This window comes from Pseudomonas sp. UBA6323 (assembly GCF_002439135.1).
GTDB lineage: Bacteria > Pseudomonadota > Gammaproteobacteria > Pseudomonadales > Pseudomonadaceae > Aquipseudomonas.
The window spans coordinates 43253-98776 of record NZ_DJSX01000077.1 but is presented as its reverse complement, the minus strand read 5'-3'; the positions used below and the strand labels follow the sequence as shown (position 1 = coordinate 98776).

Annotated in this window: 56 protein-coding genes (1 of these 56 running past the window's edge); 29 read left to right on the top strand and 27 right to left on the bottom strand. The window is 64.4% G+C overall.

What is annotated here, in order from left to right; genetic code table 11:
• From B3P22_RS18885 to B3P22_RS18840, 10 genes are all read left to right on the top strand, one after another.
• A protein-coding gene (locus B3P22_RS18885; protein ID WP_296272103.1) for a KpsF/GutQ family sugar-phosphate isomerase crosses the window boundary here: on the top strand, positions 1-813 show its 3' portion. Its footprint begins 162 nt before the window's first position; only the last 813 of its 975 coding nucleotides appear in the window; its start codon lies off the left edge, out of view; it ends in the stop codon at positions 811-813.
• Positions 813-1334, top strand: a complete 522-nt coding sequence (locus B3P22_RS18880; RefSeq protein ID WP_197857552.1) for a KdsC family phosphatase — start codon at positions 813-815, stop codon at positions 1332-1334. Before B3P22_RS18885 ends, B3P22_RS18880 begins: the two co-directional genes overlap by 1 nt.
• Before the next feature lie 8 nt (positions 1335-1342).
• A complete protein-coding gene (gene lptC / locus B3P22_RS18875) occupies positions 1343-1909 on the top strand; it encodes an LPS export ABC transporter periplasmic protein LptC (protein WP_197857554.1) in 567 nt (188 codons plus the stop codon).
• A complete protein-coding gene (lptA, locus tag B3P22_RS18870; protein ID WP_197857562.1) occupies positions 1896-2435 on the top strand; it encodes a lipopolysaccharide transport periplasmic protein LptA in 540 nt (179 codons plus the stop codon). The genes lptC and lptA overlap by 14 nt, the downstream gene beginning before the upstream one ends.
• Complete coding sequence (lptB, locus tag B3P22_RS18865; RefSeq protein WP_197857563.1) at positions 2435-3160, top strand: LPS export ABC transporter ATP-binding protein; 726 nt, start codon at positions 2435-2437, stop codon at positions 3158-3160. The genes lptA and lptB overlap by 1 nt, the downstream gene beginning before the upstream one ends.
• A 175-nt stretch (positions 3161-3335) precedes the next feature.
• Complete coding sequence (locus B3P22_RS18860) at positions 3336-4829, top strand: RNA polymerase factor sigma-54 (protein ID WP_296272100.1); 1494 nt, start codon at positions 3336-3338, stop codon at positions 4827-4829.
• A 99-nt stretch (positions 4830-4928) separates the two neighbouring features.
• On the top strand, positions 4929-5237 hold the full coding sequence (gene hpf / locus B3P22_RS18855) for a ribosome hibernation-promoting factor, HPF/YfiA family (protein ID WP_003242873.1): 309 nt from the start codon (positions 4929-4931) through the stop codon (positions 5235-5237).
• Positions 5238-5249: 12 nt separating this feature from the next.
• Complete coding sequence (gene ptsN, locus B3P22_RS18850) at positions 5250-5714, top strand: PTS IIA-like nitrogen regulatory protein PtsN (RefSeq protein ID WP_197857565.1); 465 nt, start codon at positions 5250-5252, stop codon at positions 5712-5714.
• Position 5715: 1 nt separating this feature from the next.
• A complete protein-coding gene (gene rapZ / locus B3P22_RS18845) occupies positions 5716-6573 on the top strand; it encodes an RNase adapter RapZ (protein WP_275547021.1) in 858 nt (285 codons plus the stop codon).
• Positions 6574-6587: 14 nt separating this feature from the next.
• Positions 6588-6860 carry an HPr family phosphocarrier protein gene (locus B3P22_RS18840; RefSeq protein WP_197857567.1) on the top strand — a complete coding sequence of 91 codons (273 nt, stop codon included), beginning with the start codon at positions 6588-6590 and terminating at the stop codon, positions 6858-6860.
• Between the two features lie 17 nt (positions 6861-6877).
• Here B3P22_RS18840 and B3P22_RS18835 read toward each other — a convergent pair whose 3' ends face one another.
• From B3P22_RS18835 to pmbA, 6 genes are all read right to left on the bottom strand, one after another.
• Positions 6878-7771 (bottom strand): ZIP family metal transporter, encoded by an 894-nt coding sequence (locus B3P22_RS18835; RefSeq protein ID WP_296272097.1) that lies wholly within the window; start codon positions 7769-7771, stop codon positions 6878-6880.
• A 20-nt stretch (positions 7772-7791) separates the two neighbouring features.
• On the bottom strand, positions 7792-8403 hold the full coding sequence (locus B3P22_RS18830) for a superoxide dismutase (protein WP_275547020.1): 612 nt from the start codon (positions 8401-8403) through the stop codon (positions 7792-7794).
• 12 nt (positions 8404-8415) lie between these two features.
• Positions 8416-8868: a tetratricopeptide repeat protein gene (locus B3P22_RS18825; protein WP_275547019.1), complete on the bottom strand. Its 453-nt coding sequence runs from the start codon at positions 8866-8868 to the stop codon at positions 8416-8418.
• Between the two features lie 98 nt (positions 8869-8966).
• On the bottom strand, positions 8967-10355 hold the full coding sequence (locus tag B3P22_RS18820) for a class II fumarate hydratase (protein WP_296272096.1): 1389 nt from the start codon (positions 10353-10355) through the stop codon (positions 8967-8969).
• Positions 10348-10740 carry a FagA protein gene (locus tag B3P22_RS18815; protein ID WP_275547017.1) on the bottom strand — a complete coding sequence of 131 codons (393 nt, stop codon included), beginning with the start codon at positions 10738-10740 and terminating at the stop codon, positions 10348-10350. The genes B3P22_RS18820 and B3P22_RS18815 overlap by 8 nt, the downstream gene beginning before the upstream one ends.
• Positions 10741-10898: 158 nt before the next feature.
• The gene (pmbA, locus tag B3P22_RS18810; protein WP_296272095.1) at positions 10899-12245 is read right to left on the bottom strand and encodes a metalloprotease PmbA; all 1347 of its coding nucleotides are present in this window, start codon (positions 12243-12245) and stop codon (positions 10899-10901) included.
• 127 nt (positions 12246-12372) lie between these two features.
• Here pmbA and yjgA point away from each other — a divergent pair, with 127 nt between their 5' ends.
• Positions 12373-12891, top strand: coding sequence for a ribosome biogenesis factor YjgA (gene yjgA, locus B3P22_RS18805; RefSeq protein ID WP_275547154.1), 519 nt, complete (start codon positions 12373-12375; stop codon positions 12889-12891).
• 12 nt (positions 12892-12903) lie between these two features.
• Here yjgA and tldD read toward each other — a convergent pair whose 3' ends face one another.
• From tldD to mreB, 8 genes are all read right to left on the bottom strand, one after another.
• Positions 12904-14346, bottom strand: coding sequence for a metalloprotease TldD (gene tldD, locus B3P22_RS18800; RefSeq protein ID WP_275547155.1), 1443 nt, complete (start codon positions 14344-14346; stop codon positions 12904-12906).
• Between the two features lie 2 nt (positions 14347-14348).
• Positions 14349-15197, bottom strand: a complete 849-nt coding sequence (locus B3P22_RS18795) for a carbon-nitrogen hydrolase family protein (protein WP_275547156.1) — start codon at positions 15195-15197, stop codon at positions 14349-14351.
• A 49-nt stretch (positions 15198-15246) separates the two neighbouring features.
• A complete protein-coding gene (locus tag B3P22_RS18790) occupies positions 15247-19062 on the bottom strand; it encodes a YhdP family protein (protein WP_296272093.1) in 3816 nt (1271 codons plus the stop codon).
• Between the two features lie 26 nt (positions 19063-19088).
• Positions 19089-20546 carry a ribonuclease G gene (gene rng / locus B3P22_RS18785; protein WP_197857574.1) on the bottom strand — a complete coding sequence of 486 codons (1458 nt, stop codon included), beginning with the start codon at positions 20544-20546 and terminating at the stop codon, positions 19089-19091.
• A gap of 69 nt (positions 20547-20615) precedes the next feature.
• Entirely contained in the window at positions 20616-21251 is a 636-nt protein-coding gene (locus tag B3P22_RS18780) for a Maf family protein (RefSeq protein WP_296272092.1), read from the bottom strand.
• 47 nt (positions 21252-21298) lie between these two features.
• A complete protein-coding gene (mreD, locus tag B3P22_RS18775; protein ID WP_197857576.1) occupies positions 21299-21787 on the bottom strand; it encodes a rod shape-determining protein MreD in 489 nt (162 codons plus the stop codon).
• Positions 21787-22740: a rod shape-determining protein MreC gene (gene mreC / locus B3P22_RS18770; protein ID WP_419096446.1), complete on the bottom strand. Its 954-nt coding sequence runs from the start codon at positions 22738-22740 to the stop codon at positions 21787-21789. Before mreC ends, mreD begins: the two co-directional genes overlap by 1 nt.
• 188 nt (positions 22741-22928) lie before the next feature.
• Positions 22929-23966 (bottom strand): rod shape-determining protein MreB, encoded by a 1038-nt coding sequence (gene mreB, locus B3P22_RS18765; RefSeq protein WP_013714086.1) that lies wholly within the window; start codon positions 23964-23966, stop codon positions 22929-22931.
• Positions 23967-24194: 228 nt separating this feature from the next.
• On the opposite strand from mreB, the gene gatC reads away from it, so the two are divergent.
• From gatC to B3P22_RS18735, 6 genes are all read left to right on the top strand, one after another.
• A complete protein-coding gene (gene gatC / locus B3P22_RS18760; RefSeq protein WP_024306969.1) occupies positions 24195-24482 on the top strand; it encodes an Asp-tRNA(Asn)/Glu-tRNA(Gln) amidotransferase subunit GatC in 288 nt (95 codons plus the stop codon).
• A 15-nt stretch (positions 24483-24497) separates the two neighbouring features.
• Positions 24498-25949, top strand: a complete 1452-nt coding sequence (gene gatA / locus B3P22_RS18755; RefSeq protein WP_296272090.1) for an Asp-tRNA(Asn)/Glu-tRNA(Gln) amidotransferase subunit GatA — start codon at positions 24498-24500, stop codon at positions 25947-25949.
• 11 nt (positions 25950-25960) lie between these two features.
• On the top strand, positions 25961-27406 hold the full coding sequence (gene gatB, locus B3P22_RS18750) for an Asp-tRNA(Asn)/Glu-tRNA(Gln) amidotransferase subunit GatB (protein ID WP_296272089.1): 1446 nt from the start codon (positions 25961-25963) through the stop codon (positions 27404-27406).
• Between the two features lie 69 nt (positions 27407-27475).
• On the top strand, positions 27476-27898 hold the full coding sequence (locus B3P22_RS18745) for a septal ring lytic transglycosylase RlpA family protein (protein WP_296272087.1): 423 nt from the start codon (positions 27476-27478) through the stop codon (positions 27896-27898).
• Positions 27899-27989: 91 nt separating this feature from the next.
• Positions 27990-29084 (top strand): calcium/sodium antiporter, encoded by a 1095-nt coding sequence (locus B3P22_RS18740; protein WP_197857580.1) that lies wholly within the window; start codon positions 27990-27992, stop codon positions 29082-29084.
• A 2-nt stretch (positions 29085-29086) separates the two neighbouring features.
• Complete coding sequence (locus B3P22_RS18735) at positions 29087-29476, top strand: carboxymuconolactone decarboxylase family protein (RefSeq protein WP_275547162.1); 390 nt, start codon at positions 29087-29089, stop codon at positions 29474-29476.
• A 74-nt stretch (positions 29477-29550) separates the two neighbouring features.
• Here B3P22_RS18735 and B3P22_RS18730 read toward each other — a convergent pair whose 3' ends face one another.
• The 4 genes from B3P22_RS18730 to B3P22_RS18715 all read right to left on the bottom strand — a co-directional run bounded on the left by B3P22_RS18730 (position 29551) and on the right by B3P22_RS18715 (position 33090).
• Positions 29551-30072 carry a hypothetical protein gene (locus tag B3P22_RS18730; RefSeq protein WP_296272085.1) on the bottom strand — a complete coding sequence of 174 codons (522 nt, stop codon included), beginning with the start codon at positions 30070-30072 and terminating at the stop codon, positions 29551-29553.
• Positions 30073-30115: 43 nt separating this feature from the next.
• Positions 30116-31057 carry an AEC family transporter gene (locus B3P22_RS18725; RefSeq protein ID WP_197857583.1) on the bottom strand — a complete coding sequence of 314 codons (942 nt, stop codon included), beginning with the start codon at positions 31055-31057 and terminating at the stop codon, positions 30116-30118.
• 203 nt (positions 31058-31260) lie between these two features.
• Positions 31261-31821 carry a response regulator transcription factor gene (locus B3P22_RS18720; protein WP_013714077.1) on the bottom strand — a complete coding sequence of 187 codons (561 nt, stop codon included), beginning with the start codon at positions 31819-31821 and terminating at the stop codon, positions 31261-31263.
• Between the two features lie 15 nt (positions 31822-31836).
• Positions 31837-33090, bottom strand: a complete 1254-nt coding sequence (locus B3P22_RS18715) for an ATP-binding protein (RefSeq protein ID WP_197857584.1) — start codon at positions 33088-33090, stop codon at positions 31837-31839.
• Positions 33091-33281: 191 nt separating this feature from the next.
• Here B3P22_RS18715 and B3P22_RS18710 point away from each other — a divergent pair, with 191 nt between their 5' ends.
• Complete coding sequence (locus tag B3P22_RS18710) at positions 33282-33995, top strand: SIMPL domain-containing protein (protein ID WP_296272079.1); 714 nt, start codon at positions 33282-33284, stop codon at positions 33993-33995.
• A gap of 116 nt (positions 33996-34111) precedes the next feature.
• Here B3P22_RS18710 and B3P22_RS18705 read toward each other — a convergent pair whose 3' ends face one another.
• The gene (locus B3P22_RS18705) at positions 34112-35284 is read right to left on the bottom strand and encodes an HD domain-containing phosphohydrolase (RefSeq protein WP_296272078.1); all 1173 of its coding nucleotides are present in this window, start codon (positions 35282-35284) and stop codon (positions 34112-34114) included.
• Between the two features lie 169 nt (positions 35285-35453).
• Between B3P22_RS18705 and ada the strand changes: the two genes are divergently transcribed.
• Positions 35454-36476 carry a bifunctional DNA-binding transcriptional regulator/O6-methylguanine-DNA methyltransferase Ada gene (gene ada / locus B3P22_RS18700; RefSeq protein ID WP_296272076.1) on the top strand — a complete coding sequence of 341 codons (1023 nt, stop codon included), beginning with the start codon at positions 35454-35456 and terminating at the stop codon, positions 36474-36476.
• Positions 36477-36664: 188 nt separating this feature from the next.
• On the opposite strand, the gene B3P22_RS18695 is transcribed toward ada, so the two are convergent.
• Entirely contained in the window at positions 36665-37216 is a 552-nt protein-coding gene (locus B3P22_RS18695) for a DJ-1 family glyoxalase III (RefSeq protein ID WP_296272074.1), read from the bottom strand.
• A gap of 199 nt (positions 37217-37415) precedes the next feature.
• Between B3P22_RS18695 and B3P22_RS18690 the strand changes: the two genes are divergently transcribed.
• The 4 genes from B3P22_RS18690 to ypfJ all read left to right on the top strand — a co-directional run bounded on the left by B3P22_RS18690 (position 37416) and on the right by ypfJ (position 41543).
• Complete coding sequence (locus B3P22_RS18690) at positions 37416-38708, top strand: NCS2 family permease (protein ID WP_296272073.1); 1293 nt, start codon at positions 37416-37418, stop codon at positions 38706-38708.
• A gap of 296 nt (positions 38709-39004) precedes the next feature.
• Positions 39005-40093, top strand: coding sequence for a tRNA (uridine(54)-C5)-methyltransferase TrmA (trmA, locus tag B3P22_RS18685; protein WP_296272072.1), 1089 nt, complete (start codon positions 39005-39007; stop codon positions 40091-40093).
• A 102-nt stretch (positions 40094-40195) separates the two neighbouring features.
• Complete coding sequence (locus B3P22_RS18680) at positions 40196-40630, top strand: DUF411 domain-containing protein (protein ID WP_296272071.1); 435 nt, start codon at positions 40196-40198, stop codon at positions 40628-40630.
• Positions 40631-40682: 52 nt separating this feature from the next.
• Entirely contained in the window at positions 40683-41543 is an 861-nt protein-coding gene (gene ypfJ / locus B3P22_RS18675) for a KPN_02809 family neutral zinc metallopeptidase (RefSeq protein WP_296272070.1), read from the top strand.
• A gap of 9 nt (positions 41544-41552) precedes the next feature.
• Here ypfJ and B3P22_RS18670 read toward each other — a convergent pair whose 3' ends face one another.
• The 3 genes from B3P22_RS18670 to B3P22_RS18660 form a co-directional block, all read right to left on the bottom strand.
• Complete coding sequence (locus B3P22_RS18670) at positions 41553-42722, bottom strand: Bcr/CflA family multidrug efflux MFS transporter (RefSeq protein WP_296272069.1); 1170 nt, start codon at positions 42720-42722, stop codon at positions 41553-41555.
• A gap of 91 nt (positions 42723-42813) precedes the next feature.
• Positions 42814-45948 carry an efflux RND transporter permease subunit gene (locus B3P22_RS18665; RefSeq protein WP_296272067.1) on the bottom strand — a complete coding sequence of 1045 codons (3135 nt, stop codon included), beginning with the start codon at positions 45946-45948 and terminating at the stop codon, positions 42814-42816.
• Between the two features lie 5 nt (positions 45949-45953).
• The gene (locus tag B3P22_RS18660) at positions 45954-47102 is read right to left on the bottom strand and encodes an efflux RND transporter periplasmic adaptor subunit (protein WP_296272065.1); all 1149 of its coding nucleotides are present in this window, start codon (positions 47100-47102) and stop codon (positions 45954-45956) included.
• Between the two features lie 113 nt (positions 47103-47215).
• Here B3P22_RS18660 and B3P22_RS18655 point away from each other — a divergent pair, with 113 nt between their 5' ends.
• Complete coding sequence (locus B3P22_RS18655; protein WP_197857596.1) at positions 47216-47836, top strand: TetR family transcriptional regulator; 621 nt, start codon at positions 47216-47218, stop codon at positions 47834-47836.
• 67 nt (positions 47837-47903) lie between these two features.
• Here B3P22_RS18655 and B3P22_RS18650 read toward each other — a convergent pair whose 3' ends face one another.
• A complete protein-coding gene (locus tag B3P22_RS18650) occupies positions 47904-48101 on the bottom strand; it encodes a heavy-metal-associated domain-containing protein (protein ID WP_296272063.1) in 198 nt (65 codons plus the stop codon).
• Positions 48102-48203: 102 nt separating this feature from the next.
• On the opposite strand from B3P22_RS18650, the gene B3P22_RS18645 reads away from it, so the two are divergent.
• From B3P22_RS18645 to cueR, 3 genes are all read left to right on the top strand, one after another.
• Positions 48204-48596, top strand: a complete 393-nt coding sequence (locus B3P22_RS18645; protein WP_197857598.1) for a hypothetical protein — start codon at positions 48204-48206, stop codon at positions 48594-48596.
• Positions 48597-48660: 64 nt separating this feature from the next.
• A complete protein-coding gene (locus tag B3P22_RS18640) occupies positions 48661-51030 on the top strand; it encodes a heavy metal translocating P-type ATPase (RefSeq protein ID WP_296272060.1) in 2370 nt (789 codons plus the stop codon).
• Positions 51027-51458: a Cu(I)-responsive transcriptional regulator gene (gene cueR, locus B3P22_RS18635; protein ID WP_296272059.1), complete on the top strand. Its 432-nt coding sequence runs from the start codon at positions 51027-51029 to the stop codon at positions 51456-51458. The genes B3P22_RS18640 and cueR overlap by 4 nt, the downstream gene beginning before the upstream one ends.
• A gap of 136 nt (positions 51459-51594) precedes the next feature.
• Here cueR and B3P22_RS18630 read toward each other — a convergent pair whose 3' ends face one another.
• Complete coding sequence (locus B3P22_RS18630; protein WP_296272057.1) at positions 51595-52482, bottom strand: PA4780 family RIO1-like protein kinase; 888 nt, start codon at positions 52480-52482, stop codon at positions 51595-51597.
• 140 nt (positions 52483-52622) lie between these two features.
• Positions 52623-53510: a LysR family transcriptional regulator gene (locus B3P22_RS18625; protein ID WP_296272056.1), complete on the bottom strand. Its 888-nt coding sequence runs from the start codon at positions 53508-53510 to the stop codon at positions 52623-52625.
• 101 nt (positions 53511-53611) lie between these two features.
• Here B3P22_RS18625 and B3P22_RS18620 point away from each other — a divergent pair, with 101 nt between their 5' ends.
• Together B3P22_RS18620 and B3P22_RS18615 are read left to right on the top strand one after the other, a co-directional pair.
• Positions 53612-54253, top strand: a complete 642-nt coding sequence (locus B3P22_RS18620) for an NAD(P)-dependent oxidoreductase (protein WP_296272054.1) — start codon at positions 53612-53614, stop codon at positions 54251-54253.
• A gap of 56 nt (positions 54254-54309) precedes the next feature.
• The gene (locus B3P22_RS18615) at positions 54310-54600 is read left to right on the top strand and encodes a DUF2218 domain-containing protein (RefSeq protein WP_296272052.1); all 291 of its coding nucleotides are present in this window, start codon (positions 54310-54312) and stop codon (positions 54598-54600) included.
• 4 nt (positions 54601-54604) lie between these two features.
• Here the strand turns inward: B3P22_RS18615 and B3P22_RS18610 are convergent, their stop codons facing one another.
• Positions 54605-55348 (bottom strand): 5-oxoprolinase subunit PxpA, encoded by a 744-nt coding sequence (locus tag B3P22_RS18610; RefSeq protein ID WP_296272051.1) that lies wholly within the window; start codon positions 55346-55348, stop codon positions 54605-54607.
• Positions 55349-55524: the final 176 nt, after the last annotated feature.

The following is a 55524-nucleotide window of genomic DNA, read 5'->3' as shown; positions in this document are numbered from 1 at the left end:
TCCGGGCACATCGGCAACAAGATCGCCGCGACCCTGGCCAGCACCGGCACCACGGCGTTCTTCGTCCATCCGGCCGAAGCCAGCCACGGCGACATGGGCATGATCACCAAGGACGACATCGTCCTGGCCCTGTCCAACTCGGGCTCGACCGCCGAGATCGTCACCCTGCTGCCGCTGATCAAGCGCCTCGGCATCCGCCTGATCAGCATGACCGGCAACCCCGACTCGCCCCTGGCCAAAGCCGCCGAAGTCAATCTCGATGCCCGCGTATCGCAGGAAGCCTGCCCGCTGAACCTGGCGCCGACCTCCTCGACCACTGCCAGCCTGGTGCTGGGCGATGCCCTGGCCATCGCCCTGCTGGAAGCGCGCGGCTTCACCGCTGAAGACTTCGCCTTCTCCCATCCGGGTGGTGCCCTCGGCCGTCGCCTGTTGCTCAAGGTGGAGAACGTCATGCACAAGGGCGATGCGCTGCCCTGCGTGCACCGTGGCACCAGCCTGCGCGACGCGCTGCTGGAAATGACCCAGAAAGGCCTGGGCATGACCGTGGTACTGGAAGAAGACGGCCGCCTGGCCGGCATCTTCACCGATGGCGATCTGCGCCGCACCCTGGACAAGGGCATCGACGTACGCCAGGCGTCGATCGACGAGGTCATGACCCCGCACGGCAAGACTGCCCGCGCCGAGATGCTCGCCGCCGAAGCCCTGAAGATCATGGAAGACCACAAGATCAACGCGCTGGTGGTGGTCGACGACCAGGACAAGCCGGTCGGCGCCCTCAACATGCACGACCTGCTGCGCGCCGGAGTAATGTGATGAATGACCTGCTGCAACGCGCCCGCGCCGTCAAACTGGCGATCTTCGACGTCGATGGCGTGCTCACCGACGGCCGCCTGTACTTTCTCGAAGACGGCAGCGAGTTCAAGACCTTCAATACGCTCGACGGTCACGGCATCAAGATGCTGATCAATTCGGGCGTGCGCACCGCCATCATCAGCGGCCGCAAGACTCCGGTAGTGGAGCGCCGCGCCAACAACCTCGGCATCCAGCACCTGTTCCAGGGCCGCGAGGACAAACTCGTGGTGCTCGACGGCCTGCTCGCCGAACTCGGCCTAAGCTATGAAGAAGTTGCCTATCTGGGCGACGACCTGCCGGACCTTCCGGTGATTCGCCGTGTCGGATTGGGCATGGCCGTGGCCAGCGCCGACAGTTTCGTGCGCCAGCATGCCCATGGCGTGACCCAGGCACGTGGCGGTGACGGTGCGGCGCGGGAATTCTGCGAACTGATCATGCGTGCCCAGGGCACACTGGAAGCGGCCCAGGCCGCCTATCTATAGAGAACAGCATGCCGCGTAAACTTCTCAATACTCTGATCTTCGCGCTGATCGCAGTGGTGGTGGCCGCTCTCGGCTACTGGAACCTCGCGCCGGACAGCGCCCGCGTAGCCCAGCAGAACGGCGATGACAATGTCATCGACTTCTATGTGGTCGGCGCACGCACCGTGCAGTTCCAGGATGACGGCAAACTGCACTACCGCATGACCGCGGACAAGCTCGAACACGTCAAGAGTACCGACATCACCCTGATCGACACGCCCAAGCTGGACCTCTACCGCGGCACCGAATTGCCCTGGAAAGTGACCAGCCAGCGTGCCGAAGTCTCGCCCGGCGGCGTCGAGGTGGAACTGATCGACGACGTGCGCATCGCCCGCACCGATGCCAAGGACCGTCCAACCATCATCACCAGTAGCCGCATGACCGTTATTCCCGACAAGGAATATGCGCAGACCGAGCAAGCCGTTAGAATCGTCGCGGCCAACGGGGTGACCACGGCACAAGGAATGAAAGCGTACTTGAATGACGGCAGGATGCTCCTGCAGTCCAACGTAAGAGGCCAGCATGAGGTTCGTTAATACCCTCCCCCTGATTCTCAGCCTCAGCGCCGCATTGGGAAGCGCGGCTGCCTGGGCACTGCCATCGGATCGCGACCAGCCGATCCGCATCCAGGCCGACAGCGCCGAACTGGATGACAAGCAGGGCGTCGCGGTTTATCGCGGCGACGTGATCATCACCCAGGGCACCCTGAAGATCACCGGCGACACCGTGACCATCACGCAGACCGCCAGTGGCGATATCGACGTCTTCACCTCGGTGGGCAACCTGGCCTATTACGAGCAGAAGCCAGCCGTGGACAAGGACATCGTCAAGGCCTACGGCAAGACCATCCAGTACTTCGCCAGCAACGAGCGCATCGTACTGATCGACCAGGCCAAGGTGATTCAGGAAGGCAATACCTTCGAAGGCGAGAAGATCGTCTATGACACCCGCCGCCAGATCGTCAATGCCGGTCGCGCCACGGGCGGCAACGTCAGCACGCCGCGCCCGCGCATCGACATGGTCATCCAGCCGAAGAACAAACCCGCGGATCAGCAACAGTAATGGCCATTCTCAAAGCCCAACACCTGGCGAAAAGCTACAAGAGCCGCCAGGTCGTGCGTGACGTCAGCTTGAGCATCGAAAGCGGTCAGATCGTCGGCCTGCTCGGCCCCAATGGCGCCGGCAAGACCACCTGCTTCTACATGATCGTCGGCCTGGTGCGCGCCGATCAGGGCCGCGTGCTGATCGACGACCACGACGTCAGCCACCAGCCCATGCACGGCCGCGCGCGCGCCGGCATCGGCTACCTGCCGCAGGAAGCCTCGATCTTCCGCAAACTGTCTGTGGCCGACAACATCATGGCCATTCTGGAAACGCGCAAGGACTTGGACCGCGCCGGGCGGCAGGCGGAACTGGACAGCCTGCTGCAGGAGTTCCATATCCACCACATCGCCGACAGCCTCGGCATGAGCCTGTCCGGTGGCGAGCGACGCCGCGTGGAGATCGCCCGCGCCCTGGCGACCAATCCCAAGTTCATCCTGCTCGACGAACCCTTCGCCGGTGTCGACCCGATTTCGGTGGGCGACATCAAGCAGATCATCCATCACCTCAAGACCAAGGGCATCGGCATCCTGATCACCGATCACAACGTGCGCGAGACCCTGGATATCTGCGAAACCGCTTACATCGTCAATGATGGGCAACTGATCGCCGAAGGTGACGCCGAGACCATCCTCGCCAACCAGACGGTGAAGGAAGTTTATCTGGGCCACGAGTTCCGCCTGTAGCAGGCTGCGTGAAAATACTGCGCCTTCACACTGCCTGTAGATCGCCGCTATTTCGCTACAGAAATATTGCAACCCCTAGGCAAGAACGAGAAATTCAGGCATATAATTTGCTTCCTGGCGGCGCTTCGGCGCCCTGATGTGGAAGGCGTAACTCGCCAGTAAATTAAGGTCTGCAATGAAACCATCGCTAGTCCTCAAGATGGGCCAGCAGCTGACGATGACCCCGCAGCTGCAACAGGCTATCCGCCTCCTCCAACTGTCGACCCTGGACCTGCAACAGGAAATCCAGGAGGCGCTGGAATCCAATCCCATGCTCGAGCGCCAGGAAGATGGCGACGACTTCGACAACAGCGACCCGATGGCTGATGGCGCCGAAAGCGCCGCTCCCGCCCCGAGCAAGGAAGAGAGCTACCAGGAGACCACTCCGACGGTGGATAACCTGGTGGATGGCGAATGGGGCGACCGCATCCCCAACGAGTTGCCAGTCGATACCGCCTGGGAAGACATCTACCAGACCAGCGCCAGCAGCCTGCCCAGCAACGATGATGACGAGTGGGACTTCACCACCCGCACTTCCACCGGCGAGAGCCTGCAGAGCCATCTGCTCTGGCAACTGAACCTGGCCCCCATGTCGGACAAGGACCGGCTGATCGCCGCCACCCTGATCGACTGTATCAACAACGATGGTTATCTCGAGGAAACCCTCGAGGAAGTGACCGAATCCTTCGACCCAGAGCTGGATATCGAGCTGGACGAAGTGGAAGTGGTGCTGCACCGCATCCAGCAGTTCGAACCGGCCGGTATCGGTGCCCGCGACCTGCGCGAATGCCTGCTGCTGCAATTGCGCCAGCTGCCTGCCAATACGTCCTGGCTGAACGAAACCCAGCGCGTCGTCAGCGATTATCTCGAGTTGCTCGGCAGCCGCGATTACGCCCAGCTGATGCGCCGCACCAAGCTCAAGGAAGACGAACTGCGCCAGGTCATCGACCTGATCCAGCGCCTGAATCCGCGCCCGGGGTCGCAGATCGAATCCAGCGAGCCGGAGTACGTCGTTCCGGACGTGATCGTGCGCAAGCACAACGACCGCTGGCTGGTGGAGCTGAACCAGGAAGCCATGCCGCGCCTGCGGGTCAACCCGCAGTATGCCGGCTTCGTCAAACGCGCCGACTCCAGCGCCGACAACACCTTCATGCGCAACCAGCTGCAGGAAGCGCGCTGGTTCATCAAGAGCCTGCAGAGCCGCAACGAGACGCTGATGAAGGTGGCCACGCAGATCGTCGAGCACCAACGCGGCTTTCTCGATTACGGCGACGAGGCGATGAAGCCTCTGGTGCTGCACGACATCGCCGAAGCGGTCGGCATGCACGAGTCGACCATTTCGCGCGTGACCACGCAGAAATTCATGCACACCCCGCGCGGCATTTACGAGCTGAAATATTTCTTCTCCAGCCACGTCAGCACCTCCGAAGGCGGCGAATGCTCGTCCACCGCGATCCGCGCGATCATCAAGAAACTGGTTGCGGCAGAAAACGCGAAAAAGCCGTTGAGTGACAGCAAGATCGCTGGTTTACTGGAGGCACAAGGCATCCAAGTCGCCCGTCGGACGGTCGCCAAGTATCGCGAGTCCCTCGGTATCGCGCCCTCCAGTGAGCGCAAGCGACTGATGTAGGCCAGATCGACTGAAGGCCCAGGGTCTTCAGGCCAGAGTGTTCCGGCGGCGGGTCGAACCAGACCCGTCTCTTACACAAGGCAACAAGGAGAAAGCGGTATGCAAGTCAACATCAGTGGACATCAGCTGGATGTGACCGACGCCCTGCGTGACTATATCGGCGAGAAACTGGGCCGACTGGAACGCCACTTCGACAAGATCACCAACGTTCAGGTGACCATGGAGGTCGAGAAACTCAAGCAGAAGATCGAAGCCACCCTGCATGTCGCCGGCGGCGAAGTCGTCGCCAATGCCGAACATCAGGACATGTACGCTGCCATCGACCTGTTGGCCGACAAACTCGACCGTCAACTCATCAAGCACAAGGAAAAGCAGCTCGAGCGTCTGCAAGGCGCCACGGCCCGCTAACATTCCCCATCCATGATCCGACTTGAAAACATCCTGACCCCCGGCCGTTCCCTGGTGAACGTGCCGGGCGGCAGTAAGAAACGCGTGCTCGAACAGATCGCCAACCTGGTTGCCCGCGACCTGCCCGACCTGGATGCCCAGGACATCTTCGAAAGCCTTATCGCCCGCGAGAAGCTCGGTTCCACCGGCTTCGGCAACGGCATTGCCATTCCCCACTGCCGCCTGGCCGGCTGCAGTGCACCGATCAGCGCCGTGTTGCACCTCGACACCGCGGTCGACTTCGACGCCATCGACGGCGTGCCGGTCGATCTGCTGTTCGTCCTGCTGGTGCCGGAAGCGGCAACCGACGCGCACCTCGAACTGCTGCGCCAGATCGCCAGCATGCTCGATCGCCAGGAAGTACGCGAACGTCTGCGCCAGGCCAACAGCGGCGAAGATCTCTATCAGGTCGTGGTGGACATTCAGAACGGTCAATGACATGCGCCTGATCATCGTCAGCGGTCGCTCCGGCTCGGGCAAGAGCACCGCCCTCGATGTACTTGAGGACAACGGTTTCTATTGCATCGACAACCTGCCGGCCGGCCTGCTGCCCGACCTCGCCGAGCGCTTCCTGCCACACAGCGATATGCTGCTGCCGCAGGTGGCCGTTTCCATCGATGCACGCAACCTGCTGAGCCAGCTCAAGCGCTTCCCGGAGCTGCTCGAAGAAGTACGCCAGCGCAACATCCGCTGCGACGTGCTCTACCTCGACGCCGAAGACGAGACGCTGCTCAAACGCTTCTCGGAAACCCGCAGACGCCACCCGCTGACCAACGACAACCGCTCGCTGGCCGAGGCCATCGCCTACGAAAGTCAGCTGCTGGCACCGATCACCGATCGCGCCGATCTGAAGATCGATACCACGAGGCTGAACCTCTATCAGCTGCGCGATACGCTCAAGCTGCGCCTGCTCGGCCAGACGCAGACCGGCACCGCCTTTCTCGTCGAGTCCTTCGGTTTCAAGCGTGGCATGCCGGTCGACGCCGATCTGGTGTTCGATGCACGCTGCCTGCCCAACCCTTACTGGAAGCCTGAGCTGCGCGACTATTCCGGCCTGGATCAACCAGTGGTCGACTACCTGGCGGCGCAACCGGAGGTCGAGGAGATGTATCAGGACATTCTCGCCTACCTGGAAAAATGGCTGCCGCGCTTCGCCGCCAGCAACCGCGCGTACGTCACCATCGCCATTGGTTGCACCGGTGGTCACCACCGCTCGGTGTATCTGGCCAACCGCCTGAGCCAGGCACTCAAAGACTCGCTGAAGAACGTCCAGGTGCGCCACCGCGACCTCAGCTAAGGAGCCATGCCGCGATGCCCGCACGTGAAATCACCATCATCAACAAGCTCGGCCTGCACGCCCGCGCCGCGGCGAAGTTCGTCGGCGTGGCGAGCACCTACCCCTGCCAGGTGCGAATCGGCCGTAGCGCCGAAAGCCTGGTGGACGGCAAGAGCATCATGGCAGTGATGATGCTGGCTGCGGGCAAGGGCACCTGTGTGCACCTGCATACCGAAGGCGAGCAGGACCAGCAGGCCATGGACGCTCTGGTCGGCCTCATCGAAAACTACTTCGACGAAGGCGAATGAGGCGCACCGAGACCGCCTCAAGCCAGCGCCGTATCCATCACCATCATTACGCAGAAGCCCGCCGTCAGCGCCAGGCTGGCATCGCCACGGTGCCCGTTACCGTGCGACTCGGGGATGATTTCGTGAATGACCGCGAACAGCATGGCGCCAGCGGCAAGCGCCAACCCCCAAGGCAACAGCACCTGCGAGACACTGACCAGCCATGCGCAGAGTACCGCGAACAGCGGTTCGACCAATCCGGACGCGGCACCGATCAGTACCGCCTTGCCGCGACTCACTCCCGCACTGGCCAGCACCAAAGCGACGATTAGCCCTTCGGGGACGTTCTGCAGGGCAATGCCGATCGCCAGGCCACCGGCGCCAGCCAGTCCGGCTCCCGCAGCGACTCCGACAGCCATGCCTTCCGGCACGTTGTGCAACATGATGGCAATCACGAACAGCAGCGCGCCCGGTCCCGGCCCCGCCTGTGGATCAGACAGGTAACGCCGTTCCTCGAGCAGCTTACCCAGGCCCAGCAGTGCTGCGGCGCCCAGCAGCAGGCCGATGCTGGCCATGACGCCCGCCCCCCAAGGCGTAAATCCCTGCTCCGCCGCCACGTCCAATGCCGGGGTGAGCAGGGAGAACACTGTCGCTGCCAGCATGACGCCGCCGCCGAAACCGAGCAGGCTGTCGCGCCAGCGCTGCGACAGCTCGCCCATGAACAGCACCGGCAAGACGCCCAGCGCTGTCCCCGTTGCACACAGCAGGCCAGCCTGCATCGCTCGCATGAGTTGCGGCTGCACGCTCTGGTCGATCAGCGCGGCCGACTGAACGAAGAGCAACAACCCACCGCAAAACAGGATGGCACCACCGAGCAAATAACGCAGAACTCGGCCATTGAGGCTGGGAAGGGAAGTCAGCGGGGCTCGCATCACCTGGGATATCCGTACATTCAACTCAGGGCCTGCCGGTATCGACGCGCCACTTCACGCCAGTCGATGACGTTGTAGAAGGCCCCGATGTACTCCGGCCGGCGATTTTGATAGCGCAGGTAGTAAGCGTGCTCCCACACATCCAGCCCGAGGATCGGAGTGTTGCCATGCATCAAGGGGCTGTCCTGGTTGGCGCTGCTTTCTACCACGAGTTTTTTCTCCGACGTCACGCTGAGCCATGCCCAGCCACTGCCAAACCGGCTCAGAGCGGCCTTGGTAAAGGCATCCTGGAACGCCGTGAAGCCGCCCAGCTCGGCATCGATCGCTGTCGCCAGCTCACCGTCGGGCTTACCCCCACCAGAAGGCGACATGACCGTCCAGAACAGTGTGTGGTTGGCATGTCCCCCACCCTGGTTGATCAATGCGGCGTGCAGGTTCTGCGGTAATTCCTTCCAGCGGCTCAGCAGCTCTTCCACCGGCTCTTGTGCATAGGACGTCCCTTCCAGGGCCGCGTTCAGATTGTTGATGTAGGTCTGGTGGTGTTTGACGTGATGAATTTCCATGGTCTGCGCATCGATATGCGGTTCCAGGGCATCGTAAGCGTATGGCAGTGCGGGCAGGCTATAGGGCATGGACGATCTCCTTCAGTGATAGTGGCGGCCTTGGCTGGCCGGATTGACCGACTGGCGCTGCCAGGCATGGCGCTGCGAAGCGCCCAGCAAACGATCGGTGCGAGGGAAGGCGCCGTGCTCGCCGATGAACTGCAACAGCTCGACGTAGGTGCGGCGGCTGTGGTGCAGGGCGACTTCGCGCAGAGCCTGCGGCTGCTGGCTGTCGGCCAGGGTCTGCAACAGGCGCTCATGACTGGCGCAGAGGTTTTCCGCAGCCTCCTCCGGCTGTCCCAGCGCCAAATGCAAATCGGCCAGGTTGTGATGGGAAATTACGAAGGCTGCCACCGCCATGTTGTGATCAGGCCAGCGCCCGAACATCACCTGAGCCTCGGCCAACGCCTGCAGATAGAGTTCGCGGGCCGTGACCCAGTCGCCTTCGCTGAAACAGCGGTTGCCGGTTTCGATGATGGTTTTCCAGTGCTCCATGACAGACCTCCTGGTAAGAACCCGTCCACGACTTACCGGCCCGGCTGCACGCTGTCTGGCCGAGCGGGCACGTGAGCAGTTTCCGGGACGAAAGCGACTCAGAGGCCGCCTTCAGTGAGTTTTTCCGGGTTGAGCAGCTGCTCGAGCTGCACTCGCGACAGGTCGGTATGTTCCAGCGCCACCTCGATGATCGGCCGTCCCTCGCGGTAGGCCTGCTTGGCGACTTCGGCGGCCTTGAGGTAACCGATGATCGGGTTCAGCGCCGTCACCAGAATCGGGTTGCGATCCAGTGCTTCCTTGAGCTTGGGCTGGTTGACCTTGAAGCTGGAAATGGCCCGATCAGCCAGCAGACGACTGGCGTTGGTCAGCAACTGAATGCTGTAGAGCAGATTGTCGGCAATCAGCGGCAGCATGACGTTGAGTTCGAAATTGCCGGACTGGCCGGCGATGGCGATGGCCGAGTCGTTGCCGATCACCTGCGCCGACACCATGGCTACCGCCTCGGGTATCACCGGATTGACCTTGCCGGGCATGATCGAGGAGCCGGGCTGGAGGGCTTCCAGCTCGATTTCCGCCAGTCCGGCCAGCGGCCCCGAGTTCATCCAGCGCAGATCGTTGGCGATCTTCATCAGCGATACGGCGGTAGTCTTGAGCTGGCCGGATACGGCCACGGCCGTGTCCTGCGAGCCGATCAGCGCGAAGAAGTTGTTGCCGGAGGTGAAATCAACCCCCGTCAGGCGGCCCAACTCCAGGCAGAACTGCTCGGCGAAACGAGGATGTGCATTGACGCCCGTACCGACCGCGGTGCCACCCTGGGCCAGCGCCTGCACGCTGGGCTGCAATGCCCGCAGGTGCTCGACATTGGCCTGAATTTGCTGCCCCCAGCCGTCCAGCACCTGACTCATGCGCACCGGCATGGCATCCATCAGATGCGTGCGCCCGGTTTTGATGTACGGCTGAACCTCCAGGGATTTTTCGCACAGCACCTTGAGCAGGTGGCCGAGCGCCGGGAGCAGACGTTCATGCAGTTCTATGGCTGCGCTGACATGGATGGTCGTGGGGATGATGTCGTTGCTGCTCTGGCCGCAATTGACGTGATCGTTGGCACTGACGCTATCGCCAAGGATGCGACTTGCCAGGGTGGCGATCACCTCGTTGGCGTTCATGTTGGAGCTGGTACCGGAGCCGGTCTGGAACACGTCCACCGGAAAATGCGCCATGAAATCGCCGTCGAGCAACTGCTGACAGGCACCCACAATGGCATCGCCCATCAGCGGATCGAGTTGCTGCAACTCGACGTTGTCCCGCGCTGCAGCGGCCTTGGCCAGGATCAGTGCACGAATGAAGGGCCCCGGCATGCGCTGCCCTGAAACCGGAAAATTATTCACCGCACGCTGGGTCTGCGCACCGTAGAGCGCCGCGCTCGGCACCTCCAGCTCGCCCATGCTGTCACGTTCGATGCGGGTGCCGCTGAGGGTTTCACTCATAAGGATGTCCTTTTGCCGATTCGGTGAAAGAGAGGGAGGGTTCCAGGCGCAGCGTTGCCAGGCGATTGAGCAGCATGCCCAGGCTGCGCTGACGCGCGGGATCGAGTGCCTGCTGCTGCATCACGCGCAACGGCCGGTAGGCGCGATCCAGGCAAAGGGAGCGCCAGTGCCAGGGCAACGCCGGGTCGCAGGCGGTGTCGAGCAAGAGTTCGAGCGTGATGCGCGAGACGCGCCAGGCATCCAGCAGGCCGCGCTCCACCAGCTGCCGACCATGCCATTCGTGGAAATCGAGCAGGCGCGGCTCATCGGGCCGCAGGGCGCAGCGCACGAGAAAACCCTGCCAACGCCAGCAGTTCGGACAAGGCGTGAAAAAGGGATAGAACATGGACACCCACCCAATCAATTAATGATATTAATTCTCTTTTGAGAAAAATAATCAATACATAGAATGTGTGGGCTTTCATGTGCAAGGCGACCCGCCGCTCAAGCGGGATCGTCAATGGCAGAACGTGCGCGGCCGGTCGGGCCGCGCATCAGCGGCTGTCAGCTACCAGCGACGGTCATCTTCTCGATCAGCACCGAGCCGGTGCAGATATTGCCGCGCCGCTCCAGATCGCGACCGACCGCGACGATCTGGCGGAACATGTCGCGCAGGTTGCCGGCGATGGTCACTTCCTGCACCGGGAACTGGATCTCGCCGTTCTCCACCCAGAAGCCCGCCGCACCACGGGAATAGTCGCCAGTGACCAGATTCAGGCCCTGGCCCATCAGCTCGGTCACCAGCAGGCCGCGCCCCATGCGCCGGATCAGCGCCTGCTGATCCTCGTCGCCATGAGTGACGAACAGGTTGTGCACGCCGCCGGAGTTGGCGGTGCTCGGCAGACCCAGCTTACGCCCGGAGTAGGTGCCGAGTACGTAGGAAACCAGCTCGCCCTTTTCCACGAACGGCTTGGCGTAAGTGGCCAGGCCATCGCCGTCGAAGGCCGCGCTGCCCAGCGCCCGCGGCAGGTGCGGGCGCTCGTCGAGGCTTAGCCACTCGGGGAATAGACGTTGCCCCAGCGCACCTTCGAGGAAGGAGGAATGGCGATACAGATTGCCGCCCGAGATTGCCGCCAGCAGGTGGCTGAACAATCCGCCGGCGAGTTCGGCAGCGAACAGCACCGGCACCTCGCAGGTCGGCACCGGCCGTGCGCCAAGGCGGCTGACCGCGCGCTCGGCAGCGCGCTGGCCGATCCCAGCGGCGTCGGCCAGCAGCTCGCCCTGGCGATTGACGTCGTACCAGTAGTCGCGCTGCATCTGGCCTTCGCCTTCGGCGATCATCACGCAACTCAGGCTGTGGCGGGTGCTCGCATAACCGCCGATAAAACCATGGCTGTTGCCATAAACGCGGCAGCCCTGATGGGTGTTGAGACTGGTGCCATCGGCGTTCTTGATCCGCGTGTCGGCGGCGAATGCCGCCGCCTCGCAGGCCAGCGCCTGCTCGACTGCCTGCTCCGGGGTGATCGACCAGGGGTGATAAAGGTCCAGTTCCGGCAGCTCGCGGGCCATCAGCGCCGCATCGGCCAGGCCGGCACATTCATCTTCGGATGCGTGCCTGGCAATCGCCAGGGCTGCCGCCACGGTCTCGCGAATGGCCTCGATACCGGTGGCCGAGGTGCTGGCCGAGCCCTTGCTCTGACCCACGTACAGGGTGATGCCGAAACCCTGGTCGCGATTGAATTCGACGGTCTCCACCTCGCCCTGGCGCACGGTGGTGGACAACCCCTGGCCCGCCGAGACGGCGACTTCGCAGGCACTGGCACCCTGGCGCCTGGCCTCGGCGAGAATCGCCTCGACCTGCTCCTGCAGCGCTGGCAAGGCCTGCGGCCCGATGCGTTCTACTTCACTCATAACCACTCCCGATTCTCTGGCGCAGCCCCCTCGCACACGTAGCCTGGGGCCTGCTCTCGACTGCCGGCTACGGGCCGGCGGTCACGGTTACTGCTATCATGGCGGCGTTTCCCTCTGGACCCACCCCATGTCTGATTCCTACGACGACTTCTCCCTGGAGAAGAGCAAATCTCAGGTCAAGCGCGAACTGCATGCCCTGCAGGAACTCGGCGAGCGCCTGACTGCGCTCAAGCCGGACCTGCTGGCGAAAATGCCGCTGACCGACGCACTACGCCGCGCCCTCGCCGAAGCGCCGAAACACACCGCCAACGCCGCGCGCAAACGCCACATCCAATTCATCGGCAAGCTGATGCGTGAACAGGATGTCGAGGCGATCGTCGCCATGCTCGACCAGGTGGACAGCTCCACCCGCGAATACAACGAGCGCTTCCACGCCCTCGAGCGCTGGCGCGACCGCCTGATCGGCGAAGGCGACAGTGCGCTGGAAAGCTTTGTCGAGCTTTACCCCGATGCCGACGTCCAGCATCTGCGCGGCCTGGTTCGTCATGCCCTGCATGAAGCCGCGCGCAACAAGCCGCCGGCCGCCGCGCGCAAGGTGTTCAAGTACATCCGCGAGCTTGACGAAATCCAGCGCGGCCTGCGCTGAGCCGGCATCGCCTCAGGCACCGGTGCCGCCGACGGTGATCGCGTCGATCTTCAACGTCGGCTGACCAACGCCCACCGGCACCGACTGGCCATCCTTGCCACAGGTGCCGACGCCGCTGTCCAGGGCCAGGTCATTGCCAACCATGGATACGCGGCTCATAGCCTCCGGACCGTTACCGATCAACGTGGCACCTTTGACCGGCGCGGTGATCTTGCCGTCTTCGATCAGGTAGGCCTCGCTGGTGGAGAAAACGAACTTGCCGCTGGTGATGTCCACCTGGCCGCCACCGAGGTTGGCACAGTAGATGCCCTTCTTCACCGAACGGATGATTTCCTCCGGGTCGCTCTCGCCGGCCAGCATGTAAGTGTTGGTCATGCGCGGCATCGGCAGGTGCGCGTAGGACTCGCGACGACCGTTACCGGTAGCAGCCACGCCCATCAGGCGCGCGTTGAGCTTGTCCTGCATGTAGCCCTTGAGCACGCCGTTCTCGATCAGCGTGGTGCACTGGGTCGGCGTGCCTTCGTCGTCGACGCTGAGCGAGCCGCGACGACCGACCAGGGTGCCGTCATCGACGATGGTGCACAGCTTGGACGCCACCTGCTGGCCAATCTTGCCACTGTAGTTGGAGCTGCCCTTGCGATTGAAGTCGCCTTCCAGGCCGTGGCCGACCGCCTCGTGCAGCAACACGCCGGACCAGCCGGCGCCCATCACCACCGGCATGCTGCCAGCGGGTGCGGCGATAGCCTCCAGGTTGACCAGCGCCTGGCGCAGCGCCTCGCGGGCGTAACCCATGGCTCGGTCTTCCTCCAGGAAATAGCGGTAGTCGGTACGTCCACCGCCGCCATGCCCACCACGTTCACGACGACCGTTCTGCTCGACGATGACGCTGACGTTGAAGCGCACCAGCGGGCGGATATCGGCGCTGAGGCTGCCATCATGAGCGGCGACCAGAATGCGATCCCACACACCGGCCAGACTTACGGTGACCTGCTTGATGCGCGGGTCGAGCGCCCGGGTGGCACGATCGATACGCTGCAGGAGCTCGACCTTCTCGGCGCGGCTCATGACATCCAGCGGGTTGCCTTCGGCATAAAGCTGGGTCACCTGCGGACTGACGAAAGCCTGCACGCGGCCCTGTTGGCCGGCGCGGGAGATCGAACGCGCAGCCTGCGCAGCCTGGGTCAGCGCATCGAGGCTGATCGCATTGCTGTAGGCGAAACCGGTTTTCTCACCGGACTGGGCGCGCACGCCAACGCCCTGATCAAGATTGAAACTGCCTTCCTTGACGATGCCATCTTCCAGTACCCAGGTTTCCGAAACCTGGCTTTGGAAATAGAGATCGGCGGCATCGATGCCGGGACCTGCGACCTCACCCAGCACGCTGCTGAGGCTGTCGAGCGTCAGGTTACCGGGCGCCAACAGGTGCTCGCTGACGGATTGCAACATCGTATTCATGATCACTCCACAACGATCGGACGCGGTGCGCCCGATAAAAAGAATCGGCGGTGCTGCTGCACCGGCATACGTTGGCGAATGGCCGCCTGCTCGGCGGCATCGCGCGAAGCAAGCAATGCGGCTTCGCCTTGATCCTGCTCGGCCAGTACGCTGCCCCAGGGGTCGATGATCGCCGAATGGCCAAAGGTCAGGCGCTGCCCGGGGTGCTCGCCACCCTGCCCGGCTGCCAGCACGTAGCACTGGGTCTCGATGGCACGGGCGCGCGTCAGCACCTGCCAATGCGCCGCGCCAGTCACGGCGGTGAAGGCTGCCGGCACGCTGATCAGCTCGGCACCGGCTTCGCGCAGCGCGCCGAACAGCTCGGGGAAGCGCAAGTCGTAACACACGGTCAGACCCAGGCGCCCCACGGGCGTGTCCGCTACCACGACACGCTGGCCATGGGCGAAATCGTCAGACTCGCGATAACGGCCACGGTTGTCGGCCACGTCGACGTCGAATAGGTGCAGCTTGTCATAGCGAGCCGCGCGCTCGCCCTGGTCATCGATCAGCAGCGAGCAGGCGTTCGGCTTGCCCTCGGCATCGTCGTCAGGCGGCAGTGGCAAGGTGCCGGCCACTATCCATAAACTGAGGTCACGCGCGGCGCGTTTCAACCAGGGCAGGATGGGACCTTCGCCGACTGCCTCGGCACGACCGATGGCGGCCAAGTCTCGACGGCCCATGGCGGCGAAGTTCTCCGGCAGCACGGCAAGGCGTGCACCGCCCTGCGCCGCCCGCTCCAGCATGCGACGCGCCAGGCGCAGGTTGGTTTGCACGTCATCCTGACTGACCATCTGGATTACAGCGAGATTCATGGCGGCACTCATCGGTTCTCGTCGTGACAGCCTACGCCAAGACGCGCCGTCATTGCGGTTTTTCGAAGGGCTTGTCGAAACGGATATCCGGGTCGTGCAGCGGGCCTCTGACGTCGTATTGCACGCTGGCGAAACGGGCGACCTTGTCACCCAGCAATTTGTCCGCCACGAACAGGGCGCCACCAATCGCCGGTGCACCGACGATCAGAGCCGCCAGTGGCAGGTTGTTGGTCACCGGCAGGGTCACCAGCAGCTTGGCATCGATCTGCTCGTTACGCAGATCCAGATTGCCGTTGAGCTCGAGATTGCTCGACGGCCCGGTCATGGTGATGGGCTCATGGGTGACGAAGAAGCCATTGGTCGCCTGCAGGTTGCCCTTGACCCGGTCATAACTCAGCCCCTTGCCCAGCAGGTCGGAGAAGTCCAGACGCAGGCGGCGGCCGATGGAATTGAAGTTGAGCAGGCCGAATACGCGCAGCGCCTGGGCCGAGCCCTGCACTTCGACGAACTGCCCCTTGCGCAGCGAGGGGTCGAGATTGCCCGAGAAGCGCTTGAGCGAGAACCAGGCAGGCGAGCCGGGCCAGTTGCCATCGACGTCGACGCGGAAATTTTCGCTGGTGACGCTGGGGGCGTAATCCCAGGCTTTCAGGATCGCACCAAGGTCCTTGCCCTGCAGGCGCCCCTTGTACCAGCTCTGGGTATTGCCGGCAGCACTTCGCCAACCGGCGCTGCCGCCAATCTTCAACCCCTGCAGGTCGAGATCGAGCTCATCGAAACGCACGCCCTGTTCCTCGGGGCGCACCTTGAGCGACCAGGCACCCAGCACCTTGTCGCCGCGCTGAACACGCTGGATGCTGATATCCAGCGGCGGCAGCGACTTGGGATCGAAGTCGGCCAGGGGATCGGGTGCATCGCTGGCCTTTTCTGCATCGGGTTCGGGGTCGGGAGCTGGCAGCCTGACATGCCGCAAATCGATACGGATAGGCACGCCTTCGGCGTCCGCCAGCAGCACTTGGCCGGCGGCCAGTTCGCTGTCGAGTTGCAGGGCCCAGCCCTGAGGTTCTCGCGTCACGCCGACGCTCAGTTGCTCGACCTCCTGGCCGAAGCCGCGCAACCGTCCGATTTCCAGCCGTGCACTGCGCAAAAAACGCTGGCTGTCAGCGTCCACCTCGACCGGATGATCGCTACCGAGCTGCTTCCAGGCATCCAGATCCAGCTCATCCAGGCGTCCGCGCACGCGCAGGCCCTGGCCAGGCGGCAGTCCCGCCGCGCCACCGCCAACCACCACCTCGCCACGCCCCTCGGCCAGTGCGCCGGCAGGTGCGGCCAAATTGAGACTGGCCAGCTCGCCATAATCCGCCCAGTAGCGACGCTGACGCCCGGAGAGCGTCATGCGCCAACTGGCATCACGCTCCTGCTGCGCCGTCTTGCCGAACGGCGCCGGCAGATCGATCGCCACACCGCGCAGGTTGGAGTCGACACGCAGCTTGCTGTCGTCGCCGTCCAGGGTCAGGCGCAGGCGATAAGGCAGCAAACCGCTGACAGGCAGCTTCTGCGGCCCACCGAGCCATTGGCTGAGGGTATCGACCTGCACCTGGCCGCGCAGATCGAATCCGCTGCGCGCCTGTCCGCGTGAACCTTCGGCGCTGATCCTGCCGCTTACCTGACGCCCGAATACCTCGGCGCGAACATCCGGCGCGCTCAGCCCGGCATTGCTGTCGAAACGAAAGGCGCCCTTCACCTTGTTCAGTTGCAGATCCGGATTGGCCAGCTTGAGGCTGGCCCCCTCGGTGGCGAAATCCACCACCACACCGGGCTTGGCTCCCTTCTGCAGCGGAATATCCAGTTGCAGCCGCCCGGTCAGCGGGCCTTGCCCCTGCCAGCCGGCAAAAATTTCCGAGGTCCCCAGCGGCGCTTCCTGCAGCAGTTTGATCGCGTCGCTCAGGCTGCTCTGCACCTTGCCATCGAGGTGCAGACGTGGCGGCTTACCATCGTGCAGCAGCGGGATATTGGCAATGACGTCGCGGACCTCGCTTTCCTGCAGACGTCCGCTCTGCAGGCGCACGCGCACGGCATCGTCCTCGATCAGCACCTCGCCCACACCTTCACGCAGCGACGGCCAGCCGGGCTGGAAGGCCAGCTCGGCGTCCCTGACCTTGAAGAACAGACTGAGACTGCGCGCCCCCAGCGCTGCGCCCTTGTTCAGCGAGCCCTGGTACTGGAAGTAGCCTTCCTCGACATGGCCGGCGCGAATCGCTGTCTTCAGCCAATGATCGAGTTCGGCACTCATGCCGGGGGCGCGGCTCGGCAGATACTTCTCGGTGTAGGACGCATCGCCGTCGCGCATGCCAACGCGCAGGTCCATGTAGCTTTCCGCCTCAGGATCGCGCAGCAGGCGGATCAGCATGTCCCCTGCGACCTGCCCTTCCTCGCCGTCCACGCGCATATAGGGGCTGTAGAGGGTCAAGCCAGTTTCACTCCAGTCCCAGCTCAACCGCGCCTGAGCATGGCGATAACGCCAGGGCTTGGGGAAAAGTTGATCCAGGTGCAGGGCGAAGTCCTCGGTATTCAGGCGCAGCTCGCCTTTGAACATGTCGCCCGAGGCGCTACCGCTGACATTCTCTGCCGCCGGCGCACCGCGATAGGCCTGGATGCCCACCTTGTCCAGATTGGCAGCGAACTGCAGACGCTCGGCGCCCTCGCGCTGCGGGTAATAATCGAGCAGCAGGTTGTTGACCGCGCCAACCGGTGCCAGCGCCACCAGAACCTCGCGCGCCTTGTCGGGCATCGGCGCCAGCGCCTGCACCAGCGGCGCCCAGGCGGCGAGGTCGAGACGATCGGCCGTCAGCGCCCAACGCTCGTCAGCCTCCCCCACATCGTGCTGTTTCAGGTTCAGGTGCAGCTCGCCGATACGTTGCTCAACATGGCTCATGGCCAGGGAATCGATCTGTGCCCGTACGCCCTGCTCATCCCGAGCGAAGAAGGCGTTGAAGGCCAGGTCCTTGAGCGTCACGGCCTCGTGCCTGGCCTGACCGCCAACCACTGCGGGAGCATGCAGGCGCAGGGCGCCCTTGTGCAGGGCCAGGCCGCGCCCTTCCAGCCAAAGCTCACCGCCGGCCTGCAGGCGCTGCAGCTGCCAGTCGCCGAGCAGTGTTTTCGGCAGCCAGCTCGCCCAATCGCTCTGCGGCAGGCTCAGATAGAGCTGCGACTCGGCTTCGCGCCAGGTCTTCGGCTGCATGAGCGTGCGCAGACTCAGCGCCACCGGCTGGCCGTCTGGCAGCAGCAGACGACCGTCGAGGCGCTGGCTGTTGCTGCCGTAGCGCAGGCTCAGATTGACGTAGCTGAGCAGCAACGGCTCCTGATTGAGAGGCTGCACCACCACGCGGCTGTCGAGCAGGCTGATGCGATGCACCATCTGCAATTGCTTGAGCAGTCGTTCGACATTCGGCTCGGGGCCGTCGCGCTGTGGCAATCCTTGCAACTGCCAGCCGCCCTCGGCGTTCTGCTGCACGTTCAGTTGCAGACCGTCGACTTGCAGATGGGCGATACGCGGCTGGCGTGCCAGCAGGCTGCCGCTCACATCCGGCAGCAGTTGCACGCGCTCCAGGCTCAGCCCTGCACCCTCGGCCCCGAGGCGTACATCGCGCGCCACCAGCACCGGCGCGAAGCCCCGCCAACGGCCTTCGAGGCTGCCGATCCGCACCGGCACGCCCAGCTGCTCGGTGGCGCGATCTTCCAGTTCGAGGCGGTATTCGGCCACCAGCGGCACCAGCTCACGCCCCAGGCTGACGTACAGCGCGGCCAGCACCAGCACGGCCGCGCACAGCCCCAGGCCCCAGCGCAGCAAGGCCGAGAACAGGCGCACCAGGGCGCCCTCGGTACCTGCGGCGCTCAGAGCAGCACCACGTCGTACTGTTCCTGGGAATACATGGTTTCCACCTGGAACTTGATGGTGCGCCCGATAAAGGCTTCCAGATCGGCGACGTTGCCCGACTCTTCATCGAGCAGGCGATCGACCACTTTCTGATTGGCCAGCACGCGATAGCTTTCCGCCTGGTAGGCACGCGCCTCGCGCAGAATTTCGCGGAAGATCTCGTAGCAGATGGTCTCGGGCGTCTTCAGCTTGCCGCGGCCCTGACACGCGGTGCACGGCTCGCAAAGAATCTGCTCGAGGCTTTCACGGGTACGTTTGCGGGTCATCTGCACCAGGCCGAGTTCGGTGATGCCGATGATGTTGGTCTTGGCATGGTCGCGCTCGAGCTGCTTTTCCAGGGTGCGCAGCACCTGACGCTGATGCTCCTCGTCTTCCATGTCGATGAAGTCGATGATGATGATGCCGCCCAGGTTGCGCAGGCGCAGCTGGCGGGCAATCGCGGTGGCCGCCTCCAGGTTGGTCTTGAAGATGGTCTCTTCCAGCGTGCGATGGCCGACGAAGGCGCCGGTATTGACGTCGATGGTGCTCATCGCCTCGGCCGGGTCGACCACCAGGTAACCACCGGACTTCAACGGCACCTTGCGCTCCAAGGCGCGCTGAATCTCGTCCTCGACGCCATACAGGTCGAAGATCGGCCGCTCACCCGGATAGTGCTCCAGACGATCGGCGATTTCCGGCATCAGTTCGGCGACGAATTGCGTGATCTTCTGGAAGGTTTCCCGCGAGTCCACGCGAATCTTCTCGGTGCGCGGGCTGACCAGATCGCGCAGCGTGCGCAGGGCCAGCGACAGATCCTCGTAGATCACCGACGGCGCCTTGGCGGTCTGCACCTGCGCGGAAATCTGATCCCACAGGCGGCGCAGGTAGCGGATGTCGATGAGAATCTCGTCGGCGCCGGCACCCTCGGCCGCGGTGCGCAGGATGAAGCCGCCCGCCTCCTCGATGCCCTCGGCGGCAACGCAATCGGCGACCACCTGCTTGAGGCGCTCGCGTTCGCCTTCATCCTCGATCTTCAGGGAGATGCCGACATGGCTGGTGCGCGGCATGTACACCAGGTAACGCGAGGGAATCGACAGCTGAGTGGTCAGGCGTGCGCCCTTGCTGCCGATGGGGTCCTTGGTGACCTGCACCGTCAGGCTCTGGCCTTCGTGGACCAGCGCACTGATCGGCTCCACCGCAGCGCCTTCGCGGGTGGAGATCTCCGAGGCATGGATGAAGGCCGCACGTTCAAGGCCAATGTCGATGAAGGCCGCCTGCATGCCGGGCAGCACGCGCACCACCTTGCCCTTGTAGATATTGCCGACGATGCCGCGCTTCTGCGTGCGTTCGACGTGAACTTCCTGCAGCACGCCGTTTTCCACCACGGCCACGCGCGACTCCATCGGCGTGATATTGATCAGAATCTCTTCGCTCATGCATCCATCCTGGTGATCATGCCGGCCGGGCTACTGCACCGCCCCGCGGACTCAAGCTTTTCGGACACCTCATCCCGCAGCCGCGCTGCCGTCGCCTGGTTTCTGAAAATGTCCTGGCGCCGGGAATTGCCAGCAGGCAATACCGAATTCCCCAAGCAGCTCGGCAGTTTCGCACAGCGGCAGACCGACCACCGCCGAATAGCTGCCCTGCAATTGGCTGACGAACACGGCCGCCAACCCCTGGATACCATAACTGCCCGCCTTGTCGCATGGCTCGCCGCTGGCCCAGTACGCCTCGATTTCGGCCTCGCTGATAGGGCGAAAACTCACTTCGCTGCTGACCACACGAGCCGACTCGCGACCATCGCCGACCAGCGCAACGGCTGTCAGTACTTGATGGCTGCGCCCCGACAGGGCCTGCAGCATGGCCCGCGACTCGGCGAAATCCGCCGGTTTGCCGAGAATGCGCCCATCGAGCACCACGGCGGTATCAGCGCCCAGCACCACGGCATCGACACGTTCGCCCAATGCGCGCAGGCCGGCCCGCGCCTTCTCGCGAGCCAGACGCTCTACATAGGCTGCTGCCGGCTCGTCTGGCAACGGGTTTTCATCTATCGAGGCGATTTGCGTGACGCATGGCACAGCGATCTGGGCCAGCAACTCACGGCGACGGGGCGAAGCGGAGGCCAGAAACAGCTCGGCCATGCGGGTATCTCCCTTGGCGAACCGCGGCCAGCCATGCCAGGCCGCGTTCAGTTGACGTTGAGGCGCAGGTGCAGCCCCCGCAGGATGACGCAGATCCACGGCCACAGCAGGGCGCTCACCAGCGCCGGCAGGATGAAGGCCAGGGTTGGCGGGCGGCTGCCGGTCAGCGCATTGAGCCACAGCTGCACCAGCTGGGCGAGGCCGAACACCACCATCAGCACCATGCTCTGCTGCCACATGGGAAACATGCGCAGACGCTGGTGCAGGCTCAGTACCAGAAAGGTGATCAAGGTAAGGATCAGCGCGTTCTGCCCGAGCAGCGTGCCGAACAGCACATCCTGCGCCAGGCCGAGAATCCACGCTGTGGTCAGGCCGACGCGGTGCGGCAGCGCCAGCACCCAGTAGGTGAGGATCAGGGCGACCCACAGCGGGCGACCGATCTGCATGAACTCGAGCAGCGGCGCGACGCTGAGCAGCAGCGCGAAGGCCAGACTCAACCAGATCACCCAGCCGTTACGAGACTTTACGCCGACCATCAGTTCGCCTCCTGTGCGGGAGCGTCCGCGGCCGGAGTGGCGGTCGACGCGGGCGCCTGCTCGCCTTGGGTACGTTCCTGCTCGGCCTCGCGGTCAGCGGCCTCCTGGGCCTGGGCCGAATCGGAAGCGCGCTGCTCAGGGCTGCGCCGGTCGGAGAACACCAGCAGCAGATAACGACTGCGATTGAGCGCCGCGGTCGGTGTGGCGCGGACGATGGCGAACGGCTGGCCGGAATCATGGATCACCTCCTTGACCGTGGCCACCGGGTAGCCGGCCGGGAAACGCTGGCCCATGCCGGAGCTGACCAGCAGATCGCCTTCCTTGATATCGGCGGTATCGGCGACATGGCGCAGCTCGAGGCTTTCCGGGTTGCCAGTGCCGACAGCGATGGCGCGCAGGCCGTTGCGGTTGACCTGCACGGGAATACTGTGGGTGTTATCGGTGAGCAACAGCACGCGCGAGGTATAGGGCATGACCTCCACCACCTGGCCCATCAGGCCACGCGCATCGAGCACCGGCTGACCGAGGAACACGCAGTTTTGCTTGCCCTCGTCAACGCAATCCTTCTCGCCCTTGTCGATCAGGATGCGGTGGGTGTATGGGTTGGGGTCGACGCCGATCAGTTCGCTGACCAGCACCTCTTCATCCACCAGCGCCGCGGAGTTGAGCAGCTCGCGCAGGCGCACGTTTTGCTCGGTCAGGGTCGCCAGCTTCTGCAGGCGGCGCTGCAGCAACAGGGCTTCGGCCTTGAGCTTCTCATTCTCGGCCACCAGCTCGCTGCGCGAGGAAATCTGCTGGGTCGCGCCTTCCCAGGCCCGCACGGGCAGCTCGGCCAGCTCGTACAGGGGCGTCAACACCGTGCCCATGATGCTGCGCACGGGCTTGAGCGTGTCGAAGCGGGCGTCGGCCACCATCAGCACTGCCGACAGCACGGCAAATACCAGTAGGCGAATGCCCAGCGAGGGACCTTTGGCGAAGAGCGGCTTAATAAGCTGCTCCTTGTGCGCCACGAGGGCGGAAAGCGCGCGAATTCATGCGAAGGGCGAACCGGTCTGGCGAAGGTTGGGCCGAGTGTACTGCAATGCTCGAATATGCGCGTGCCGCCCGGAGGCGGCACGGCAAGCGTCCACAGCCGCGGGGCTCACTCGGTGGAGAGCAGGTCCATGGCGTGGCGGTCCATCATTTCCAGGGCCTTGCCGCCGCCACGGGCGACGCAGGTCAGCGGGTCTTCAGCAACGATCACCGGCAGACCGGTTTCCTGGCTCAGCAGCTTGTCCAGGTCGCGCAGCAGCGCGCCACCGCCGGTCAGCACCAGGCCGCGCTCGGCGATGTCCGAAGCCAGCTCGGGCGGCGACTGCTCCAGGGCGCTCTTGACCGCCTGGACGATGGTCGCCAGCGATTCCTGCAGCGCTTCGAGCACTTCGTTGGAGTTCAGGGTGAAGCTGCGCGGCACGCCCTCGGCCAGGTTGCGGCCGCGTACGTCGACTTCACGGATTTCGCCACCCGGATAGGCAGTACCGATTTCCTGCTTGATGCGCTCGGCGGTGCCTTCACCGATCAGCGAACCGTAGTTGCGGCGCACGTAGGTGATGATGGCTTCGTCGAAACGGTCGCCGCCCACACGTACGGACTCGGCGTAAACCACGCCATTGAGGGAGATCAGCGCGATTTCGGTGGTACCGCCGCCAATATCGACGACCATCGAACCGCGGGCCTCTTCGACCGGCAGGCCGGCACCGATGGCAGCGGCCATCGGCTCTTCGATCAGGAACACTTCGCGGGCACCGGCGCCCAGGGCCGATTCACGGATGGCGCGGCGCTCGACCTGGGTCGACTTGCACGGTACGCAGATCAGCACGCGCGGCGACGGCTGCAGGAAGCTGTTCTCGTGAACCTTGTTGATGAAGTACTGCAGCATCTTTTCGCAGACGCTGAAGTCAGCGATCACGCCGTCCTTCATCGGACGAATCGCGGAAATGTTGCCGGGGGTACGGCCGAGCATGCGCTTGGCCTCGGTGCCCACAGCCACGACACTCTTCTGGTTGCCGTGGGTACGGATGGCGACCACGGACGGCTCATTCAGGACGATACCGCGCTCGCGCACATAAATAAGGGTATTGGCAGTACCCAGGTCGATCGACAGATCGCTGGAGAACATGCCACGCAGTTTCTTGAACATTAGGAAGGGACCCTAGGCAACGCGTGGGTAAAAGTCAGACGCGGAAAAACGCGCGGGTAAAAAGTGCGGCAAACTCTAACAACGGCAGGGATTTTGAGCAAGGCGGCAATATGGTAGATTGCCTGTTTTTCCGGGCCTTGCAGCTGCACAGCGCGGCCTTTGACCGCCGGCTCGCGGCATCCGTTCCCTGCTTGTCCTCTCTGTCACACTTCCCCTGGAGAACCCCTGATGGCGCTTGAACGCTCCGAGGTGGAAAAAATCGCCCACCTGGCCCGCCTGGGTCTGAACGAAGGCGATATTCCGCAAACCACCGAGACCCTGAACAACATCCTCGGCCTGATCGACCAGATGCAGGCCGTCGATACCCAGGGCATCGAACCCCTGGCGCACCCGCTGGAAGCGACCCAGCGCCTGCGTGCCGACGTGGTCAACGAGAGCAACCAGCGCGACGCCTACCAGGCCATCGCCCCGGCCGTGGAAAGCGGCCTGTACCTCGTGCCGAAAGTCATCGAATAAAGGAAAGGGCCCGACATGCATCAACTGACCCTGGCCGAGATCGCCCGCGGCCTCGCCGACAAGCAATTCTCCGCCGAAGAACTGAGCAGCGCCCTGCTGGCGCGCATCAATCAGCTCGACCCGCAGCTCAACAGCTTCATCACCATTACCGAAGAGCTGGCCCTCGAGCAGGCCAAGGCCGCTGACGCACGCCGTGCCGCTGGCGAGAACGGCGCCCTGCTCGGCGCGCCGATCGCGCACAAGGACTTGTTCTGCACCAACGGCGTGCTGACCACCTGCGCCTCGAAGATACTCACCGGCTTCAAGGCGCCGTACGACGCCACCGTCGTCGACAAGCTCAAGGCCGCCGGCACCGTGACCCTCGGCAAGCTGAACATGGACGAGTTCGCCATGGGCTCGGCCAACGAATCCAGCCACTACGGCGCGGTCAAGAACCCTTGGGACACCAGCCGCGTGCCCGGCGGCTCCTCCGGTGGCTCCGCTGCAGCCGTAGCGGCGCGCCTGATTCCGGCCGCCACCGGCACCGACACCGGCGGCTCGATCCGCCAGCCGGCGGCGCTGACCAACCTCACCGGCATCAAGCCGACCTACGGCCGCGTCTCGCGCTGGGGCATGATCGCCTACGCCTCCAGCCTCGATCAGGGCGGCCCGCTGGCCCGCACCGCCGAGGACTGCGCCCTGCTGCTCGGCGCCATGGCCGGTTTCGACGCCAAGGATTCCACCAGCGTCGATCAGCCGGTCGATGACTACCTGGCGGCGCTGGCCCAGCCGCTGGCCGGCCTGCGCATCGGCCTGCCCAAGGAATACTTCGGCGCCGGCCTGGATGCCCGCATCGGCGAGAAGGTCATGGCCGTGGTCGAGGAGCTGAAAAAGCTCGGCGCCACCGTCAAGGACATCAGCCTGCCGAACATGCAGCACGCGATTCCCGCCTACTACGTGATCGCCCCGGCAGAAGCCAGCTCCAACCTGTCGCGTTTCGACGGTGTGCGTTTCGGCTATCGCTGCGAAAACCCGGTGAACCTCGAAGACCTGTACAAGCGCTCGCGCGGCGAAGGCTTCGGTGCGGAAGTCAAACGGCGCATCATGGTCGGCACCTACGCGCTGTCGGCCGGCTACTACGACGCCTACTACATCAAGGCCCAGCAGATCCGCCGACTGATCAAGAACGACTTCGTCGCCGCCTTCAATGACGTCGACGTGATTCTCGGCCCGACCACGCCGAACCTGGCCTGGAAGATTGGCGAGAAAGGCGGCGACCCGGTCTCGGCCTACCTCGAAGACATCTACACCATCACCGCCAACCTGGCCGGCATTCCCGGCCTGTCGATGCCGGCCGGCTTCGTCGATGGCCTGCCAGTGGGCGTGCAGTTGCTCGGCAACTACTTCCAGGAAGGTCGCCTGCTCAACATCGCGCACCAGTACCAGCAGGTCAGCGACTGGCACAAACAAGCACCGAGCGGCTTCTGAGGAACACTTTTATGCAATGGGAAACCGTGATCGGGCTCGAGATTCACGCTCAGCTCAGCACCCAATCGAAGATTTTCTCGGCAAGCGCCACCACCTTTGGCGCCGAGCCCAACACCCAGGCCAGCCTGGTCGACCTCGGCATGCCCGGCACCCTGCCGGTGCTCAACGCCGAAGCCGTGCGCATGGCCTGCCAGTTCGGCCTGGCCATCGACGCCGAAATCGCCGAGCGTAACGTCTTCGCGCGCAAGAACTACTTCTACCCGGACCTGCCCAAGGGCTACCAGACCAGCCAGATGGACCATCCCATCGTCGGCAAGGGCTTCCTCGACATCACCCTGGAAGACGGCACCGTCAAGCGCATCGGCATCACCCGTGCGCACCTGGAAGAGGATGCGGGCAAGAGCCTGCACGAAGACTTCCACGGCATGAGCGGCATCGACCTGAACCGCGCCGGCACGCCGCTGCTGGAAATCGTTTCCGAGCCGGACATCCGCTCGGCCAAGGAAGCGGTGGCCTATGTGAAGGCCATCCACGCACTCGTCCGCTACCTGGGCATCTGCGACGGCAACATGGCCGAAGGCTCGCTGCGTTGCGACTGCAACGTGTCGGTACGCCCCAAGGGCCAGGCCGAGTTCGGTACCCGCGCCGAGATCAAGAACGTCAACTCGTTCCGCTTCATCGAGAAAGCCATCAACCACGAAGTGCAACGCCAGATCGAGCTGATCGAAGACGGCGGCAAGGTGGTGCAGGAAACCCGCCTGTACGATCCCAACAAGGATCAGACCCGCTCCATGCGCAGCAAGGAAGAAGCCAACGACTACCGTTACTTCCCCTGCCCGGACCTGCTGCCGGTGGTCATCGAGCGCAGCTTCCTCGACGAACTGCGCGCCGCGCTGCCCGAGCTGCCGCCGCAGAAGCGCGAGCGTTTCGAGAGTCAGTTCGGCCTGTCCACCTACGACGCCAGCGTGCTCAGCGCCAGCCGCGAAATGGCCGATTACTTCGAAGCGGTCGAGAAAGCCTGCGGCGATGCCAAGCTGGCCGCCAACTGGGTGATGGGCGAGCTGTCCAGCCTGCTCAATAAAGAGGGCCTGGAGATCGAGCAGTCGCCGGTGTCCGCCGAGCAACTGGGCGACATGATCCTGCGCATCAAGGACAACACCATCAGCGGCAAGATCGCCAAGATGGTGTTCGAGGCCATGGCGGCCGGTGAAGGCAGCGCCGATGCGATCATCGAGAGCAAGGGCCTCAAGCAGGTCACCGACAGCGGCGCCATCGAGAAGATGCTCGATGAGGTGCTGGCGGCCAACGCCGAGCAGGTCGAGCAGTACCGCGCCAGCGACGAAGCCAAGCGCGGCAAGATGTTCGGCTTCTTCGTCGGCCAGGCCATGAAAGCCTCCAAGGGCAAGGCCAACCCGGGGCAAGTGAACGAACTGCTGAAGAAGAAGCTCGAAGGCTGAGCCAGACCGGTTCGCTTGATACTGAAAAACGCCGGGTTCCGCCGGCGTTTTTTTATGGGGAAACAACAGATGACGATCCGTAGCCCGGATGCAATCCGGGAACCTTCATTACCCCGGATTGCATCCGGGCTACGCACCTGCGTTCTACTTGCCGCCCTCGCCGCACTCGGCGGCTGCTCCACCTTCGGCGGCGGCGCAGGCGGCAGCGAAACCGGCAAGGCCTCCTACTACGCCCAGGCGCACCACGGCAAACGCACCGCCAGCGGCGAGCGTTTCGATCAGAGCGCACTGACCGCTGCGCATCGTACCCTGCCGTTCGGCACACGTGTGCGGGTGACCAACCTGAACAATGAACGTAGCGTCGTATTGCGCATCAATGATCGTGGGCCCTTCGTACGCGGCCGCGTGATCGACGTTTCACGTGCCGCCGCCGTGCGCCTGGACATGCTGCGCGCAGGTGTGGTGCCGGTATGGGTCGAGGCGCTGGACTGACCAACAATTGGCAACAAAATCTTTCTGCAGCATCTGGCGGCGCACAACGCCATCGCTACACTAGCCGCACTTTTTCCGGAGCTACCCTGCAATGACCCTGATGACCTATGTCTACCTGATCGCCGGCCTGGTGCTGCTGGTCGCTGGCGCCGAAGTGCTGGTGCGCGGTGCCGCCAAGCTGGCCGCCCAGTTCGGCATTCCACCGCTGGTAATCGGCCTGACCGTGGTGGCCTTTGGCACCAGCGCCCCGGAAACCGCGGTCAGCGTGCAATCAGCCTTCAACGGCAGCGGCGACCTGGCCATCGGCAACGTGATCGGCAGCAACATCGCCAACGTGTTGCTGATCCTCGGTGTGACGGCCCTGGTCGCGCCGCTGATCGTCTCGCGCCAGTTGATCCGCCTCGATGTGCCGATCATGATCGGCGCCAGCCTGGTGGTTTATGCCCTGGCCTGGGACGGCGCGCTGAGTCGCCTCGACGGCGCCCTGCTGTTCGCCGGCGTGCTGACCTACACCGGTTTTCTGATCTACAGCGCGCGTAAGGAGAACAAGAACGAGGATGACGAGTTCGCCAAGGAGTTCGGCCTCGACGAAGCGCCCAAACCCTATGCCTGGGCGATCAACCTGGGCCTGGTCATCGCGGGCCTGGTGCTGCTGGTGGTGGGCTCCAACTTCCTGGTCGAAGGCGCCGTGCAACTGGCTCGCGCCCTGGGGCTTTCGGAGCTGGTGATCGGCCTGACGGTGATCGCCATCGGCACCTCGCTGCCGGAGCTGGCCACCTCGATCATCGCGGCCTTCAAGGGCGAGCGCGACATCGCCGTGGGCAACATCGTCGGCAGCAACATCTTCAACCTGCTGTGCGTGCTGGGCCTGGCCTCGCTGGTTTCGCCGGCAGCCATTCCGGTAGCCGCCAATGCGCTGGCCTTCGACTTCCCGGTGATGATTGCCGTGGCGGTGGCCTGCCTGCCGATCTTCTTCACCGGCTATCGCATCAACCGCTGGGAAGGTCTGCTGTTCCTCGCCTACTACGTGGCCTACACCCTGTACCTGGTGCTGTTCAGCACCGGCCGCCCGCAGGCCGAAACCTTCGGTGACGCAATGATCGGCTATGTGCTGCCGCTCACCGTCATTACCCTGGTGATCATTGCCGGGCGTGCCTGGCACAAACAGCGTGGCGAGCAGGTGTGAGCATGAGCGAGAACCATGACCGCGGGCTGCAGGTACGCCGTGAGGTGATGGGCGACGCCTTCGTCGACCGCGCCCTGGGCAATGCCACCGAGTTCACCCAGCCGCTGCAGGATTTCGTCAACGAGCATGCCTGGGGCGGCGTGTGGACGCGCAGCGGCCTGCCGCGTGCGACGCGCAGCCTGATAACCCTGGCTGCGCTCACCGCACTGAAATGCCCGCAGGAACTCAAAGGCCACGTGCGCGGCGCGCTGAACAATGGCTGCACCGTCGAGGAAATTCGCGAAACCCTGCTGCACTGCGCGGTGTATGCCGGTGTGCCGGCCAGCATCGATGCCTTCCGCGCGGCGCAGGAGGTAATCGACGAATGGCAGCGCAACGCATCTGAAACCTAGCAGCCCGCCTGCGTACCCATACGCTGGAACATGAGGCGCATCGGGCGTTCTGGCTCAGCTTCTAAGGCAAAACCTCAGATGTGCTGGCGAACCTGACGCGTATCAGGCCCCAGTTCAGCCAGCAGTGCCTGGATCACCGGCTCATCCGGCCACCAGTTGCAGAAGCCAACCCCCAGATTGCCGAAAGCCCAAGGCATGGGCAGGAACTGCCAGTCGTGCAGGCGTCCGGCCCGTTTACAGGCCGGGCAGTTCAGCGTCGCATCGTCGTGCCCGGCGAACCAGTTGCCGACAGCCTCGTCCCAGACGATTTCATCAGCCGCGCTGACCTGCTGACAGCTCGGGCAGGCCAATCCTTCCACGCCACTGTCGCCCGCATGGAATACGGTACGCTCCTGTACGAGCTGAACGCCGCAGTAGTCGATAGCGCGGTCGAATCCCTGCGCAGCGTCCCCTGGCAGATAGAGGCCACTGCACGGGCAGACCTGCGCCGCGACGATCTTTCGCTCGATCAGCCAGTCCAGCAGCGACCGCCCCCGCACACGCACCTGCTCGTCACTGGGACAGGTCACAACGAACCAGTGGATGGAATCACTCATTTTTCTTTTCCTTGAAAACCGAGTTCAGGCGACTACCGAAACGCTAGATCCAACCACCCCACTGCAGCAACAGCAGACCGATATTGGTGGTGACCACTGCCGCTAAGGTGGTGATGACGATGATGGCTGCCGCCAGCTCATGGTTGGCCCCCACCGCACGCGCCATGACGAAGCTGGCCGCCGCCGTCGGGCTGGCGAAATAGAGGAAGAGGATCGCCAGGTCCGCGCCGCGAAAGCCCAACAGCCAGGCGCCGGACGTACTCAGCAGGGGCAGCCAGACCATTTTCATCATGCCCGAGCCGATGGCGGTGCCGCTGCTACGATGCAGTGACGCCAGGCTCAGCGTGCCGCCGATGCAGATCAGCGCCAGCGGCAGGGTCATCTGCGCGAAGTACTCGGCCGAGGTCAGGAACCACTGCGGCAGCGGGATTTTCCAGTAGGCGATCGGCACCGCCATCAGCACGCCGATGATCATCGGATTGGTCACGATGCTGCGTACGATGGCCTTGGCACCGGGCTTGACGCCGGGGCTGTAGATGGCCAGTACGACGGCCGAGAGCGCGTTGTAGCAGAGGATCACCAATGCCGCGAGCAACGAGCCGACCGACAGGCCGTAGTCACCGTACATGCTGGTGGCCAGTGCCAGGCCGACGATGCCGTTGTTGCCGCGAAAGGCGCCCTGGGTGTAGATGCCGCGGTCTTCGAACGGCACCCGCCAGATCGCCCAGGCCCAGGCCACGAAGAACGAGGCCACGGTGGCCAGGAAGAAGTAGGTCAGCAACTGCGGCTGCATGGCCGCATCCAGGTCGGCCTTGACCACCCCAAGAAACAACAGGGTCGGCATGGTGCCGCGAAACACAAGGCTCGAGGCTGTGTCGATGAAGGACGTATCGATCCAGCGCACACGTTTGAGCACCACGCCAAGAAACAGCATGGCGAAAACGGGCGCAGTAATGGCGAGGGTTTGTGCAGCGACGGCGAGCATGACGACACCAGCAGGTTGTCTGACGACCTATGTTAGCTGGCTAAGCATTTCTAGGCTATGGGCACAGAACGCCAATATTCGCTCGCGCAGGACGGCTGGGCGGCATTCCGCCTCAGCCGCGATTAGGCCGGTGAGCCAGACGTTTCGCGGCTAAATCCGCTCCTACAAAAAAGCGCGCAGCACGCCCGATACGCTGCAGCGCATCAGCGGCGAACCGGGCGCTTCTGCAGCTTGCGCTGCAAGGTACGGCGGTGCATGCCGAGGGCGCGGGCAGTAGCAGAGATGTTGCCCTCGTGCTCAGCCAGCACGCGCTGGATGTGTTCCCATTGCAGGCGGTCCACCGACATCGGGTTTTCCGGCACCAGGCTATCGAGGTCGGCGTGCTCGGAAAGCAGCGCGGTAAGCACGTCGTCGGCATCGGCCGGCTTGCACAGGTAGTTGGCCGCGCCGCGCTTGATGGCCTCCACCGCGGTGGCGATGCTGGAATAGCCGGTGAGAATCACCACGCGCATCTCGGCGTCCAGCTCCAGCAGCTTGGGCAGCAGTACCAAGCCGGAGTCGCCTTCCATCTTCAGGTCGACCACGGCGTAATCCGGCAGATCGTCCTTGGCCAGGGCCAGGCCCTCTTCGGCGCTGGACGCGGTGGAGACGCGCAGGCCGCGGCGACTCATGGCGCGCGCCATCACGCGAGTGAAGGTGGGATCATCATCCACCAGCAGCAGATGCGGATGCTCTTCGCCTTCGAACAGGGATTCTTCGCTCATGCTTGGTTTTCCTAATCAGGCCACGCCATAGGCACGCGGCAACTTCAATTCGGTGAGGGTGCCGCCTTCTTCATGGTTATACAACTTAACCGTGCCACCAGCACGGGTCACGCTGGCCTGGCTGAGGAACAACCCCAGGCCGAAGCCCTTGCCCTTGGTGGTGAAGAAAGGTCGACCCAGCTGTTCGGCGATGGCCAGCGGCACGCCGACGCCATGGTCACGAATGCTCAGGCGCAGCCACTGATGGTCCCAGTCCAGGCAGATGTCGAGCTTGTCCGGGCAGGCATCGGCAGCGTTGTTGAGCAGGTTGAGCAGCGCCTGGGTCAAGTCTGCCGGCGGCATGATGCGCGGCGGCGTGCCACGGCCCAGGCACTGGTAGCGGTAGCTGGCCTCGGGGCGCATCAGGTGCCAGCGATTGAGGGTGGTTTCCAGCCACTCCACGCTGGACTGCTCGATAACCGCCTGGCGCCGATCGTTCTCGGCGGCGCGCACCAACTGCTGCAAGGTGAACTTGCACAGCTTGACCTGCTCCTGCAGCAGGGCCAGGTCGTCCTGCAGGGCGGGCGTGTCGCGGTATTCCTGGCGCAGTTCCTTGAGCAGCACGCTCATGGTGCCCAGCGGCGTGCCCAGTTCGTGGGCGGCGCCAGCGGCCTGGGTGGCCACGGCCAGCAGTTGTTGATCACGCAGGCTTTCCTCGCGGCGCTCGGCACGCAGCTCGTCCTGCCGACGCAGCTCCTCGGCCATTTTGGCTACGAAGAAGGTGATCAACGATGCCGCCAGGGCGAAGCTCAGCCACATGCCGTAGACCAGCAGGCTCTCGCGAGCGGCGGGCAGTTCGAGCGGGTGCGTCCATACCAGCAGCAGGGTATATCCAGTCAGGGCCAGGCCCGATAGCACGATGGTAAATAGCCAGGGCAGCGTCGCCGCGGCGATGGTCAGCGGCACCAGGTAATAGGAGACGAAGGGATTGGTCGAACCGCCCGAGTAATACAGCAGCACACTGTGGATGATCAGGTCGCAGCCCAGTTGTACCGCGTACTCGACCTCGGTCACCGGCCAGGGACCGCGCAGGCGCAGCGCCGTGCCCAGGCACAGCAGCAGAGAAACGCCAAGGGTGACCGATAACTGCAACCACGGCAGCGGTATCATGCCCGATTTGTAGGCAAGCCCGACCGAGCCTGCCTGGGCGGCCAGCACCAGAATTCGAATGAGGGTCAGGCGCCAGAGATTCTGGCGACTGGCGGAGAGTAACTGCACAGGTTCGAGCATGGCGACTCCAATTGATCGCGGCGAGTATAACCAAGCCTGCTGCGGCCCTGCGCCGCTGCGGCAACCGGACGCACACCTCTGCCCCCCTGTTTGAACGCGCAAAAAAACTCAAACAGGTTAACCCGAATCGTCACCCGTCTTCGTCTACCCTCGGGAAACGGCCATCAAGGCCACTGAAAAAGGAACTGCACATGCGCACCATGCCCCGTATCGCCTCCATCCTCGCCCTGACCATCGCCGGCCTGGCCAGTACAGGTCTGCTTGCCGACGAGGCGCGCTACAACCAGATCGCCCTGCGCGCCGAGGTGAACCAGGAGGTCGCCCACGACCTGATGCACGTCACCCTCTACACCGAAGCGCAGAACAGCGACCCGGCCAAGCTGGCAGCCGAGATCACCAACACCCTCAACAAGACCCTGGAGCAGGTACGCCAGGTACGCGGCGTTTCGGTCAAGCTGGGCAGCCGCAACAGCTATCCGGTGTATGACGACAAGGGGCAGAAGATCACCGCCTGGCGCGAGCGCGCCGAGGTGCGCATGGAAAGTGCCGACTTCGCTCGTCTGTCGGCCCTGACCGGCGACCTGCTGCAATCGATGAAGATGGCCGGCATGGACTTCAGCATCGCCACCGATACCCGCAAGACCCGCGAGGACGCCATGCTCAAGGACGCCGTCGACGCCTTCAAGGCACGCGCGCAACTGGCCACCGAAGCACTGGGTGGCAAGAGCTACAAGCTGGTCAACCTGAGCATCAGCACCGGGGGATTCCAACCGCCGATGGCCATGCGCAACTTCGAAGCCAAGAGCATGGCGATGATGGATGCAGCGCCCACGCCGCAGATCGAGGCTGGCACCAGCCAGGTCACGGTCAGCGCCGATGGCGTCATCGAAGTGCAGATGCCCTGATCCCCGAGCGAAAACGAGAAAACGCCGTTATCGACGGATAACGGCGTTTCGCATTCCTTGCCGACACTTACTCGAAAGCGTGGATAGAGACGCGCAACTGCCGGAGCCGCCTTACGTCAAGGCGCTGGCGGCAAAGTCATCTCGATGCTTTCCCCCAGCGAATCCTCCAGGCGCTGCAGCTCGACGCCGACCACAGCGGCATCATCGGCCAGGGTTTTGGCGATATGCAGAAACTCCGGCGCTGCTTCGACGAAGGCCAACACCACCAGCGGATCGAAGCGCGTGCCGCTGGCCGCGCAGATCTGCGTCACCGCCTGCTCGGGGCTGACGGCCGGCAGGTAGGCATGCTGGCAGGTCAGCTCTTCGAAGTGCCCCACCAGCGCCATCAACCGAGCCGACAGCGGTATCTGCTCACCGAACAGGCCCTGCGGATAGCCTTTGCCGTCCCAACGTTCGTGCTGGCCGTAGACGATGTCCTTGGCGTCGGACAAGAAGTCGGTGATGCTGCCCAGCTTGCGCTCGGCCCTTTCCAGCGCATCACAGCCGGCAATCACCCCCTCGCTCAACAGGTGCAGGTCACTCTCGTCCGGCTCGCCATGGCTGAGCAGGATGCGATCGGGCAGGGTCAGCCTGTCGATCACATGCAGCATGGCCGACTTGCCCAACTGGGCGATGCGCTCCTCGCTCAGCAGCTCCGACAGGGCAGGCTGCTGCCGCGCTAGGGCAGTGGCCAGGCCAATCATGTAGCGTTCGATCCGCGCCAGGCGACGGCTGCGCGGGTTGTCGCGCATCACCGCGACGCTGGCCATGGCCTCGATGGTGACGTCCTGCAAACGCTGGATATCGCGCGTACGGCGCTTGACCTCGAGTTCCAGGTATTCGCTTTTGTCACGCAGGTAATCGGTTGCGGCCTTGAGCTGCAGCTGCGCCCGCACGCGGGCGAGCACGATGGGCGGGCTGACCGGCTTGGTGATGTAGTCGGCGGCGCCGAGGTCGAAGCCCAACTGCTCGTCGGCGGCATCGCTTCTGGCCGTCACCAGGATCAGCGGGATATAGCGCGTTTGCGGGTCGCTCTTCAGCTCGCGGCACAATGCGTAGTCATCCTGCCAGTTGAGCAGGATCAGATCCGGTTGCGGGCGTGCCCTGGCAGCTTGCAGGGCCTCTTCGTTGCCGACCAGTCGCACCTGATAGCGATCGACCAGCAGCGCGCCGAGCCGCTGTCGTGCATCCACCGCATCATCCACCACCAGAATCAGTTCCTGCTCCGACCTGTCGAGCATCCCGCGCATGGCGACCTCCGTTTGCACCCGTCTACCCTGATCGACGGTGCTGGGCTGTAGTTGCGCTCAGGCCGTCATACAAATGACCTTGCCTGGGGTTTGAAAGTGCAATACGGATTGGCAGAGCAGCGGCGCCAGCCGACAATCGACACCATGATCCTTAGCGCAAGGCACCCCCATGCTCGATCAGGAACGTTGCTGGCAGGCCGTCTGCGAACGCGACGAGGCGTTCGACGGACGCTTCGTCTTCGCCGTACGCAGCACCGGCATCTATTGCCGACCGAACTGCCCGGCGCGGCGACCACGGCGCGACAACGTCAGTTTTCATGGCGATGCGCAACGTGCAGAAGCTGCTGGATTTCGCCCCTGCAAGCGCTGCTCGCCGCAAGGCCAGAGCCCGGCACAACAACTCGACGCGCTGGTCGCGGCCGCCTGTGAACTGCTGCGTGGCGAACAGCGCCTGACACTGACGCAACTGGCCGCACGCATCGGCTTGTCGTCATCGCATCTGGCCCGAGCGTTCAAGACGCGCACCGGCATGACGCCCAACGCCTGGGCAACGGCGCAACGGCGCCAGCGCCTGGAGGCTCATTTACCAAAGGCCGATAGCGTGCTCGATGCGGCCCTGGCCGCCGGCTATTCCGGCACCCGCGCGCTGTACGAAAAGCCGCAGGCCCTGACACCGGCAAAACGCCGCCAGCGCGGGGCTGGCGAGCGCCTGCGTTACAGCATCGCGCCCTGCCCGCTCGGCCAGGTGCTGCTGGCCACCAGCGACAAGGGCGTGTGCGCGCTGCTGTTCGGCGATCAGCCGGCGGCCCTGCGCGAGGAACTGCAACAGCGCTTTGCCGCGGCGCAGCTCGAAGAGGATGAGGCAGGCCTGCGCAGCTGGCTGCAGCAGGTGCTGGCGCAGCTCGAAGAACCCGAACGCGCGGCTCATCTGCCCCTGGACATTCGCGGCAGCGCATTCCAGCAGCGCGTCTGGCAGGCACTGCAGCACATCCCCAGCGGCGAAACCCGCAGTTATGCCGAGCTGGCCGGGCAACTGGATAGTCATCCGCGAGCGGTTGCCCGCGCCTGCGCCAGCAATGCCATCGGCCTGCTGCTGCCATGTCACCGCGTGGTGGCCAGCGATGGCAGCCTCAGCGGCTATCGCTGGGGGCTGCAGCGCAAGCGGCGACTATTGGAGCAGGAGCAGTCGTAACCCATCGGCGGCTTCCCGACGCACCCGGAGGTCGTCGTTCGTAGGGCGGATGTAACCCGCCAGGCCGCTGATGGCGGGTTGCTCCCGCCCTACATAGCTGCAGCGCTAGCGTCAGTTGCTGGAGCAGGAAGGCCAGGAGACGTAGCCCGGATACAATCCGGGGAAGATCATGGCCAGCGCCGCGACTCCTACACCAACATCGCCTCGGCCACTTCCTTGCGCGTGCCGCGCCCGACCAGCTGTTCGACCAGGGTCAGGGCGAAAGCCAGCGCCGTGGCCGGCCCCTGGCTGGTGATGCAGTTGCCGTCGACCACCACCGCCTCGTCGATGAAGGTGCAGCCACTGAGACGATCACTGAATGCGGGGTAGCAGGTCATGCGCCGCTGCCTGAGCACACCGTAGTTCTGCAACGCCACCGCCGGCGCGGCGCACAGGGCGGCGAACAGTTCGCCGGCCTTGGCCTGCTTGCGCACCCGTTCGGCCAGCGGCTCGAAATCGGCCAGGCGCTGTGCGCCAGGCATGCCGCCGGGCAGGACGATCAGGTCGAAGTCCTGGGCCAGCACATCCACCAGCATGGCATCGGCCGTCAGGCGCGTGCCACGCGCGCAGGTGATCATCCGCCGCTCCTCGATGCTCGCCACCAGCACCTCCACATCGGCGCGGCGCAGCACGTCGATCAGGGTCACGCATTCCAGATCCTCGACGCCATCGGCGACGGCAATCAGCGCTCGTTTGCTCATTTCTCAACTCCTCCAAGCACAAAACGAAACTGTCCGGCTGGTCATGAAAAGGCTAAGAAGACCATAAATTCACCCGGCAAAACCTTGCTGGTATGATGCGCGGCTTTTGCACGATCGAGCAATTTTCCGGCCCGTTCGGACGAATGTGCTTTGCTTTCTGCAGACCAATTTCGGCGCGCTCGCGCCTCGGGGAGCCACCATGCTGGAAAGACTGTTCCAACTCAACGCTCACAACACCACGGTGCGCACCGAGGTGCTGGCCGGGATCACCACCTTCCTGACCATGGCCTACATCCTTTTCGTCAACCCCAACATGCTGGCCGAGACCGGCATGGATCACGGCGCGGTGTTCGTCGCCACCTGCCTGGCCGCCGCCATCGGCTCGCTGATCATGGGTCTGCTGGCCAACTACCCGATCGCCCTGGCGCCGGGCATGGGCCTCAACGCCTTCTTCACCTACACCGTGGTCATGACCATGGGCTACAGCTGGCAGACCGCCCTGGGCGCGGTTTTCCTCTCCGGTGCGATCTTCTTCCTGCTGTCGATCTTCAAGATCCGCGAGTGGATCATCAACAGCATCCCCTTGGCCCTGCGTGCCGGCATCGCTGCCGGTATCGGCCTGTTCCTGGCGATCATCGCGCTGAAGAACGCCGGCATCGTGGTCGATCACCCGGCCACCCTGGTCGGCCTGGGCGACATGAGCCAGGGCGGCGCGCTGCTGGCCTGCCTTGGCTTCTTCGTCATCGCTGCCCTGGCCTATCGCAAGGTCACGGGCGCGGTGATGATCGGCATCCTGCTGGTCACCGGCCTGTCCATCGCACTCGGCCTGTCCGAACTGCCGGGCGTGATCTCCATGCCGCCATCGCTGATGCCGACCCTGCTGCAGCTGGATATCGCCGGCGCGCTGGATATCGGTCTGATCAGCGTGATCTTCGCCTTCCTCTTCGTCGACCTGTTCGACACCTCCGGCACCCTGGTCGGCGTCGCGCAGAAGGCCGACCTGCTGGACAAGGACGGCAAGATGCCGCGCCTGGGCCGCGCCCTGCTGGCCGACAGCACCGCGACCATGGCCGGCGCCGCGCTCGGCACCAGCACCACCACCAGCTACATCGAATCCGCCGCCGGCATCAGCGCTGGCGGGCGCACCGGCCTGACCGCCTGCGTGGTCGCCGGGCTGTTTCTGCTCAGCCTGTTCTTCGCCCCGCTGGCCGGCTCGGTACCGGCTTACGCCACCGCACCGGCGCTGCTGTTCGTCGCCGTGCTGATGATGAGCAGCCTGGCGCAGATCGACTGGGACGACCTGACCGTCGCCGCTCCCGTGGTGGTCGCCGCCCTGGCCATGCCGCTGACCTTCTCCATCGCCAACGGCATCGCCTTCGGCTTCATCGCCTGGACGGCGGTCAAGGTGCTGTCCGGCCGCTGGCGTGAACTGAACCCGGCGATGTGGGTGCTCTCCGCGCTGTTCATCGTCAAGCTGGCCTACTTCGCCTGATCGACACACAAGTTAGGCGGCAACAGGTTTACATCGTTTTTCATGTCCACCAATACCTTCTCTCCGGCCGCACAGCGGTGGATGAAAAAAGCGTCATCCACCCTACGACACCCAGCTGGCCAACACGCAGGGTGGACATCGCCTTTCATGTCCACCAATAGCGTTCTTGTGGCCATCATTAAAGGGTGGATGAAAAGCACAATCCACTTACGACGCAGCGCCGACGAGTAACCCAAGGCACGCGGCCACCGCCTCCGCTACAATGGCGCCCCGTTTTCCTGCCCCATGAGTGACCGATGAGCCGCCCCGCATTCGACCCCGCCACCTACGACGCCCAACTCGCCGAGAAGAAGGGCCGCCTGGTCGAACTGCTGGCACCCTTCGCCGCCCCCGAGCCCGAGGTATTCGATTCGCCGCGCGAGCACTACCGCATGCGCGCCGAGTTCCGCCTGTGGCGTGAAGACGGCCAGCGCCACTATGCGATGTTCGCGCCGGGCGACAAGCACACGCCGATTCTGCTCGACGATTTCCCCATCGCCAGCCTGCGCATCAACGAACTGATGCCACGTCTGCGCGCCGCCTGGCAAGCCAGCGAGGCGCTGTCATTCAAGCTGTTTCAGGTGGAGTTCCTCACCACCCTGGCCGGCGATGCACTGATCACCCTGGCCTACCATCGCCCGCTGGATGAAGCCTGGCAGGCCGAGGCCGAGAAGCTGGCAGCCGAGCTCAACGTCAGCCTGGTCGGGCGCTCCCGTGGCCAGCGCCTGGTGATCGGCCGCGACTACGTGGAAGAAGAGCTGAGCGTAGCCGGACGCACGTTCCGTTATCGCCAGCCGGAAGGCGCCTTCACCCAGCCCAACGGCCGGGTCTGCGAGAAGATGCTGGGCTGGGCCCATGACGTACTCGGCGAGCGCGACGACGACCTGCTGGAGCTGTACTGCGGCAACGGCAACTTTACCCTGCCGCTGGCCACCCGCGTGCGCCGCGTGCTGGCCACCGAAATCAGCAAAACTTCGGTCAACGCCGCCCTGGCCAACCTGGCCGACAACGGCGTGGACAACGTCGAGCTGGTGCGCCTGTCCGCCGAGGAGCTGACCCAGGCGCTGAACGAGGTACGCCCATTCCGTCGCCTGGCCGGTATCGACCTGAAAAGCTACGACTTCGGCAGCGTCTTCGTCGACCCGCCACGTGCGGGCATGGACCCGGACACCTGCGAGCTGACCCGTCGCTTCCAGCGCATCCTGTATATCTCCTGCAACCCGGAAACCCTGGCCGCCAACATCTCCCAGCTCGCCGACACGCACCGGGTGACGCGCTGCGCGCTGTTCGACCAGTTCCCCTATACCCACCACATGGAAGCCGGCGTGCTGCTGGAAAGGCGCTGAGCCTGGCTCGCGCTGGATGCCACGTAGCGCCGCCGGTCGCAAGCACTTGGGCCGTGCCTGTCGCGGCGCTATGCTGGGCGCTGGTTAATCTGGAGCCTTGCCATGCGTCGTTCCCTGCTCGCCCTCTTCCTCTTCTCCGGCCTGGCGCACGCCAGCGAGCCGCTGACCATCGATGTGCATCGCGACGCCAATTGCGGCTGCTGCAAGGCCTGGATCAGCCACCTGCAGGACAATGGCTTCACCGTCAACGACCATGTCGAGGCCGACATGAGCGCCGTCAAGCAGAAGCTTGGCGTGCCGCCGCGCCTGGCCTCCTGTCACACCGGCGTGATCGACGGCAAGTTCGTCGAGGGCCACGTACCGGCCGCAGACATTCTCAAGCTGCGTCAACGCCCAGACCTGATCGGTGCCGCCGTACCCGGCATGCCCATGGGCTCGCCGGGCATGGAATATGGCGACCGTGTCGATGCCTATCAGGTGATCGGCCTGGATCGCGAGCGCCAGGACCAACTGCTTAGCAACTACCCGGCCAACTGAGTCGGCGCCAAGGCAGCTACACTGCAGCGATCAGTAACCTGGGAGTGCAGCCATGCGCTGGCAACGCGGTAGACGCAGTGACAACGTGGTGGACGCGCGCGGCCGTTCCGGCAGGCGCCTCGGTGGCGGCCTGAGCCTCGGCGGCGTCGCGCTGATCGTCATCTTCGGCTTGCTGACCGGGCAGGACCCGCTGCAGATCCTCGGCCAGATCGCCGGCCAGGCCACCCTGCCACAGGTCGCGCAGACACAAAGCGCACCGCCAGCCAACGACGAGCAGAGCGAGTTCGTCCGCGCCATTCTCGGCGACACCGAGGACACCTGGCGCGAGCTGTTCCAGCAGGCTGGCCAGCAGTATCGCGATCCGCAACTGGTGCTGTTCTCCGGTGGCGTCGATTCCGCCTGCGGCTTCGCCAGCTCGGCGGTCGGCCCCTTCTACTGCCCTGGCGATCAGCGCGTGTATCTGGACATGGCATTCTTCCGCGAGATGGAGCAGCGCTTCTCCGCTGCCGGCGACTTCGCCCAGGCCTACGTGATCGCTCATGAAGTCGGCCATCACGTGCAGACGCTGTTGGGCGTGTCGGCCAAGGTCAATGCGGCGCGCCAGCGCGGCGAACGCGTCGAGGGCGATGGTGGCCTGCTGGTGCGTCAGGAGTTGCAGGCCGACTGCCTGGCCGGAGTCTGGGCGCATCACGCGCAGCGTCGGCATGACTGGCTGGAGGCCGGTGACCTGGAAGAGGCGCTGAATGCCGCCAGCGCCATCGGCGATGACCGCCTGCAGAAGCAGGCGCGCGGCCAGGTGGTGCCGGATGCCTTCACCCATGGCACTTCGCAGCAGCGCGTGCGCTGGTTCAGTACCGGTTTCGAGAGCGGTCAGCCGGGACGTTGCGACACTTTCAAGGCAGCCCGCCTGTAACGCGCCGGGTCAGACCGCGAAGCGCTTGCTCCACCAGGCAAAACCACAGGCGGCAGCGCCGCACAGAGCGATCACCAGCGCCATGGGCATGGCCGAGCCATCATGCAGGTAGGCCACCAGCGCCGACGCGCCGGCCGCCACGCTGAACTGCATGCTGCCCAGCAGTCCGGAAGCGCTGCCGGCATGACGGCCCTGCCCGGCCATGGCGCAGGCCGTGGCGTTGGGCAGCACGCAGCCGAGGCTGGCGACGCAGATGAACAGCGGAATCAGCAGCGGCCACAGCTGCGCCGGCTGCCACAACGCCAGCGCCAGCAGGCTCAGACCGCTGGCCAGGTACACCAGCACCATGCGCCGCAGCCACCGCGCCGGGCCGCCGTTGCGCACCAGACGCGCGTTGACCTGCGCCATGATCACGAAGCCCGCGGCGTTGCTGCCGAACAGCCAACCATAGTGCTCGGCCGGCACGCCGTACAGTTCGATGAAGATGAAGGGCGAGCCGGCGATGTAGGCGAACATGCCAGCCATGGCGACGCCACCGGCCAGGCTGTAGCCCATGAACGGCGCATTGCCCAGCAGTGCGCGGTATTGGCCGAAGGCACCCGTCAGCGGCGCCGGCTGCAGATCCTTCGGGCGCGTCTCCGGAAGCCAGAGCAGTACGGCCAGCAGGCACAGTCCGGCGAAGATCGCCAGGCTATGGAAGATCGCAGGCCAGCCCAGTGTATTGAGCAGCAAGCCGCCGCCCAGAGGCGCGAGAATCGGCGCCAGCCCCATCACCAGCACCAGTTGCGAGAACACCTTGGCCGAAGCCAGTGGGTCGCACAGATCGCGCACCACGGCGCGGGTGATGACCATACCAGCGCAGCCGCCCAGGGCCTGCACGAAACGCGCGGCCACCAGCCATTCCAGGTTAGGCGCCAGGGCGCAGGCCAGCGATGCCACGGTGAACAGGGCGACCCCGACCAGCAGCGGCACGCGGCGACCGAAACGATCCGCCAGCGGCCCGTAGAACAGCTGGCCGATGGCGATGCCGACGAAATAGGCCGCCAGCGACAGCTGGATATGCTCGACATCGGTGCCGAACTGCTGGGCCAGGGTGGGGAAACTCGGCAGATAGAAATCGATGGCCAGAGGGCCGAAGGCGCATAGCGCGCCCAGAATCAGCAGGGTTCGCAGGTTCATGAACAGTCCGGACTATTGTTAGCCGGCTAATCTTCTCACCGACCAGCTGCTTGCGAAAGCGCGGGCCGCCGAACGACGGCCCGCGTAAATATCAATGCGGTTCTGCCTCCTTCGTCTTGCCGCGTCGACTCACACGCTGGGCGGCCGACTCTACCAGCAGGTAGAACATCGGGATCAGGAACGTGGCCAATAGCGTGGCGGCGAGCATGCCGCCGATCACCCCGGTGCCGATGGAATGCCGGCTGGCCGAGCCGGCGCCAGAGCTGATGGCCAACGGCACGCAACCGAGAATGAACGCCAGCGAAGTCATCACTATGGGGCGGAAACGCAGCTTGGCCGCCTCCAGCGCCGAGTCGAAAATGCCCTTGCCTTCGGCACGCAGCATCACCGCGAACTCGACGATGAGAATGGCGTTCTTCGCCGCCAGGCCGATCAGGGTGACCAGGCCGACCTGGAAGTACACGTCGTTCTGAATGCCGCGCAGCCACACCGCGAGAATCGCCCCGAACACCGCGAAGGGCACGGCGGTGACCACCGCCAGCGGTAGCGTCCAGCGCTCGTATTGCGCCGCCAGGATCAGGAATACCAGGATCAGGCCGAAGACGAAGGCCTGGGCGCCCGAGCCCTGCGTGGCCAGCTCCTGATAGGCCGAGCCGATCCAACCCAGGCTGTAATCCTCGCCGAGCACCTCATCGGCCACCTCCTGCATCGCCGCAAGCGCCTGCCCGGAGCTGTAGCCCGGCGCCGGGCCACCGAGCACCTTAGCCGACGGGTAGACGTTGAAACGGTCGTAGGAATCCGGGCCGAGGATGCGCCGCACCCGCAGCAGGGTCGACAGCGGCACCAGATCGCCACCGCTGGAGCGCACGTAAACCTGGCCGAGATCTTCCGGCTTGCGGCGGAACTCCGATTCGGACTGCAAACTGACCTGCCAGGTGCGCCCGTAGAGGGTGAAATCGTTGACGTAGTAACTGCCGAAGGTCGCCTGCATGGCGGTGAACACGTCACTGACACTGACGCCCAGAGCACGCGTCTTGGTGCGGTCCAGGTCGATGTAGTACTGCGGCACGTTGGCACTGAAGGTGCTCTGCACACCGGCTAGCTCAGGTCGCTTGCTGGCGGCCTCGACGAAGGCCTGTACCTTCTCGCCGAGCTGCTCGACGCTGCCACCGGAGCGGTCCTGGATGTAGGACTCGAAACCACCGGTGGTGCTCATGCCGGTGATCGGCGGCGGGTTGAACGACAACACCAGGCCGTCCTTCTGCGCGGCGCCCATGCCCATGAACTCGCGCGTCAGGTTGCGCGCATCGAGTTCATCGGTGGTGCGCTCGCTCCAGTCCTTGAGCGGCACGAAGGACACCCCGGCGTTGCTGCGCACGCCGAAGGTGAGCACGTCGAAACCGGCAAAGGTCACCACGTCCTGCACCGCCGGGTGCTCCATCAATTGCTGGGTCACCGCGCCACTCAACGCCTCGGTGCGATTGAGCGAGGCCGCCGGCGGCAGGTAATAGGCGTTGATCACGTAGCCCTGATCCTCGTCGGGCACCAGGGAACCCGGCACCCGTGCGAACAGCAGCATGATCAGCGCGATCATCCCGCCGAACAGCAACAGGCCGATCAGCGAGCGCTTGAGGAAGAAGCTCACGCCGGCGCCGTAGCCCTCTGTGGCCTTTTCGAAGAAGCGGTTGAAGGCGCGAAACGGCGCAGCCGGCTCGTGGTGGCCGGGCTTGAGCAGCAGCGCGCAGAGCGCGGGCGACAGGGTCAGGGCGACGATGCCGGAAATCACCACCGAGACCGCGATGGTGATCGCGAACTGCTTGTACATCTGTCCCGCCAGGCCGCCGAGAAAGCCCACCGGCACGAATACGGCGCAGAGCACCAGAACGATGGCGATGATCGGCCCGGTGACCTCTTCCATGGCCTTGATCGAGGCATCCCGCGCGTTGAGATGTTCGGTTCGCATGACCCGCTCGACGTTCTCGATCACCACGATGGCGTCGTCCACCACGATGCCGATGGCCAGCACCATGCCGAACAGGGTCAGCAGGTTGATGGAGAATCCCAGCATGTACATGCCGGCGAAGGTGCCGACCAGCGACACCGGAATCGCCAGCACCGGAATCAGCGTGGCGCGCCAGTTCTGCAGGAAGATGAACACCACCAGCACCACCAGTACCAGCGCCTCGAAGAAGGTGTGGATCACCTCCTCGATGGAGACCTGGACGAATTTGGTGGTGTCGTAGGGGATCTTGTAGGCGATGCCCTCGGGGAAGCGCTGGCTCAGGCGCTGCATGGTGCGCTCGACCGCTTCGGCGGTGTCCAGCGCATTGGCGCCGGGCTGCAGGTAGATGCCGAAGGCGGCGTTCTGCTGGCCATTGAGGGTGGTGACCAGCGAGTAATCCTGCGCCCCCAGTTCGACCCGCGCCACGTCCTTGAGCAGCAGGCTGGCGCCGGTGTCGTCAGTGCGCAGGATGACGCTCTCGAACTCCTTGGGGTCGGTGAAGCGGCCCTGGGTGGTGACCGTGTAGGTGAAGTCCTGCGGTTCCTTGAGCGGCTGCTGGCCGAAGCTGCCGGCGGCGAACTGCGAGTTCTGCTCGCGGATGGCGTTCACCACATCGGTGGGGGTGAGGTTGTACTGCGCCAGTTTGTCCGGGCGCAGCCAGATGCGCATGGAGTAGTCCTTGGAGCCGAACTGACTGGCATCGCCCACGCCCTTGAGGCGCTTGAGTTCGTCGATGACGTTGATCAGCGCATAGTTGCTGATGAAGATCGGGTCGCGTGAGTCATCCGGCGAGTACAGAGTGATCACCTGGAGGATGTCCGAGGACTTCTTCTCCACCTTGACGCCCTGGCGGCGTACTTCTTCCGGCAGCTTGGCCAGCGCCGCCTGCACCTTGTTGTTGACGTTGATGGTGGCCTGGTCCGGATCGGTGCCGACCTCGAAGTACACCGTCAGGCTCATCGCTCCGCTGCTGGAGGAGTTCGACAGCTGATAGATCATATTCTCGACGCCGTTGATCTCCTGCTCCAGCGGCGCCGCCACGGTTTCGGCGATAACCTGCGAGCTGGCGCCGGGATAGGAGGCGCTGACCGACACCTGCGGCGGCAGGATTTCCGGATACTGGGCGATGGGCAGCGCACGCATCGCGGCCAACCCGGCGAGCACGACGACGATGGAGATAACGGTGGCGAACACCGGACGGTCGATGAAGAAGCGCGAGATCATGGCCGTTACTCCTGCGCCTGGCTGGCGGGCTTGGCTGCCTGCGCCTCCTCGACCTTGACCGGGCTGTCCGGCCGCACCTTGGCCAGGCCGTCGACGATCACCCGCTCACCATCGCTGACCCCGGAAAGGATCAACCAGCGCCCACCTGCGGTGTCGCCCGTGGCGACCTGACGCATGCGCGCGACGTTCTGATCGTCGACGACGTAGACGAAAGTACCGCGTGGCCCCTGGGCGACGGCGCGCTCCGGCACGGTAATGGCATTGGGGCGGGTCAGGCCTTTGACCTGCACCCGTACGAACTGCCCCGGCAGCAGTTTCTGCTCGGGGTTGGGCACCACGCCACGGGCGCTGACGGTGCCGGTGCCGCGGTCGATCAGGCTGTCGGTGAAGTCCACCTCACCCGCCGTCGGATACGCCGAACCATCACCGAAATGCACCTCCACATTCAGCTTGCCGCTGGCCGGCGGCACCAGGCTGCCCTCGGACAGCTCGCGACGCAGGCGCTCTGCCTCGGCATCCGGGTAGGCGAAGTTGACGAAGATCGGATCGAGCTGGGTGATCTGCGTGAGCAGGCTGGCGCTGGGGTCGCCGGCGACGATCAGACTGCCTTCGGAGACGCTTTCCTTGCTGGTGATACCGGTGATCGGCGCCTTCACCGTGGTGTAATCGAGGTCGATCTGGCGCGACTGCACCTCGGCCTGGGCCGCCTCGATATTGGCCTTGCTCTGCTCGAAATTGGAGATGGCATTGTCCAGCTCGCTCTCGCTGGCAAAGCCCTTCTTCTGCAGTTCACGGATGCGTTTGAGGTCGCGATCGGTCTGCCGGAAACGCGCCTGCTCCTGTGCCAGCGCACCCTTGGCCCGCGCGAGGGCAGCCTGATAGGGGCGCGGGTCGATGCGAAACAGCACCTGATCCTTCTGCACCCGGCTGCCTTCCTGATAGGTGCGCTCCTGCAGGATGCCGCCGACCTGGGCCCTGACCTGCACCTCACGATAACCGGCGGTCCGCGCGGGATACTCCAGCACGATAGGCAAGTCGCCGACCTTGGCCTGTTCGACCGTCACCGCCGTGGGCGGCGCGTCGGCGGCCTGTGCACCGAGGGTGAAAATAAGCGTTGCGGACAGGCAGAAACGATCCAGGCGAACGAACCACATGATGCATCCCTCTCCTTGGCTAGACGCAGAGCAGAAGCCGCACAAAGAAGCGCGCCACCAGCAGGCGGGCATAATCGGTACAATCGAGCCTAGCTCCAATTAGCCGGATCGCCATGCGTAGAACCAAAGAAGATGCAGAGAAAACCCGCTGCGCCATCCTCGCCGCTGCGGAACAATTGTTCCTCGAGCGTGGCGTCGCCCATACCAGCCTGGAGCACATCGCCCGGCATGCCGGGGTGACTCGCGGGGCGGTCTATTGGCACTTCCAGAACAAGGCACATCTGTTCCACGAAATGCTCAACCAGGTACGCCTGCCGCTGGAGCCGCTGGCTCAGCAACTGGCTGCCGTCGACGGCCTGTCATCGCTGCAGTTGCTGCGCGATCTGTGCATCGAGGCCATGGCCAATCTGGTGCTGGATGAACAGCGACGGCGTATCCTCACCGTGCTGCTACGCCGCTGCGAGTTCACCGAAGAACTACGCGAGGCCGAAGAGCGCCACGAAACCTTCGTCAATCAGTTCATCGACCTGTGCCAGCAGCAGTTCGCCCTGCCGACGGTGCAAGCGCATCTGCAGCCGGGCATCACCCCGCGCCTGGCCTCGCGCACGCTGCACGCGCTGATCGTCGGGCTTTTCAGCGACTGGCTGCGCGATCCCAATCTGTTCGATGCCCAGACCGACACCCCGGCCATGATCGACAGCTGCTTTCGCGGTCTGCTGCGGCAGTGGCCTTAGAGCCTGTTCAAAGTCTCGCGAGCTAGAGCAATGCAAGGCAAAAACAGGTTCTTAGCCGGCCCGGGTCCTACGCGGACACAACCTCATAGCCCTCTTCACGGATCGCGGCCTGAATCTGCGCGGCGTCCAGACTGCCCTTCACATGTACCAGCCCCGCGGCCAGATCGACTTCGACCCTGGCCGCCTGATCCAGCGCCTGGATCGCTTGGGTGATGGCACGCACGCAATGACCGCATGACATTCCGCTAACCTTGAACTGTTGCATCTGCTGACTCCTTGAACCGATGGAAGATGGGTGTAGTCTCGACCTTGCCACGATGGCAAGGTCAAGTCTTGCCACTCCGGCTTCTGCAAGAGGACCCTCGTCATGCGCCTGTTGTTTTCTGCCTTCGCCTTGTTGCTGGCGCCTCTGGCACTGGCCGACCCACTGGCCCCGCTACCTTCCACGACACAGGGCGAGGGTTACGCGGTGCTGATCGTTTCGCGCGAGCGCCTGGAGGTGGCGACCACCTGCGAAGTGGCGCTGTATGTGCACGATCAGCTGGCCGCACGCCTGTACCAGGGCCAGTCGGTTTCCTTCAACCTGCCGCCGGGCAAGGTCTCGCTGCGTCTCGGCCTGACCGGCACCGGCCCATGCCAGAACGGCATCACCCAGTTGAACGGACAATCGCTGGAGCTTCTTGCCGGCGAAGTGCGCCGTTACCGCATCGCCATGGGCAGCGACGGCCTGCGACTGCATGCCGCGCCTGCGCTGAATTGAAGGCTTGACCTTACCATGGGGTCAAGGTTGATCCTGTAGCCATGCCGTTACAGGGAGCCGAACCATGACCACCTACGACCTGCCGATCCAGGGCATGACCTGCGCCAGCTGTGCCGGCCGTGTCGAACGCGCCTTGCGCAAGCTGCCGCAGGTGACCGGCGCTAGCGTCAACCTGGCCAACGAACAAGCGCGCATCGAAGCACCTGCCGACAGCCTGCCGCAGCTGATCGCCGCCATCGAAGGCGCCGGTTACGGCGTGCCCAGCCAGCCTCTGGAACTGGGCATCGAAGGCATGACCTGCGCCAGTTGCGTGGGTCGTATCGAGCGCGCTCTGAACAAGGTGCCGGGCATCAGCCAGGTCGCCGTCAATCTCGCCGACGAGAAGGCTCGCCTGCAGGTGCTCGCCGGTTTCGACCCGCAGCTGGCGGTGCAGGCGGTTGTCACTGCCGGCTACCAGGCGCAGCTGCTTGGCGAGCGCCAGGTCAGCGATCAGGGGCAGCGCCGCTTGCAGCGTGAGCGCCTGACCTTGCTGGCTGCCATCACCCTGACCCTGCCGCTGGTGCTGCCGATGCTGGTCGAGCCGTTCGGCCTGTACGGGATGTTGCCGGCCCGGGCGAAGTTCCTGCGGGCCACGCCGGTGCAGTTCACCTTCGGCGCACGCTTCTATCGCGCGGCCTGGCAGGCGCTGAAGGCCCGTGCCGGCAACATGGATCAACTGGTGGCAATCGGCACCAGCGCCGGTTACGGCCTGAGTCTGTATCAATGGGCCGTGACGCCGGCCGGGCAGATGCCGCACCTGTACTTCGAAGCCTCGGCGGTGATCATCAGCCTGATCCTGCTCGGCAAGTATCTGGAAAGCCGCGCCAAACGCCAGACCGCCAGTGCCATTCGCGCATTGCAGGCCCTGCGCCCGGACCACGCGGTACGCCTGCTGGAGGGCCGCGAGGAGCGCGTCGGCATCGACGCCCTGGCGCTGGGCGACCGCATCTTGGTCAAGCCCGGCGAGCGCTTCCCGGTCGACGGTCAGGTGCTGGAGGGCCACAGCCATGCAGACGAAGCACTGATCAGCGGCGAAAGCCTGCCGGTAGCCAAGCAGCCGGGCGACAAGGTCACCGCCGGCGCTATCAACGGCGAAGGTCGCCTGCTGCTGGAGACCACCGCCCTGGGCGCGGAAACCGTGCTGTCACGCATCATACGCCTGGTTGAGGACGCCCAGGCGGCCAAGGCGCCGATCCAGAAGCTGGTAGACAAGGTCAGCCAGGTGTTCGTCCCCACGGTGCTGCTGGTCGCCCTGGCCACGCTGCTGGCCTGGCTGGCGCTCGGCGCCTCGCTGGAAGGCGCCCTGCTCAATGCCGTCGCCGTGCTGGTAATCGCCTGCCCCTGCGCCCTGGGCCTGGCCACGCCGACCGCGATCATGGCCGGCACCGGCGTCGCCGCGCGTCACGGCATCCTGATCAAGGATGCCGAGGCGCTGGAAGTCGCCCACGCCGTTCAGCACATCGCCTTCGACAAGACCGGCACCCTCACCGAAGGCAAACCACGCATCGTCCACGTCGGCCTGGGCGAGGCCAGCGAAGAGGAATTGCTGCGCCTGGCCGGCGGCCTGCAGCAGGGCAGCGAACATCCTCTGGCCAAGGCCGTGCTGCAGCGCTGCGCGGAACAGCACATCGGCCTGCCAACGCTGAGTGAGAGCCGAGCGCTGGCCGGTCGCGGCATCGCTGGCGAGGTCGAGGGCCGTTCTTTGCAATTGGGCAGCAGCCGCCTGCTGCAAGAAAACCATCTGCAGGCTGGTGCACTGGCCGAATCGGCAAAGGCCTGGGAAGCGCAGGGGCGCACCCTGTCCTGGTTGATCGAAACCGGCAACGCCCCTCGCCTGCTCGGCCTGCTGGCCTTCGGTGATCAGCTCAAGGAAGGTGCGGCCGACGCCATCGCCGAACTGCGTGCACAGGGCATTACCAGCCACCTGATCAGCGGCGACAACCAGGGCAGTGTCGCGGCGGTCGCCAGCACGCTGGGGATCGACGAACCTCATGCGCAGGTGCTGCCGGCCGACAAGGCCCGCCTGGTTGGCGAACTGCGCCAGCAGGGTACCGTGGCCATGGTCGGCGACGGCATCAACGACGCACCGGCCCTAGCGGCTGCGGACGTCGGTATCGCCATGGGCGGCGGCACCGACGCGGCCATGCATGCCGCCGGCATCACCCTGATGCGCGGCGACCCGCGCCTGGTGCCGGCCGCGCTGGACATCAGCCGGCGCACCTACGCCAAGATCCGCCAGAACCTGTTCTGGGCCTTCATCTACAACCTGATCGGCATCCCGCTGGCCGCCGCCGGCCTGCTCAACCCCATATTCGCTGGCGCCGCCATGGCGCTGTCCAGCGTCAGCGTGGTGAGCAACGCACTGCTGCTCAATCGCTGGAGACCACGCGCATGAACATCGGCCAAGCCGCCAGGCACACCGGCCTGAGTGCCAAGATGATCCGCTACTACGAATCCATCGACCTGCTGCCGCATGCCGGGCGCACGGAAAGTGGCTATCGGCAGTACAACGCCGGCGATCTGCACCGCCTGGCGTTCATCAAGCGGGCACGGGATCTGGGCTTTTCGCTGGAGGAAGTCGGCAAGCTGCTTGCCCTGTGGCAGGACAAGCAACGCGCCAGTGCCGATGTGAAGGCGCTGGCCGAGGGGCATATCGCCACGCTTTCGCGCAAGATCGCCGAGATGAGTGCCCTGCGCGACACGCTGGTGGAGCTGGCGAACAGTTGCCAGGGCAATGACCGGCCTGACTGCCCGATTCTGAAGGGAATCGAACAAGGCGTGAGCTGCGGCGCGGCGGAGTGTTCGTCGCACCGTCAGCCGTAGGACGGGTGAAACCCGCCAGACCGACAATGGCGGGTTGCACCCGCCCTACGTCAGTGGCGCCCAGTTCTAATGCCCCGGGGCGTCGTGTGAGGAGGGTGCGCACGACACCCTACGGAGCGGAGCCCGTCAAAAGCTTTCAACGCATCCAGGGCGGCGTCGGCTCGGCGTCCTTGGGTTCGTCCTCGGCGTTGCGTAGCGCCTGCTTCTTCGCCTCTTCGGCCAGCGCAGCCTTGATCTCGCGCATCACCGCGTCGATATCGGCCGCGTCCTCAGGTTCGGCGAACTCGCCGGTCAGTGGCGTATCGGGCTGCAGCTTGCCGGCCTCGTAAAGCGCCCACATTTCCTTGGCGTACTTGGTGTACTTCAGCTCTGGGGCGAACTGGCCGAAGTACTCGGCCATGTTGCGCACGTCCCGTTCGAGCATGCTGAAGGCGTGGTTGTTGGCGGCAGCGTCCACCGCCTGCGGCAGGTCGATGATCACCGGACCGTCTGCGCCGAGCAGCACGTTGAATTCTGACAGGTCGCCATGCACCAGGCCGGCGCAGAGCATCTTGACGATCTCCTGGATCATGAAGGCGTGGAACTCGCGGGCATCGTCCGGGTGCAGGTCGACGTCATTGAGCCGAGGTGCGACGTCGCCCTCGCCATCGTCCACCAGCTCCATCAGCAGCACGCCATCGAGAAAATCGTAGGGTTTGGGCACTCGCACGCCGGCATTGGCCAGGCGGAACAGCGCCGCGACTTCGGCGTTCTGCCAGGCCTGCTCCTGCTCCTTGCGCCCGTACTTGCTGCCCTTGGCCATGGCCCGCGCCTGGCGGCTACCCCGCACCTTGCGCCCCTCCTGGTATTCGGATGCCTGGCGGAAACTGCGCCTGTTGGCTTCCTTGTAGACCTTGGCGCAACGCAGCTCGTCGCCACAGCGCACCACGTAGACCGCTGCTTCCTTGCCGCTCATCAGCGGTCGCAGCACCTCGTCCACCAGGCCATCCTCGACCAGGGGTTCAATACGTTTGGGCGTCTTCATCGGTGTGGATCACGGGTCCTTTCTGACGGAGAGATTGATTGGCGACCATCCTCGCACAGCCAGGAACCTGTTCAAAGGCTCGCGAGCTACGGCCAGGCAGGGCGAGAACCGACAAAGTGGCGGATGCCGACTGTCGATCATCATGCGCTGACCAGATGACGCCTGAGCGCTTCGATGGCATAGCGTACCTTGGCCGGTTGCGCATCGCGGCGCGGGGTGACGATATACAGGCCGAAAGGCTCCAGCTGCCAGTCCGGCAGCAGCGCCAGGAGCTCGCCGCGAGTCAGCAATTCACGGATTTCCGGCTCGGGCTGCAACGAAACGCCCATGCCCGCCAGAGTGAACTGACGCGCGGCCAGGATGTTGTTGCAGCTGATGCGCGTCTCCAGGCGCAGGCGTTGCTGCGCCCCGCCGGGGCCATGCAGGGTGAGGTGCTGGCTGCGCTCCAGATGCAGGCCGATCCAGTCCAGCCTGAACAATTGCTGCGGTTCGACCGGCACACCGGCGCGGGCCAGGTAAGCCGGCGCCGCGCATAACAGCATGCGCCAGTCGGTCACGTGACGGGCGATCAGACTGGAATCTTCCTGGTTGCCGACGCGGATGGCGAGGTCGATTCGAGACTCGATCAGATCGATCTGCTCGTCCTGAAAGAACAGGCTCAGGCTCAAGCCCGGATGAGCGCTGAGCAGCGGAGCCAGTGCTTCGCACAGCATGGGCCCGGAAAACCCCACCGGCGCGGCGACACGCAACTCTCCTACCGGCGCGTCACGCTGTTCGGCCAGCCGCTGTTCAGCCTGCTGAGCCAGCTCGACGATCTGCCGGCAGCTGTCGTAGAACGCGGCGCCCGCTTCGGTCAGGGTCAGCTTGCGCGTGGTGCGATGCAGCAGGCTGACGCCGGTGGCCTCCTCCAGGCGGCGGATCTGCTGACTGACTGCCGAAGCCGTCATGCCCAGCGCTTCTGCCGCGGCCACCATCGAACCTTTTTCCACCACCGTGGCGAACAGGGCCATGCGTTTGAGCTGCTCCATTATGAAGCTCCGCTTAATTATCCAAGTGCATAAAGCCACTTTTTCCGGTCTTTATCCAGCAGCGATCATGTGTCCACCCTCAACCCTTCGAGAACGAACTCATGAAGATCGCTCTGATCGGCGCCACCGGCTATGTCGGCGCCCCGCTGCTGCAGGAAGCGCTGGAGCGCGGACATCAGGTCACGGCCCTGGCGCGCCACCCACAGAAACTCGGTGCACACCCGCACCTCACCGCCGTCCAGGCAGACGTTCAGGACAGCGCGGAGCTGGCCGAGCAATTACGCGGGCATGACGCTGTGATCAGCGCGTTCAACCCGGGCTGGAGTGTCGCGGATATTCGCGAGCAGTTCATCGCCGGCAGCCGCGCGATCATTGCCGCGAGCAAGCAGGCTGGCGTCAAACGCCTACTGGTGGTCGGTGGCGCTGGCAGTCTGTACGTCGCCCCCGGGGTGCAACTGATCGATACCCCAGGCTTTCCCGCCGAATACAAGGAAGGTGCCGAAGGCGCGCGCCAGGCACTTAACATGCTGCGGGACGAGCAGGCGCTGGAGTGGACCTTTCTCTCGCCGGCCGCCCAGCTCGTTCCAGGACCGCGCACCGGCAAGTTCCGCCTGGGCCATGACGAACTGCTGATGAACGGTGACGAGCCTGGCAGCATTTCGGTCGCCGATCTGGCCGTGGCGCTGATCGACGAAGTCGAAAAACCGCAACATATCCGCCAGCGTTTCACCCTGGCGTACTGAACCGCGCGGCCGCTCAGGTGGCCGCTCCGAACGCTGGAAACCCAGAGGAATTTTTCATGAACCCATTCAGCAGCAGCGCCTTCGTCGCCACCGACGCGCCGGCGCGCTATATCAGCCGGCTGTGCAAGCACTTCGCGCACAAGATCCCGGTCAGCTTCGACGAACAACAGGGGCGCATCGAGTTCGGCGCCGGCCTGGCGACCTTGAGTGCCGAGGATCGCGGCCTGCGCCTGCAGGTGCAAAGCGCAAGCAGCGAGGACCTGCAGCGCCTGCAAGGCGTGGTCGCCAGCCACTTCGAACGCTTTGCCTGGCAGGAAGCGCTAACCCTGGACTGGCAGCCCGCCTGATCCCTTAGAGCGCGTCCAGGCAGGCGCGCAAACGGCGCAACACCGCCAGCGACTCGGGGTTGTCGCCATGCACGCACAGGCTATCGGCCCGCAGACGCAGCGGCTTGCCGTCGATATCGGCGAAGGGCTCGCCACGGGCAATGGCCAGGGCCTGGGCGAGGATGCGCTCGGGGTCCTGGTGCACTGCGCCAGCGAGGCGGCGTGGCGCAAGCTGCCCATCCGACAGATAGGCGCGATCGGCAAACGCCTCGAACATCAGCGGCACGTCGGCCTCGTCGGCCAGGCGCAGCTCACGAGCGTTGTCGGCCAGCGCCAACACCATCAGCGGCAGGCCCTTGCGGTAGCTGGCGCAGGCATCGAGCACCGCCATCAGCAGCGCATCGTCTCGAACCAGATCGTTGTACAGCGCGCCGTGCGGTTTGACGTAGGCCAGCTGGCAGCCAGCCGCGCGGCAGAAGGCATCCAGCGCGCCGATCTGATACAGCACCAGCGCGCGCACCTCCTCCGGCGAGCACTGCAGGTGCCGCCTGCCAAAGCCTTGCAGGTCGGGATAGGACGGATGCGCGCCGACACTCACGCCATGCGCCACCGCCAGCTCGACGCTACGCGCCATGATCAGCGGATCACCGGCATGAAAACCGCAGGCCAGGTTGGCCTGATCGATCAGCGGCATGGCCAGTCGGTCGTCGCCCATGCGCCAGGCGCCGAAGCCCTCGCCCATGTCGCAATTGAGAAGAATCAGGTTCATACCGGCAGCTTAGAGCGCTTGGAATACAGGCGTAAAGCGAGCTGACTCATTCGAGAACCGATCGCATTTACAAAATTTACATCTGTCTGCAGCCCAGTAGCTGCGCCCTCTGTAGCTGAACCGAGTGGTCGTTGAAATCACCCGCGATTGAACCTTATATGCAAATCACTATCATC

Coding starts and splice junctions, on each gene's coding strand:
- rng (WP_197857574.1), bottom strand. CDS start 20,546: ATGAGCGAAGAGATTCTGATCAATATCACGCCGATGGAGTCGCGCGTG.
- B3P22_RS18720 (WP_013714077.1), bottom strand. CDS start 31,821: ATGAGCGAAGAATCCCTGTTCGAAGGCGAAGAGCATCCGCATCTGCTG.
- lptA (WP_197857562.1), top strand. CDS start 1,896: ATGAGGTTCGTTAATACCCTCCCCCTGATTCTCAGCCTCAGCGCCGCA.
- B3P22_RS18815 (WP_275547017.1), bottom strand. CDS start 10,740: ATGTTCTATCCCTTTTTCACGCCTTGTCCGAACTGCTGGCGTTGGCAG.
- rapZ (WP_275547021.1), top strand. CDS start 5,716: ATGCGCCTGATCATCGTCAGCGGTCGCTCCGGCTCGGGCAAGAGCACC.
- yjgA (WP_275547154.1), top strand. CDS start 12,373: ATGTCTGATTCCTACGACGACTTCTCCCTGGAGAAGAGCAAATCTCAG.
- B3P22_RS18680 (WP_296272071.1), top strand. CDS start 40,196: ATGCGTCGTTCCCTGCTCGCCCTCTTCCTCTTCTCCGGCCTGGCGCAC.
- B3P22_RS18840 (WP_197857567.1), top strand. CDS start 6,588: ATGCCCGCACGTGAAATCACCATCATCAACAAGCTCGGCCTGCACGCC.
- mreD (WP_197857576.1), bottom strand. CDS start 21,787: ATGGTCGGCGTAAAGTCTCGTAACGGCTGGGTGATCTGGTTGAGTCTG.
- gatB (WP_296272089.1), top strand. CDS start 25,961: ATGCAATGGGAAACCGTGATCGGGCTCGAGATTCACGCTCAGCTCAGC.
- B3P22_RS18660 (WP_296272065.1), bottom strand. CDS start 47,102: ATGTGGTTCGTTCGCCTGGATCGTTTCTGCCTGTCCGCAACGCTTATT.
- trmA (WP_296272072.1), top strand. CDS start 39,005: ATGAGCCGCCCCGCATTCGACCCCGCCACCTACGACGCCCAACTCGCC.
- B3P22_RS18820 (WP_296272096.1), bottom strand. CDS start 10,355: ATGAGTGAAACCCTCAGCGGCACCCGCATCGAACGTGACAGCATGGGC.
- B3P22_RS18830 (WP_275547020.1), bottom strand. CDS start 8,403: ATGCCCTATAGCCTGCCCGCACTGCCATACGCTTACGATGCCCTGGAA.
- gatC (WP_024306969.1), top strand. CDS start 24,195: ATGGCGCTTGAACGCTCCGAGGTGGAAAAAATCGCCCACCTGGCCCGC.
- mreB (WP_013714086.1), bottom strand. CDS start 23,966: ATGTTCAAGAAACTGCGTGGCATGTTCTCCAGCGATCTGTCGATCGAC.
- gatA (WP_296272090.1), top strand. CDS start 24,498: ATGCATCAACTGACCCTGGCCGAGATCGCCCGCGGCCTCGCCGACAAG.
- B3P22_RS18615 (WP_296272052.1), top strand. CDS start 54,310: ATGAACCCATTCAGCAGCAGCGCCTTCGTCGCCACCGACGCGCCGGCG.
- B3P22_RS18620 (WP_296272054.1), top strand. CDS start 53,612: ATGAAGATCGCTCTGATCGGCGCCACCGGCTATGTCGGCGCCCCGCTG.
- B3P22_RS18670 (WP_296272069.1), bottom strand. CDS start 42,722: ATGAACCTGCGAACCCTGCTGATTCTGGGCGCGCTATGCGCCTTCGGC.
- B3P22_RS18740 (WP_197857580.1), top strand. CDS start 27,990: ATGACCCTGATGACCTATGTCTACCTGATCGCCGGCCTGGTGCTGCTG.
- B3P22_RS18735 (WP_275547162.1), top strand. CDS start 29,087: ATGAGCGAGAACCATGACCGCGGGCTGCAGGTACGCCGTGAGGTGATG.
- B3P22_RS18630 (WP_296272057.1), bottom strand. CDS start 52,482: ATGAAGACGCCCAAACGTATTGAACCCCTGGTCGAGGATGGCCTGGTG.
- lptB (WP_197857563.1), top strand. CDS start 2,435: ATGGCCATTCTCAAAGCCCAACACCTGGCGAAAAGCTACAAGAGCCGC.
- pmbA (WP_296272095.1), bottom strand. CDS start 12,245: ATGAGTGAAGTAGAACGCATCGGGCCGCAGGCCTTGCCAGCGCTGCAG.
- B3P22_RS18725 (WP_197857583.1), bottom strand. CDS start 31,057: ATGCTCGCCGTCGCTGCACAAACCCTCGCCATTACTGCGCCCGTTTTC.
- B3P22_RS18705 (WP_296272078.1), bottom strand. CDS start 35,284: ATGCGCGGGATGCTCGACAGGTCGGAGCAGGAACTGATTCTGGTGGTG.
- B3P22_RS18880 (WP_197857552.1), top strand. CDS start 813: ATGAATGACCTGCTGCAACGCGCCCGCGCCGTCAAACTGGCGATCTTC.
- ypfJ (WP_296272070.1), top strand. CDS start 40,683: ATGCGCTGGCAACGCGGTAGACGCAGTGACAACGTGGTGGACGCGCGC.
- B3P22_RS18640 (WP_296272060.1), top strand. CDS start 48,661: ATGACCACCTACGACCTGCCGATCCAGGGCATGACCTGCGCCAGCTGT.
- B3P22_RS18665 (WP_296272067.1), bottom strand. CDS start 45,948: ATGATCTCGCGCTTCTTCATCGACCGTCCGGTGTTCGCCACCGTTATC.
- ada (WP_296272076.1), top strand. CDS start 35,454: ATGCTCGATCAGGAACGTTGCTGGCAGGCCGTCTGCGAACGCGACGAG.
- B3P22_RS18835 (WP_296272097.1), bottom strand. CDS start 7,771: ATGCGAGCCCCGCTGACTTCCCTTCCCAGCCTCAATGGCCGAGTTCTG.
- B3P22_RS18610 (WP_296272051.1), bottom strand. CDS start 55,348: ATGAACCTGATTCTTCTCAATTGCGACATGGGCGAGGGCTTCGGCGCC.
- B3P22_RS18645 (WP_197857598.1), top strand. CDS start 48,204: ATGCGCCTGTTGTTTTCTGCCTTCGCCTTGTTGCTGGCGCCTCTGGCA.
- B3P22_RS18625 (WP_296272056.1), bottom strand. CDS start 53,510: ATGGAGCAGCTCAAACGCATGGCCCTGTTCGCCACGGTGGTGGAAAAA.
- B3P22_RS18730 (WP_296272085.1), bottom strand. CDS start 30,072: ATGAGTGATTCCATCCACTGGTTCGTTGTGACCTGTCCCAGTGACGAG.
- B3P22_RS18655 (WP_197857596.1), top strand. CDS start 47,216: ATGCGTAGAACCAAAGAAGATGCAGAGAAAACCCGCTGCGCCATCCTC.
- ptsN (WP_197857565.1), top strand. CDS start 5,250: ATGATCCGACTTGAAAACATCCTGACCCCCGGCCGTTCCCTGGTGAAC.
- B3P22_RS18780 (WP_296272092.1), bottom strand. CDS start 21,251: ATGGCCGAGCTGTTTCTGGCCTCCGCTTCGCCCCGTCGCCGTGAGTTG.
- B3P22_RS18860 (WP_296272100.1), top strand. CDS start 3,336: ATGAAACCATCGCTAGTCCTCAAGATGGGCCAGCAGCTGACGATGACC.
- B3P22_RS18825 (WP_275547019.1), bottom strand. CDS start 8,868: ATGGAGCACTGGAAAACCATCATCGAAACCGGCAACCGCTGTTTCAGC.
- B3P22_RS18715 (WP_197857584.1), bottom strand. CDS start 33,090: ATGCTCGAACCTGTGCAGTTACTCTCCGCCAGTCGCCAGAATCTCTGG.
- hpf (WP_003242873.1), top strand. CDS start 4,929: ATGCAAGTCAACATCAGTGGACATCAGCTGGATGTGACCGACGCCCTG.
- cueR (WP_296272059.1), top strand. CDS start 51,027: ATGAACATCGGCCAAGCCGCCAGGCACACCGGCCTGAGTGCCAAGATG.
- B3P22_RS18745 (WP_296272087.1), top strand. CDS start 27,476: ATGACGATCCGTAGCCCGGATGCAATCCGGGAACCTTCATTACCCCGG.
- tldD (WP_275547155.1), bottom strand. CDS start 14,346: ATGAATACGATGTTGCAATCCGTCAGCGAGCACCTGTTGGCGCCCGGT.
- B3P22_RS18650 (WP_296272063.1), bottom strand. CDS start 48,101: ATGCAACAGTTCAAGGTTAGCGGAATGTCATGCGGTCATTGCGTGCGT.
- B3P22_RS18695 (WP_296272074.1), bottom strand. CDS start 37,216: ATGAGCAAACGAGCGCTGATTGCCGTCGCCGATGGCGTCGAGGATCTG.
- B3P22_RS18690 (WP_296272073.1), top strand. CDS start 37,416: ATGCTGGAAAGACTGTTCCAACTCAACGCTCACAACACCACGGTGCGC.
- B3P22_RS18710 (WP_296272079.1), top strand. CDS start 33,282: ATGCGCACCATGCCCCGTATCGCCTCCATCCTCGCCCTGACCATCGCC.
- lptC (WP_197857554.1), top strand. CDS start 1,343: ATGCCGCGTAAACTTCTCAATACTCTGATCTTCGCGCTGATCGCAGTG.
- B3P22_RS18795 (WP_275547156.1), bottom strand. CDS start 15,197: ATGAATCTCGCTGTAATCCAGATGGTCAGTCAGGATGACGTGCAAACC.